Origin of the sequence: Bacillus sp. JJ634 (genome assembly GCF_036962285.1) — a bacterium.
Taxonomy (GTDB): Bacteria; Bacillota; Bacilli; order Bacillales; family DSM-1321; genus Peribacillus; species Peribacillus asahii_A.
Window position 1 is genome coordinate 1 of record NZ_JBALMU010000045.1, and the last position, 57,671, is coordinate 57,671.

The following is a 57,671-nucleotide window of genomic DNA, read 5'->3' on the forward strand; positions in this document are numbered from 1 at the left end:
TTGACAGAAGACCAATGAAGGACATTTTCTTTGGCTGATTTCCGAATTTGGTCCTTCATCACTCCGATGACGGACATTTCCTTGCTGGATTTGCTGAATTTTGTCCTTCATGACCCGGATGAAGGACATTTTCTTGCTGGATCTCTGGATTTTGTCCCTCATGACCCGGATGAAGGATTTCCATTCATTGTCCCCCTTATCCGCTTCCTAAATTTACGTTGGAAGAGTAAGCTTAATTTCAAATTTTTGTAGCCTAAAAATAAAAAAGCTACTGGTCATGTTTCAAGAACCAATAGCTCGACTTTTTAACATTCATTTGTCTAATCTTACACTATGTAAAATTTATTCTGCTCGTGGAGCACTATTGAATTCAATTTTTTTATGCGTTCCATCACAAAAGGGTTGTTTCCCGGATTGGCCGCATCGGCAAAGAGAAAAAGTATTTCCAACACTATATGCATCTCCATTACCATCTACTAGTTCAACGCTCCCATTAACGCGAATAGAACCATTATCGTTAATTTTAATAACTACCTTTTCTTGTTCCAAATGAAAGACACCTCTTTTCTATTCATTACACTTGATTACGAACTAATCTAGACAAGCATTGCACTATTTAGTAATGTGTCAAAAAGAGTAGATTTATTCCATGTATGCGCTTGAAAACATCATAATTTTATACATTATACAAAAAACTCACCAATAAATTAAAGGGTTGTGATTTTTTCATTTGATTCATGACCAATAACGTTACTACTTAATTAATCAAAATCTGCAGTAACTTCATGCCATTTCCCATATCCTACATAATCAGCATTCTCTCCATACATAACACATTCCTCTGTTCATGAAGATTTGTTACTATAAGCGTCTTATTTTGCCAAAGAAGCTTGTACATAAAACACAATCCCTTATCAAAGGATAATACTTGATATGCGAGGAGGTATGGCATTGGATTTTTTTATTCCTAGTGGTCAAAGTAAGGGTAACAAAGGTAATAAAGACGGAAATTTAAAATGGTGGCAATTGTCCTTAATAGGGGTTGGCTGTACGATTGGTACAGGTTTTTTTCTGGGGTCAGCCATTGGTATAGAAATAACAGGTCCCTCTATTGTCTTTTCCTTTTTGTTAGCAGCCATTGGAACCTATATTGTATACAACTTATTAGCTAAAATGACAGCTGAGGATCCTCAAGATGGATCGTTTTGCTACTATGCAAACAAAGCTTACGGGCGTTGGGCTGGATTTAGCTGCGGCTGGGGATATTGGAGTTCAAATATTCTCATTATGGGCAGCCAATTAACAGCTCTCTCCATCTTATCAAGATTTTGGTTACCCCATGTTCCCCTTTGGCTGTTTGCAACCGGATACGCCATTCTCTCTATTATTGTCGTGTTAACCGGCAATAAAGGTTTTGATAAAGTAGAGAATGTATTGGCCATTATTAAAACAGCCGCTATTGTTATGTTTATTATTCTTGCCGCTGCTGCCGTATTCGGGTGGATTCATGGTGATGTAAAACATGCTGGGTTTCCGAATTCAACGAAGGAACTATTTCCTGAAGGATGGAAAGGTTTTTGGTCTTCTTTAATCTATGCTTTTTACGCTTATGGAGGAATAGAAGTCATTGGACTAATGGCCATGAGATTAAAAAAGAAAGAAGACGCCCCAAAAGCGGGAATTATTATGTTAATCGTACTAGCTATCATTTATATTATTTCGCTTGGACTTGCCGTCTATATGGCTGCGCATGGAGCGTTTAATTCAAAGGAAAGTCCTTTTGTAACAGCACTCGATAAATATCATTTTAATTTTTTTCCCCATGTATTTAATGCAGCAATCATTATGGCTGGTTTTTCAACAATGACCGCTTCATTATTCGGGGTAACAACACTTCTTGTCACGCTGGCAGATGGCGGCGATGCTCCAGCTGTGTTTTCTAAAAAGATTAAAAAGTGGAAGGACCTCCCTTTCCCTTCTTTATTACTCGCAACGATTGGATTAATCGCATCCATCGTTACCGCACTATTGTTACCTGGTAAAATTTACGAGTACATTACGACAGCTGCAGGAATTTTAATTTTATTCAATTGGTCTTTCATTATTATTTCTGCTCTTCGTATTTTAGAAATAAAAGTATGGGGGAAGCTGTTAGCTTTTATCGGGATCGCCCTCATCCTTGCAGCAGTAAGCGGAACATTGGTGGAGAAAAGCATTCGCATGGGCTTTTTTGTTAGTTTGTTATTTGTCGCTATTATAGGTCTAGCTGCACTTATTATGCAAAAAAAGGTCTGGAATTCAGGGTAAACCTAAGGTGAATCCTCCTATACCTGCATGTTTAACAGCAAAATTCGCATTGTTTTTTCATAACAATCTGTTATCAACAATACTATTTAAACTTTAAAGAAGAGGTGAGTTTTCTACAAATAATTGAACAGGCCGGGGTTATTCGCCCCAGCCTGCAGTATTTTATCCTTCTCTCTCATCCAAAAAATCACGTAAACTACTTGATTTTCACTTTAAAAATCTGTCCTCCCCTGCTCGCAACAACGATAGAGTCATTAAAAATAGCAGGTGATGCTTCAATGTTGGACCCTAGATTTATCTTATTAATGACTTCTCCTGTTTTTCCATTTAACAAATACATCGTACCAATTGAATCACATTGAATCAGATAAGCTTGTCCATTTTTATCGTATACCGCCACTGGAGATGACCACGTATAACTTGGCATTTCCCATCGCCATACCTCTTCCCCAGTCGTTTTGTTAACAGCGACCATAAGCCCTGCATTCATCGTCTTGTGCCGTGCAATGGTGAAAATCGCTAAATCTTTCATTTCATTTCTTCCAATAACAGGTGTAGACAGCATGCCTCCATTGACACTTTCGTTATACATGGCGTCATACTTTTTCGTCCAAACGACTTCACCTGTTACACCATTTATTTTACGTATAAGGGAATGGCTATCACTTCCTTTTAATTTATCTACTTCTGTTCCTGTATATAGGAAAGGAATATTTTCTTCTTCCTCAATCACAATCGACGCATCTGTATCATCAGTCCCTGACAATGCCCAGATTGGTTTCATTGTCATTAAATTAATCCCTTGAATGCTGCCTCCATTATCCGCGAAAAAGGCAAGGTTTTTATAGACAGCTACAGAGTTCTCAATCCCTTGATAATCATTCCCCTTTACTTTGTAGCGATATTTAACTTGTTCTGGAGCAACCCTAATATTTTTCTCTTCCTTATTAAAAACCGTATTTAATTTAATATTATAGAATAATCCATTTTCTCCGCCGAGAATAAGAGTATCTGTTTCTCTATTCACAAGAGCAGACCCATCAAAAGCCCCCCAAGGACGATAAGCATCCGCTTCAATCCCTGGAATAAAGTGCAGCATCTCTCCATCTATTAAACTAAAAATACGAAAACCAATGTCTCCTTGCTGAGGTATTCCTTGACCGGTATAAAGTAACGGATAGCCGCGCGGATCAATGGATATACTTCCTTTAATAGGATTATGAATATTAATAGGATTTCTTGATTGTTTACCAGATTCAAGATCAAAGAAATAGATTTTTCCATCAAGACTCGCATAAATCACCTCGATGAAATTTTCCTTATGTTTAAATTCTTCCTTAAGGTTCATCATTTCTCTAATGTCTGAATCCCACTTTATAATGGCCGGCTGCCCTGTCCAACCAGCTCCACCTCCCCATTTAGGGCTTGAACCTGTGACAAATGACCATGTTTTCTCTAAAGAAACTGGATTCATTTTCACTTCACCATAACTAGAGGAATTTCTCAGATTATTTCCACGGAAGGTTAATACACCTTCCGCTTCTGTATACACCTCAGAAAACGTATGTACGGATTTTAATTCATGCAATTTATCTTTCGGAATGGTTTCATAGAGGATCTCTGGAGTTTCCTTTGGATTAATTTCAAGGAATGTTTCCTCCGTTTCGTTTACTTGCTTGATTGTTTGAGTTTTTTCTTGCGGTTCTGAAGATACAATCGGTTCATCCATTTGATTGTCTTTCGTTCTTTCACTTGCCTCAATACTTATATTTGCTTCTTTCGTTACACAAGCTGTCGTTAGAGCTAAACTGGAACAAAACAAAGATAATAATATAAATCTATTTGCTTTCAACAAGGACACCACCATTATGTTATCAATCATCTACATCTTTCTGATTAAATGTCGGAACATTTGTTACTTTTCTATAAGTAAGTCAACTTACAATATTTACCTTACTTATACCATACCAACAATGTCGCATGCCTTGTTATTTTGTCGAAAAATTCAAAATATTTTTTATTTATTAAGCAGTAAGAGCCCTACCTCAAGATTTTAGAATACTTTATTATAGAGCCTGCCCATAATCATATAAATAACTTATAGGACAGGCCCTAAAAAAATCAAAGTTCCCATGTCAAAAATTAAGGAGTTGCACAAGTAAAGTTTGCAGCCGAGTTTACATTCCCTTTTCCTTTGTACTTCGGATAGGTTGGATATTCACATAGCGGACGGGTACGACCAAAAGTATTAGCGTTTTGATCTTGTGCAACGAGATTCACAGGTCTCTTTCCATCGACTACCCATGTATCTAGTGCACCGAGTAAATCCGCTCTCATTGTAAAGGTTTCTGATCTTCTATGACCGTAGCCAGGAACCAAATAGAACTGAACAAATTGATCAAGCGAACTTTTTCCAAACTTATCGACAAGCTTGTCGTAATAATCAATCGAACTGTACGGAGTAACAATTTGGTCTGCTGTTCCGTGAAGCAAGATTAATTTCCCCCCACTGTCCTTGAATTTAGAGAGATTAGGATCAGTCGCATCAAGCAATTGCGAGGCTTTCACAATTTGATCCTTCCATTGATCTGGATTGAAATGAACAGGATTAAAATCTTTATCTCGAACAACCATATACTTAATGACTCCATCTCCTAATCTTGAGACAAAGTTCTTTCTTTTTAACGGCGATGTTCCATATTGAGAAAGTCTACTCTCACTAATGTTTGCACCCTGCAATTGAGAATATCCCGGCGTGACCGTCAATCCATTTGCAAGCGGATAGTTAAAGCGCAGTGGCGAATTGAAAAGTTTGATGATATCTACCTTCTCCTTAGAAAGATGTTTGCTTAAGAAGTTTAGAATGTGATTTGATTTCTTTGCACAAGCTGTTATATGGCTTACAATACCGTCCGCAACACCGTCCAAGGAGTCACAAACGTTAAGAACCGTTTCATTAATGAGCTTGTTTTCCGCCGGGCTAATCCATCCAGCTCCATTATTAGCGTACAATGCGTTAGCGTTTTGATTGTCCTTAATCGCCTTGGATATCCAGTTTAATGCCGGGTATAATACAATGACGCCATCATATTCTGTAGGAAAGCGTTGAACAACTTTTAACGCTTCACGCCCTCCATTCGATCTGCCAAAAAAGTAGACCTGAGATGGTTTACTGTGGTAACGTGCACCCACTAGCTCAAGAGCAACATCTTTCGTTTTTTTCAATTGATCGGAAGCGAAGTTAGCCAAGGCTTCGTCATTCAAGGCAAAGCTTCCGTCTAAGCTCTTGCCTTGATGGCCCGAGTCACTGCCAAACGTCACGTAGCCTTTCGACAAGGCATCTGGACTTGCCAAAGGCTTTCCAATGCTAGCTCCTAGACCTGTTACTAACACACCATCAAAAGCACCGCCGCCCACTTGCAATAGTTTATGGTTCCAATTCACGGGAAGATTGACTTGAAAATGAATATCCGGAGCGTTCTTATCTACTGGATGAATCGCTCCTAACACCTTACAAAACCCTCTATTTTTAGAGTATTTTCCAGTTTTCCATACGAACGTCGCGGACTGAACGGTAGCACCATTTGTAGGCAAACCAATTCGGGATGCTGGTATGCTCACGCCCTTCAGATTTGAACAGACGGATTCCCTATCTTGCGTATAAACCTCATTATTATCCAAGCTACATACTAATAAAAACACAAATGAAAGCAAAGGAAATAAAATCAAATTTTTCAATTTACTTTTCATATTCTTCCTCCCGTACCTTTCAGATTGTAAACCAATGTTAATATGTACTTTAAATAATCTCCTTAGCCTTAAATGAGAGAGGAATTTTTCAAAAACGGGAAAAACAATCCTTTATCCATTCTCTTAACTCCATACTAGCGACAGTCTATTCGCAAGGGATAGTACGCACCTATAAAAATAGTCACTTTAGGAAAATAGAACCATACTAATCAAGATTTTATGTGTTGACATCAACTAATTATCCATGGTAATATAGAAAATTTGATTAAATAATGGTTATATGCTACCATAATAAATGTAGATATATATGGAGGTGTATGGTTTGGTTCAAATTGGCGACAAAGTTTTTTATCCAATGCATGGGGCAGGTATCATTAAAGCCATTGAAGAAAGAGAAATACTAGGGAAAACAGAGGAATATTGTGTGATTAACATTCCGATTTGTAAAATGGACGTTATGATCCCGATGAACAAGATACACACATCAGGTATTCGTTCACTCGTTGATCGGAAGACGATGAAGGAAATATTATTAGATTTCCATCACGAAAAACCGCATAATTCACTTTCATGGAAAGAAAGGTATATCTCAAATCTAGAAAAAATGAAGACAGGCGATGTTCATGATTCTGTTGAAATAGTTCGCAATCTCTTGTTTCAGAGTAAGGAAAAATCGCTTAATTCAAGCGAAAGACACATGTTAAATCAAGCGCGAAGAAATTTAATTAGCGAGCTCGTTTTAATTACAGATCTCACAGAAAATCAAGCAGCTAACTTGTTGAAACTATCCAGTTAAAAACCTCTCCACCGTACATCATTTACTTGGTGTTTTTTTATTTAAAAACACTTACTCTAACCCTCAAGAAAAAAGGACAGGCAGATACGACACTAACCAATGAATTTTAATATGATTAATCGTATCTCTCCCCTTAGTACGGGGACACTTCATCTTCTACTCCTCTTAGTCGCAGCTGTAAAGTATCGATTCCGACCCAACCTAAAAAAGCTAAAACCCTCAATATAACAAGGATTCCAGCCTTTTCAATAAGATACGTCCTATGAACTTTCCTTTACGCAACTTTCTCTCTTTGTCTTACAGCCGCTTTTTTGCCGTGCACTACATAATAAATTAAAATGCCAAGAAAGACGATAACAGCCATACCTACATATAATTCACGAAACCCTGTAAGAGGTAAAATAAATCCTAATAAGAACGGGCCAACGCCAATCCCAAAATCATAGAACACAAAAAAGGTAGAGGTTGCTAACCCCATTCTGTGACTCGCCGCTTCATTAATAGCAACGGTTTGAGCACTTGATTGAAATGTACCAAAGCCAATTCCAATTACTGCTCCAGCTATAAGTAAACTAATTCCATGATGGGCCTGACTCAGGATTATCAAGCCTAGCCCAAATAAAACCAGCGATGGGTAAATGACAGCATTTTCACCTTTTACATCAAATAATCTGCCTGTTACTGGTCTAGACAGTAACAGAAAAAACGCATACATCACAAAGAAAAAACTAGCAGCATCTACTAAGTCAATTTCTATTGCATACGCAGTCAAGAAAGATAAAATACTTGAGTAAACAAAACCACAAATCGCAACAAGAATCGCAATAGGAAAGGTGCTTTTTTCAAAGAAATCACTAAAGTGCAAGCCACTCTTCATTTGAATGTTCCTTGCGGCCTTCTCTTCTTTTGGGACATGTAAAAATATAGTGGCTACTAAAGCAATGACCGAAAAAGTAGTAGTTGCCACAAAAATCATAAAATCATCGAACTTCTGGCTGATTACTAATCCTAAAAAGGGTCCGATTGCCATAGCCAAGTTCATACTTGTCGCAAAATACCCCATTCCTTCTCCACGTCGTACCGCTGGGATAATATTGGCCGCAATCGTCCCAGTAGCTGTTGTACTAATCCCAAAAGCAAAACCATGAATGAATCTGATTAATAATAAAAGCGGTAAACTATTTACTAGAAAATACAATAGCATCATGATTAGAAATAAAACTAAACCAAAAATCAGTAAATTCTTTTTCCCAACCGTTTCAATCACTTTCCCAGCAATAGGTCTAACAATGACTGCTCCAAGAACAAAAATACTAGAAGCAAGCCCTGCTTCACTTTGAGAAGCATGGAACTCCTTAATCGAATAAATCGCTAATATTACCATTAACATATAAAATGATATAAATAACAGGAAATTTGAAGTTGAAACCATTAAAAAGTCTTTCGTCCATAATTTAGGTTTGTGATTCATGATAACTCCTCTTTCTTTATTTAAACTTTTCCTTTAAACATTGAGGATTTGTAATAAGGTCTGCTTCACATACTCCTTCCATCCAATTTTGTTCACATTCATCAACTACACTTTTAGCTCCCTAATATACTTGAATCCTCCTTTCCCGCTAATCTTTACTAAAATTTTTTCAATACATTGTCGCTTCTCTAACCGATGTACAGCACGGAATCAAATAGGCTTCTCTCCACCCATATTACTAACCTGCACATTTGGTCAAAAAATGATTGTGACAAATCGCTCTTTCAACCATATAGTTACCTAGGTAACTATATACCTTTTATTTATAAATGTCCAATAAAACATATGATGTTCAACCAGTTCACTTGAACACATACTAAGTTAAAAATGAAAGAGCTCCGTTTATAAACAAAACAAAAAAATGACGTATAAGCTGCACACGTCATTTTTTCTTTTCAGTTATATGATTACAACATATTCAATTCTTTTCCGTAACGATTATAGTCCACTTGGCTTCCCGTTTTCATAAGGTTTCAATATACCATACAGCGTTTCAATAACAGGAAGAATTACATCATGTTTAGCAGCCAAACGCAGTGCGCCTCCATGTAAATGCTCAACCTCTAAAGGAAGTCCTTTTCTCATATCCTGATGCATGGAAGAGGTCGCTTCTTCGCGGAAACCTTTTAATCTAGTTGCCATCACTTCTACTTCTTGCTCTGTTAAAACAATCCCCTCTTTCTCAGCGAGCATGCTCATTTCCAAGATTACCTTTCTAGCAACGGCAAATGACGCTTCCGTACTTGTAATAAAACCTGCTGGCAGCTGCATCGCTGACGTAATTCCTGAAAACGACGTAATAAATATGTACTTTTTCCACATATGCTTTAAAATATTTTCTTCCCTTAAAATATTCGTTTTTACATCATTATGTACCGCTTCTAATTGCGCACATATTTCTGTTTGCTCGTTATGAAGAGCTCCAAATTTCACAGCACTGCTTCCACTAGTATGCTCTACGTGACCTTGTTCATTTAACGTTGCAATGATAGAGGCGAATCCTCCTAGCACTTTTTCTTTTCCAATGGCTTGCTGCAATGTTTCCAAATGCTCTATACCATTTAACAAAGGAAGTACAAACGCTCCTGTCTGCTCCACAATTGTTTGAACTTGCGGGATGGCTTGGTCAAGATGATATCCCTTTACAGCCAGTATAATTAAATCGATATTTTCAACTTGTTCAGCCTCTGTATAAACCGTTACATCTCTTGTTTCAAAGTTTCCTTCAGGGCTGTATATTTTCAACCCTTCTTTCGCTAATTGCGCTGCCCTTCCTTCTCTCACAAAAAACGAAACGTTTAAACCTGCTTCTAACAATCTCCCGCCAAAATAAGCACCTAAAGCTCCTGCACCTTGCACCAAAATATTCATCGTAGCACCAACCTTTCTTATCTCTTTTTATCTATGTTATCACGGAAGATAGGCAATACTCTAGTCACAAACTATTGAAAATCTCTCGTCCCTTAGACACCGCCTAGCCTTTCCTGAACCTCTATCCATTTGTCCTCTAAGCCATTTAGATTACTCTTACACTTTGTGATTTTCGGATAAGAATATAAGGAAAAGCATTCCCTTGCTGCTTAGGCAAAGAGATGCCTTGAATCAAAAGGATTTAAAGCTTATTTACATAAAAATTTATTGATCGATTAAGATTCTATTATTTTCAAAATAGAATCGGTTGTACCGGATATATGGAACGGAGCTGCAAGGAGTAATACATTGTTTGCGTTAAAAAGCGAACAATAAACCTTAGGGCACTTATTCCTTCATTTATTTTTCTACCCAAGCATTTAAGTTTGTTTCCACTGTTCTAATTGTTACTATAATAGTGACACTTCATGAAGAAAGGATACATTTACATGTCAAATATACAAATACCTGTATCAGTCTTAAACTTAGCTCCTATTCGTGAAGGACAAAGTGCGAAAGAAGCTATCGAGGCAATGATCGATTTAGCGCAAGCGACTGAGAAGATGGGCTATACACGATATTGGATTGCTGAGCATCATAACACACCAACATTAGTGAGTTCAGCGACTTCTATTTTAATTAAACACACTTTAGAGCATACAGAACATATACGTGTTGGGTCTGGCGGAATTATGCTGCCTAACCACTCTCCTTTAGTCGTTGCCGAACAATTCGGAACGATGGCAACCATCTATCCTAATCGATTGGACTTAGGTCTTGGCCGAGCTCCGGGCACGGATATGATGACCGCAAATGCACTAAGACGAGCTCAAAAGGATTCTGTCTATACATTTCCGAACGATGTTCAGGCATTGCTTACGTATTTTGGACCTGAAGAGCTTCAAAGTTATGTAAAAGCTTATCCAGGTGTTGGAACAAATATCCCAATCTATATCCTCGGTTCTTCGACGGATTCTGCCGTTCTAGCAGCTAAACTAGGCTTGCCCTATGTATTCGCTTCTCACTTCGCACCAAGATACATGGAGGAAGCTATTTCTATTTATCGCGACCGATTCGAGCCATCTCCATACTTAGACTCTCCATATATGATAGTCTGCTTGAATGTGATTGCCGCTGAAAGCGACGAAGAAGCTACATTCGAATCAACCACCATGCAGCAGTTTTTCCTAAATGTTGTTCGCGGCTCTCAAACACCGTTACAACCTCCTGTTGAAAACATGGATCACATTTGGAGTCAGCCTGAGAAAGAAATGGCTACATCGATGTCCAGCGTGACTTTGTTAGGAAGTAAAGATTCAATCCGAAAACAGTTAACGAATTTTCAAGAGAAATATAACGTCGATGAAATCATGGCCGTATCTTATATTTATGATGGTAACAAACAAAAACGGTCTTATGAGATTCTAAAAGAAATCGTGGATGGCAAATAAAGATATGCATTTGAACACGCTGTGATTTTTGGATCCTACGCGTGTGAGAATAGATTACTTGAACTTAACAATACAACAAATATACCTGTATTGAGATGATGTGCCCCTCAATACAGGTATATTAAAATAAACTATTCTTTTAATACTGATGTTTAATAATTATCAATTTGAGCTCTTTGTAGTTTACCGCTGTAATCGACATAAATAGATTTCCATTCAGTGTATACATCTAAGGATGCTTCACCAGAATCTCGATGACCATTACCAGTCCCTTTCGTTCCGCCAAATGGAAGGTGAATCTCAGCTCCTGTTGTTCCTGCATTCACATAGACAATTCCTGTATCCAAATCTCTCATAGCTTGGAAGGCTCGGTTAACGTCAGCAGTGAAAATCGCACTGGATAGACCAAATTCCACATCATTATTTACTTCAATAGCTTCTTCTAAACTACTAACTGAAATAATAGAAACTACAGGTCCAAATATTTCTTCTTTTGCAATTCGCATATCCGGTGTTACATTTGTAAAGATTGTAGGAGCGTAGAAGTTTCCTCGGTCTAAACCATTTCCAGTGACAATATATCCACCAGCAAGAAGTTTAGCCCCCTCATCCTTACCAATTTGAACATACTCATCAATTTGCTTTAGTGCAGAACGATTAATAACCGGACCAACTTTCACTGTTTCATCAAGACCATTACCTAATGTCAATTCTCCAATGCGATCTACTAGTTTTCTTTCTAATGCTTCCTTAACCTTGTCGTGTACAATAATACGACTAGTTGCTGTACATCTTTGACCGCTCGTTCCAAAAGCACTCCACAAAATCCCATCTACGGCAAGATCAAGATCAGCATCTTCTAAAACAGTCACTGCGTTCTTGCCGCCCATTTCGAGAGATGTTCGCTTTAACAGCGCACCTGCCCGTTCATTAATTTGTTTACCAACTTCATTAGAACCTGTAAAGGAAATCAAATCGATATCTGGATGATCTACCATCGCATTTCCGACAACGCTGCCTGACCCATGAACTAAATTAATAAGACCTTTTGGTAATCCTGCCTCTTCATAAATACGGACAAATTCTTGAGCAACTGCCGGAGTTTCAGTTGCTGGTTTCCAAACAACCGCATTTCCCGCTACAAGTGCAGGAAGTGACTTCCAAGATGCAATGGCAATTGGAAAATTCCATGGTGTAATTAATCCTGCAATGCCGATTGGTACACGTACACTCATCGCAAATTTATTACGAAGCTCAGATGGGACGGTATCTCCAAAAAGTCGTCTTCCTTCACCAGCCATATAAAATGCCATATCAATTGCTTCTTGAACTTCTCCTCTTGCTTCATCAATGACTTTTCCCATTTCGCTTGTAAGAACTCGTGCTATTTGTTCTTTTCTATCCTTAAGTAAACCAGCTACCTTATATAAGAATTCTGCTCGCTCTGGAGCTGGTACTAGGCGCCAAGATTTTTGAGCAACTTTAGCCGCTTTAACAGCACGGTTTACATCTTCTTCAGTGGATTGTGTCACCTCTCCCAATACTTCTCCATTTGCCGGATTGAAAACAGGAACAAACTTCCCAGATGATGATTCGACCCATTCTCCGTTAATGTAATTTAAATATTTCCCCTTATTTTTCTCCTCAGAAAATGTATCTGCATTTTTCTTTGCTACTAATTCAGCCATATGTTTCTCCCCCAATAGTTTATTTTTTAAAATATTAACTTTATTAAACAATATTGTTAGATTACTCGTGTGAGATCGTAGCCTCACATAAATAGTCTGAATTATCATAAAATTAATCTTATATAATTACACCCATCCTCTCCATTTCATGGCTTGGGATACCTTTTCTAGTCCTACCATATACGCTGCCACTCTCATGTTTACACGCTTATTAACCGACATAGAATGTATTTTATGAAAGGAGGAAATCATTATTTTTTCTAACCTTTCTATCACCTCTTCGTGCTCCCAATATAATCCTTGATTATTTTGAACCCATTCAAAATACGAAACAACCACCCCTCCTGAATTAGCTAATACATCTGGTACAATTAATACTCCCTTTTCATTCAATATTTCCGTTGCTTTATTCGTTGTTGGTCCATTTGCTGCTTCTACTATTAGTTTTGCTTTTATATCATTAACATTGCCTTCATTAATTTGGTTCTCTATCGCATCATTATGCTGCGAACGATAACCGGTAAACACCTGAACCGACCCATCATCCATTTTTACAGGAATGCGAACAGTCAAGAAGCGTAACGGTTCTTTTAGTAATTCATAAGTTACTTGATCGAAATGTAAATGCTGAAGTGCTTGTTTGACCACCTGCTGGGTTGATTGTAGTAAAGAATCGGATTGGGCTATTAATTCTTTAATCTTCATTTCACTCATTTTGCATTCTCCTCATCAATAATCGTCAAACTATTTCATAGGCATTTTTAATCGACTAGGGTATGAATTACCATTTCGGCACCTATGTATGCTCCGATGTTTTATGCATTTACTAAAATGACTGTCTATTACTTTGTTAGTTATTAATAGCTTATAATTAATTTACCAATTAATTGTTAACTCAACTATGTACAATCTATACAAAAAGCAGTGGTATTTAAGTGCAGACTTTGTTAGTTTTTCCCTATATATCTCCAACTTGTTAAATCGACATAAGAAGGTTGATTGGAATACACTGTTGATAAAGAATCCATTATGTTGATTTTTCCACTTTAATCAATGTTTTTTAAGAAAAGTGTGTCAGCCAGTATTCTTATCGTAGTATCGTAGTACCAAGACACAAAAAATAAAAGACGCTCCAAATTCAAAAATCAAATTTGAAACATCTTTTATTCACTAGACAAATATATTATTATATAACATCTTCCGAATCTCGCTCTTCCTTATGCTTTGTAATATTATTATATTTTTCTTCCCAAAATTCCGCATTTTTTATTCCTAATTTTCGAGGATTAAAAACAGGCGTTTTCCCTTCTTTATGCTGTACTTCATAATCTTTTAACACTTTAAGAGCTGGTTTCGTTAGAAATAGAATAAAGAATAAATTCAGCCAAGCGATTGAACCTAAACCGATATCACCGATGGCCCATGCTATTTGTGCTGTATTTATTGAACTAAAATATACAGAAGCTAAAAAGCCTATTTTTAAACCCATAATCAGCCATGACGTTTTTATTTTACGACCAATATAGACGAGATTTGTTTCCGCCATATAATAAAACGCAAGTAACGTAGTAAAAGCAAAGAAAAGCAATGTAATGGCTACAAAGGCAGCTCCAAAACCAGGTATAACCGATTCAACAGCTTGTTGCGTATAAAGAGTACCAGCCTCTGTGTTTGTTAAATTCATGACAAGCGGTTCGCTGCCTTCAGGTGTCACATTATACATTCCCGTTATGAGGATCATAAATGCGGTTGCTGAGCAGACAAGTAACGTATCAACATAAACAGAAAAAGATTGTACTAGCCCCTGCTTGGCAGGATGTGAAACCTCTGCTGCACCGCTTGCATAAGTATCCATTCCTGTCCCAGCTGCATTCGAATAAACACCCCTCATAACCCCAAAAGAAATAGCTGAACCTACCAACCCTCCAAATACAGCATGCGTACCGAAAGCACTTGAGAAGATAAGAGAGATGACATCCGGTAATTCACCAAGATTAGAAAACACAATAAACAAACTCATTAAAATATAGGCGATTGCCATAAAAGGAACAAGAATTTCCGCAGTACGGGCAATACGAGTAACAGCTCCAAAGATAATAATTCCTAGGATAATCACCAAGCCTATTCCGGAGAAAGCAGGATGAATACCAAATGCATACTCTAAAGCTGTAGAGATCGTATTCGCCTGTGCACCAGGTAAGAAAAGACCTGTAGCAACGGCAAAGATGATCGCAAAGATAACGGCACACCATTTTAAATTCAGACCTTTTTCAATATAGTAGGATGCTCCCCCACGATATTGGCTGCCTTCTTTTGTTTTGTAAACTTGCCCTAGAGTCGTTTCAATAAAAGCTGTACTTGCTCCGAGAAAAGCCATAACCCAAATCCAAAAGACGGCTCCAGGACCTCCGAACGCAATGGCTGTAGCAACACCGGCAATATTCCCCACCCCTATTTTATTACCAAGAGATAGATTAAAAGCTTGAAAAGAGGAAACTCCCTCTTCAGACGCTTTATCTTTAAATAAGAGCTGAAACATATGCTTTAAGTTTCTAATCTGCGTAAATCTCGTAACAATGGAATAAAATATCCCAACACCTAAACAAAAGAACACTAACGCATTACTCCAAACTACTCCATTTATCCAGTTTACTACTTGCTCCATCGCATCATCTCCCCTAATTATTCCCTTTTAATAAAAAAAAAGGAATACAAAGGTTAAGAATATAGCTAAATTTCATAATAATATTAAGAATAAATGATTAAAAATTTGTATATTTTATCCTACAACCTGCGAATACTTACTATCAGACGCTTTAGCCTGTTTCTTATCATGGCACGCGATTAGCTTTCCACATAAAGAAGCTAAAACTTGTTGAAATAGCATTCCTAAAACAACAGGTAAAACTACTTTAGGAGGGAAATACGTACTGGCTATTACAGTTCCCGCACTAATATTTCTCATTCCACCTGTAAAAGCTACAGATACGGCTACATCTCTATTCCATTTAAATGCCCTAGCAGTAATCCAGCTCAAAAAATATCCTGTAATAGCAATGATAACAACGGTACCTGCAATAAAGACAATTCTCCCATTCATTTCTCTAAAATAATGCGATACAATACCCCCATTAATCATAACAATCGTAGCGATCCCCAATTTTGAAAAAACGGCTAATTTCGCTCCTAATATAGGCTGTATTCTCCCTTTAGTCATATGGTTCAGACACATGGCCAGTACAGAGGGAATAACAATCATAAGAATTAAATCCGTCATTAATTTATACGTATCTATTTCTACCTGCTGTACCGTAATAACCGATAAACTAAATGGTACAATAATCGGTGACATAAGTGTGTCTAATAATATAATAGAAAGAGCAACCGGGACACTTCCTTTATACATAACCACCCATATGAAACTAGTAATTCCAGTTGGAATAACAACAGACAGAATTAATCCAGTCATTGTGTCAAAATCGCCAGCAAATAAAAGATGACCGATTCCCCAAGCGATACCTGGCATAATCACATGTAAGATCATCATTACTAATATGATTGGAAATGGATTATGTAGAGCCATTGTTAATTGTTTAAAATTAGACCCGAGACTCCCAGAGAAAGTCATTACAGCGAATATCCAAGGTATAAGAAATTTAACTTCTTTCATAGAATCCCCAATAAAAATACCAATTAATAAACTTGAAGGTATCATAATCGGTAAAAATCTCCCTAGAATACTATTTAATTTGTCAAACATCCTTTTTCATCTCAATCATCCATCCCTTTAGTAGACTAGCTTGTTATAGCACTTTACTTCTAGATTGGCAACCTTAACTATTCTCTTACTTTACATTTATCTATTTAAACTATTATAAGACTATATATCATTTTTACAAAAAGTGGAATGTTTTCGTTTAAAAAACTGTTCCCTTACACTTTTCTTTTCATAATGAAAATTAACACTGCTACTAACACTTAGTCATTTGTCAACGAAGCAACTAACTGCAGTTGTACACACTTCGTCTATACTTTTTTCACTAATTTTAATATAGATTTTGTAAAAGCAGCCGTTAATATAGAACACGCTAATCGTGAAATTAATTGAAAATACCTAAAAGCATTAAAAACCAAAAAAGCTCAAATCCTGAACATCCAAGAATCCCCGCCCTGCCAACTTTCTAAACTATTTTTCTATTAAGAAGAAGCACAACGCCAACTCCAAATTCGGAAGCATGACATTCAATATTTACTGTCGTCCCTTTCACAGACTTCATGATTAAAGTGGAGAGCCAAGTAGTCTCTCCACTGATTAATGAGGATTCTATTCATTAAATGAAACAGGCGAGCCAGTTGAAGTATGTTGATTCACCCAGTCAAGCGATACTTTGGAAACATCTTGCCAGTCAGGTATTTCTGATTTATGCTGCTCTACCCAACTCATACAATATTGCGGGTCGATATTATTTTCCTGGCATTGTTCTAAGAACGACTGAATGTTTGAATCTGTACAATTTTCCCATGTTCCGCAAGTAGTTGTAAAAAGAGTCTCCATTTTCATTTGTATATCAAGTTCCTTATCATTAACCATGATTGATTCCTCCTTTTATTAAAACTAAGATAAGCATGTTAGCATTAACAACATTAAGTATGTTCAAAGGATTATTTACGCCTTTGGCTGCTGTATTAATTATTATCCCAATGATTGCCGCCATTATAACTGTACACAGAAAAAAATGGTTTGTTTTCAGATAAAGGTGGCATAGAATATAATCTAATATTAATCACTATCGCATCAGGCATCACTTTAACTGACCCTGGTTCTTTATCTTTAGATGCACTCTATGATATCGATTTTTGGTAAGTTTAATGTTTTCACATTGAAGAAACCTTTAACTACAAAATAAAACCAGCACAAATGACTATGCTGGTTTGCTACACAATATTCATTTAGAAGTTTCCTACAACCTTTTCTAAACCAGTTTCAATGATTTCTTCTGCTCGGTCAGGATACTGGTTATGCCCTTCAATAATAACTGTTTCTGAATCTGTGATTCCCCAAGCTTGAACATACTTAATAGCCAATAGATTATCTTTGTGGATTAATGTTATGGTTATGACGGAATCTATTACTTGGATCGTACGTTTTCTTTACCTCTACTAAGCGCTCATAGTTTTCTTGAAATGCATTAGTCGTTACATCGTCGCTTACACCGACTCCATTAAGATACGAGGCATTTTTGTAGGAAAACGGGAGCAGTCCTCCATATACGGAATCTACCCATTGTTTACATACAGCATCGTCTCCAGCCATAGCCATTACATCAACCAGCAGGACAAACTTTGCATTTCGGATGGCAAATGGCGTTGCATAAACAGGTACTCGATTCATTTTTCCGCCAAGCGCCCACAGCTGAACAAGGATGCTTGGAGCCGGCGCATTGTCTATTTTATAGAGGAGCTGCTCAATGACTGTATCATCCAATTCATCAAAGAAAAGAGAGCTTCCATAAACAGGTACGGTTTTTGGCACCATTGGGTCTAGCTTCTTTTGGAACTCTACAAATGGGACTACCCCTGTTTGATCAACAATTGGTTCTGCTAACTCGCGAAGCGGTTGAATGACTGTTTGGCCTTCTTTCGCATCACCTGCATAGATTCCTAAAAGCATGATTACCTTTTTATGATGTAAAAATTCAGGTAAAAACGGGGCAGGCGGCAGCACAGCAGCTGTTATATTAAGAGAAACTGCTTCATCAGGAGCTTGGGCCAAAAATTGTTGAACTTTGTTTAAGATGTCTTTTGCATCCTTAAAATCGTACATCACATCCAAAGCCAAAACTTCTGGACCTACGGCATGCAAGGCAAACTCAAATCTAGTAACGACCCCAAAATTTCCGCCGCCTCCGCGGATTGCCCAAAATAAATCTTGATGATTCTTTTCATTAACCTCAAGCACAACACCGTCTGCTGTTACGACTCTTGCACCAACAAGATTGTCACAAGTTAACCCGTACTTCCCTCTTAAATAACCAATACCGCCATTTAGAGCTAACCCTGCAACACCTGTTTCGGAAACCGTTCCAGTAGGAACTGCCAGTCCATACTTTTGAGTTTCAAGATCTATATCTCCAAGAGTGGCTCCACCTTCTACAACAGCCACTTGTCTCTTTTCATCTACTGTTACTTTTCTCATATGTGATAAGTCAATCATTACCCCATCATCACAAACAGCAAGGCCGGCTACATGGTGTCCCCCACCGCGAATCGAAATAGATAATTCATTTTCCTTCGCAAACTGTACAGCTGCAATCACATCATCTTCTGACTCACAAACTACTATTGCGGCTGGTTTTCTATCAATTACAGCATTCCAAACCCTTCTTACTTCATCATAACGCACATCATTTGGACGTATTAATCGACTGCCTACATGCTTCTCAAGGGTACTATACATCATGTAATCACTCCTATCCTTTATATTTGAACACTAGTTCATTGTTACCATATAATTTTACCATTATTTAGTAAATTTTTCACAAAATTCTGTAATCATAATTACACCCATAGTCATACTCTCAAACTAGTTGACATAGATTCTTCAAAAAGTAAAAGGGACAAACACTAACTTTTCATTGCAATCAAGTAAAAAAACTGGTATCATCTAACATAATTAAATATTCACTTATTTCAATATTTTTTTGAAGTAAGGATAGAGGAGCAAAGACCATAAGTACGCACTGGGAGGATGATGAGATCCAATGACGATTGCGAAAAGGGGAATTTGCCGAAGTGGAAAGAATCTCATATTTCTTGAAGCTGGTTCTGTTATTGAATAAATACAGAACTGTCATATAGGAAACTATATGGAGGGCTATCTTACGCACAGAAATAATTTTTGTTACATATTGTTTCTACTGCAGCAGCGAAGCCCCGTTGTTGCTTTTTCGCGTTTATCGTTAATCGCCCTTCTCCCTCTATATAAAAATCATTAAAGGACGTGGAGAAGTAATGAATTTCGGACAAATTTTAACTGCAATGGTAACCCCATTTGATCACAATGGTGAGATTGATTTTAATGCTGCAAGAAACTTAATCAATTATTTAATTGACAATGGTACAGACGGTTTAGTAGTTGCGGGTACAACTGGAGAATCCCCTACATTAACGACGGAAGAAAAAGTAGAATTATTCAAATTTGTCGTTGAAGTTGTGAATGGAAGAATTCCTGTTATTGCTGGTACTGGCTCTTATAACACTAAAGCCTCTATCGATTTAACGAAGCTTGCAGAACAAGCAGGGGTCGATGGAATTATGCTTGTTGCTCCATACTACAATAAACCTTCTCAAGAGGGATTATATCAACACTTTAAAGCAATTGCTGAGTCAACGTCATTACCGGTTATGCTGTATAATATACCAGGACGCAGCGTTGTCAATATTTCTGTTGAGACTGTCGTTCGCCTTGCACAGATTCCAAATATTGTTTCCATTAAAGATGCAAGCGGCAACTTAGATGCGATGACTGCAATTATCAGCCAAACACCGGAAGATTTTTCATTGTACAGCGGTGATGATGGTTTAACTTTGCCAGTATTATCGATTGGCGGCACGGGAGTAATCTCAGTTGCTTCTCACATTATAGGCAATGAAATGCAAGCAATGATTGAAAATTTCAAAAATGGGAAGCTCCAAGAAGCTGCTCTAGCTCACCGCAGTCTTCTCCCAATTATAAAAGCACTATTTGCTGCACCAAATCCATCACCGGTAAAAGCAGCATTAAATCTAAAAGGGACTCATGTCGGCGGCGTTCGCTTACCAATCATTCCTCTAAACGATGAAGAAACAAGTGCCTTACAACAAGCACTGCAAGTACTGAATGTAAAGGAAGAAACGATTTCTTAAACAAGTTTTCTAGAACTTTATGAGAAATTTTTAACTCGTCCAAACGAGATATACATTTCAACCAAAAAGGTGCTGACCTCCCCCACATGTAGGTATTACTGTAAGGGAAGTCAGCACTCATATTTGAAAGCAAGTTTTAATTTAAAAAACAAATATTGAAAGTAGTTCCATTAGAGCTCGAGCTATAACTTATTTCAGCGTTATTTCTTTTAGCAATTGAAAAACAAATAGACAAACCTAAACCTGTACCGCTTTCTTTTGAAGTTACAAAAGGCACTGATATTTTATCAAAAATATCGGATGGTATCCCTGCCCCTTCATCCTGTATTGATAAAATCACATTATTATGTTCAACTAAACTAATAATTCGAACTGATTGTCCTTTGCTCATAGCATCTAAAGAATTATTGACCAAATTTATAAGTAATTGTCGAATTTCATTTTTATCAACATTTAATTTTGGGATTTTACCTAACTCTAATTTTATGTACTTCCCTTCTCGTATGGCTCTTGTTTCAAGTAAAGGAACTATAGTAGTGATTATATCGTTCAGATTACAATATTCTACTTTATTTGGCTTTTCCTTAGATAAATCGAGGAAATTCGTAATAATTTCATTTACACGATTGACCTCGTCTATCATCAACTGAAAAATATCTTTGTATTTTCCTAATTCTTCATTATTCTCCATTAACTGCAAGAAACCTTTAATAGTAGTCATAGGATTTCTTACTTCATGAGCAACCCCCGCTGCCATCTCCGCGATAATCTTTAATTGGTCATAGTATCTTTGTTTTTCCTCATCTTTTTTTCTTTTTGTTATATCGTTAAAAAGGAGAAATATTCCATATTTATTCGGAAACACCTTAATTTCCATAGGTATTTTTGAATATTCTGTAACGGTCTCGAAGCATTGTACGGTTTGTTCCCTATAAGCCTTATTATATAGTTCGTATATAATTGTTTCTTTATATTTAGGTAGAACATCCCACTGACACTTATGCATCACTTCTTCCTTTGGCTTTTCAAGTAAAGCTTCTCCTGCCTTGTTAATGAACTCAACCTCCATTTTAGAATTTAAAAAACAGCATCCCTCGGAAATATTATCTAATATCTCTAACATTTTTTGGTTTAATATTGTATCAATCACTCTCACCACTTATCTTAAATATTTAACCACTATTAAAACGGAATAAATCTATCGTTTATTTTAAATAATTTTCGACAAAATCCTGCACTTTCCCTCCTTGTCCTAATCTGCTCCGTTCGTGCAATCAGAAAAATCAAAACCCCTTCATAAGATATTCCGGTCCATCTTTTTATAAACAGTTCAACTCCGCTTCAAATCAATAAAAAATCTGATGGATAATGTTTTAATAGATGATTCACCGTCTCTACTCCAGCACGTTCTGCTTCAAGTAATGCATTCAAAGGCTCAATTAATGGTTGCTTTTCACCCATGTTCTTTTCCCCTGTATCATACTAATTTTTTTGATCAGCAATTCAATATACATGTTCCCTAGCAGTCATTCTAAAAAAGCTTTTTCACCCGTCTTATTTGTTCAATATGAGTATCAATATGTTCAATAGAATGCTGAAAAATCTCTTTAAAAGTGAGTTGTCCAGCTTGATTATGTGTCCCAATTCGTAAATAATCCTGTTCAGTTACATGTTGAAGAATAGGTAGAAAACTTTCGCGCATAGATTTGAACAGTTGTAGATACAATTGATGGTCGATATGTTGGGAATTTAAACGGGTTGTCCACAAATCCTGTTCAAAGGCTGTCAGGATAGGATTTCCCTCTGATAAAACCGCTTTCATTCGGTGGATATGCACCAATTCCGCATCCGAAATATGGATAATAATCTCCCTGATGCTCCAGCTTTTTTCAGATGGCTTAAACAATAGTTGCTCTTCAGTGAGCCCTTCAAGTTCTTTAACAATCTTAAAGTATCCTTGTTTGTATTGTTCAATTAGTTGTTCCACTCAAAATCCCTCCCTTACCAATTATTATATCAAACTTAGTATGCCTGCATATTACCACAAAAGTAAATAATTCACTATTTTTCAATTGATTAATAATTTAACTCTTTATAAAAAGAAAGAGCGCAATTCCTACTCTGGAATTGCACCCGTTCTCGAAATATTGAAATATAAAAGAGAAAATCGTTATTGTGAAATATGATACACATCATTTTTATACTCGTTATTTAAACTCTAGCAATCTTTACATTAAGCAGCTTTTGTAACTCCGTTGTTAAGCGCTGCTCTGCTTCACCCTCAATACGGAAACCGCCTGTTGCTAAACGTTCAATTTGCTGATCAATAACATAGACCGGATTTAAAATCTCAGTTGCACCTAGTACCGATAATACTGGTTTTAATGCATATTCAATGGCTAAAAGATGACCAAACGAGCCACCCACTGCTAAAGGTACAATGATTTTTCCCTCTAATGCTTTTTGCGGCAATAGATCTAAATATGTCTTTAAAATACCTGTAAAAGAAGCTTTATAAATAGGCGTTAAAATGACAACAATTTCTGCTTCTGCTACTTGCTGATTAGCACGCTGAATGTCCTCGCTTGCAAAGTTTGCTGTAATTAAGTCCGTTGCTGGCAGCTCATGTACATAAAGCGAATGGAAGTCGATTTCCTCTTGCTCAAAAAATCTTTCCACCTTTTGTTGAATAGCTGTTAAACGAGATTTCTTTGTATTGCCTCCATTAATAATCACTGCTTTAGTCATTTATATTCTCTCCTTTACTTACCTGTTATTTGTGCCGTTTTTTTAGATGGATGTACAGGTACTGAAAGTCCTAAATTCCCGCGTAACGTATCGCTCTCATATTCAGTGCGGAATAAACCTCGACGCTGCAGTTCCGGGATTACGAGTTCAACAATATCGTTCAAACCATCCGGGAAGGTTGGCGGCATAATGTTAAAGCCATCTGCTCCTTCATTTAAGAACCACTCTTCTAATTGATCTACAATCTGTTCAGGTGTTCCAACGATTTCCCGGTGACCGCGTGCCCCCGCAATACGCTCATAAATTTCACGGATTGTTTGTAAATTTTCCCTTTTGGCAATATCACGAATAATATTGTAGCGAATGCGCGGATTTGTTTCATCTTCAATGGTGCTAAACTCCGGCAGCGGAGCATCCACATCATATCCTGATAAATCAATATTGATGAAATTCGATAAATAGGCTAGACCTACTTTTGGTAAAATACGGCTATTCAGCTGTCGCTGTTTGGCAAGTGCCTCTTCCTCCGTTTTAGCCACTGTAATAAATACACCAGGCATAATTTTTAAATCCTCAGGCTTACGGCCATATTTAGCTAAGCGCCCTTTTACATCACGATAGAAAACCTGAGCTTCTCCAAGCGTCTGCCATGCTGTAAAAATAACTTCCGCTGTTTTTGCCGCAAGCTCTTTTCCAACTTCGGACGATCCAGCCTGCACAATGACCGGATGGCCTTGCGGTGTCGATGGTGAATCCAGCGTCCCTTGTACCTTAAACCATTCCCCCTCATGATTAACCGGGTGCACCTTGTCTATATCTAAAAACCGACCTTGTTCCTTATCGATAACAAGTGCCTCGTCTTCAATCGAAAACCATAGCTTCTTGACAACATCCACAAATTCCTCTGCACGTTCATAGCGGAGCGCGTGCTGTAAATGCTTTTCTTTACCAAAAAGGAGTGACTCGCTGTCGTTTGCTGAAGTGACTACATTCCAAGCTGCCCGGCCTTTTGATAGATGATCAATAGCACCAAATTTACGCGCTACATGGAACGGTTCGTTGTATGTAGTTGTCAATGTAGCGGTTAACCCAATATTTTTCGTAACTGCTGCAAGCGCTGAAATAATAATGACTGGATCGAGCTTCAATCCCGATGATGAATTTTCTAAAATAGATTGACCAAATACATCCGCAAAAAACACCATATCGAATTTACCGCGCTCAGCCGTTTGGGCTAATTCAATTAAATAATCTAAATCCAATGTTCGATCCGCTCCTGAAGAAGGATGACGCCAGCTTGCAACATGATGTCCAGGTAAATTGAAAAACGCCCCTAATTTCATTTGTTTTTTCGTCATAATAACAACAACTCCTATTTATCATATTTATTTAATCGGATTTTAATAAAAAAATTATTTGGCAAACGGGTTATATTCGTTTGTATATAAATCTTCCGCCTTCACTTGCCCTTCTTTTAATTCACCATTTTTTACAAGCCAATCAATCCAGACATCATATTCTGATGGTGTAATCACACCGCCTTTTTCGGCAATTCCTGTACTCTTCCAATATTTAAGGTTATCGGTTGTTTCTTTTCTCTCGCGTTCATTGATAATTTTCTCAAAGCGTGCAATGACTTCTTCTCTTGGCGTTGTTTGTGCCCATTCAATAGCCTTGGCAACCCCTTCCGTAAATTGCTTTACAGTATTCGGGTTCTCCTTGATATACTGCTCGGTAAAGAAATAATCACCTGCCGTAAACTCTGAGCCAAACACATCGATATCTTTAAATAGTTCTACGATTCCTCCTGCTTCTAGAGCTCGGTCTCTCGCAATACTTGCAGTACCGCCCAATACAGCCGCATCTAGTTGCTTATTTCGCAGAGCTTGTTCTGCATTCGACATCGGAATGGTTACCAGTGTCACTTGTTCAATTTCTTTTTCAGTTAAGCCGCTTTGACGTAAATAATCTTTGATAACAAACTCCGCATGAGCCCCTAAAATATTTACACCTACTTTTTTACCAATTAAATCTTTCCCCGATTTAATCGGACTCCCCTCAAGTACATAAGCACCCATATACGTATTTTCATCACTGCCATAAGAACCAACGACGGACTTTAATTTTACATTTTTTGAATAAGATTTAATAATAGCTCCATTAAATGCGGCCCCAAAATCTATTTGTTTTGTCGACGTTAATTGAATGCTTTCCGGTCCACCGGCGCTATCACCTATATAATCTAACTTCAAATCTCCTAAATAGCCTAGATCCTCTGCTAGCTCAGGAAAGCCCACGATACCTGGCGACCCTTGATATTGCAGTACTGTATCTTCTTTCGAATCAGCAGCTGTCTTATTATCTGAACAGCCTGTTAAAATACTGCCGATTACACCGGTTGCTAAAATAAATGACGCTAATTTTTTCATAATCGCTCTCCCCCACTTCAATTCAATAAGTCGCCTATTTTTTCAGCGCTAAATTCTGCTCTATTTTTCAGCTCTTTGTATCTGCTTTTTAGACGGACTTACAGGTACGGAAAGTCCTAAATTTCCACGCAGTGTATTACTTTCATATTCTGTACGGAATAAACCGCGTCTCTGTAGTTCTGGGATGACTAGATCCACAATATCATGAAGACCCTCCGGGAAAGTTGGTGCCATCACATTAAAGCCATCCGCTCCTTCATTTAAGAACCATTCCTCTAATTGATCAGCAATTTGTGCTGGTGTTCCAACAATTTCTCGATGACCGCGTCCTCCCGCAATATGCTCGTATACTTCCCGTAATGTTTTTAAATTTTTACGTTCCGCAAGAGTGCGAATAATGGTATAACGGACTTGTGGATTCGTCTTATCTTCAAACTCTACACTTTCAGGAAGTAGTGCCTCTGCATCATATCCTGTTAAATCTACACCAAAGAAATTAGATAAGTATTCAAGACCTATATCAGGTGAAATGTAGCTATTTAATTCCTTTCGTTTGGCAATCGCTTCTTCCTCTGTTTTCGCTACTGTAATGAAAACACCCGGCATAATTTTTAAATCTTCAGGTTTACGACCATATTTTGCAAGGCGTCCCTTCACATCACGATAGAATGCCTGTGCCTCTTCAAGCGTCTGCCATGCCGTGAAAATAACCTCAGCCGTTTTTGCTGCAAGTTCCTTCCCTGCTTCTGAAGAGCCTGCCTGCACAATCACTGGATGGCCTTGCGGTGTCGATGGTGAATCCAGCGTTCCTTGCACCTTGAACCATTCGCCCTCATAATTGACTGGATGGACCTTCTCTAAGTCTAAGAACTTCCCTTTCTCCTTATTGATGACAAGTGCCTCGTCTTCAATTGAAAACCATAACTTCTTGACAACTTCTACAAATTCCTCAGCTCTTTCATAACGATGTGCATGTTCTAGATGCTTTTCTTTCCCGAACAATAGTGACTCCTTTTCATTTCCAGATGTCACTACATTCCAAGCTGTCCGCCCTTTTGACAGATGATCAATGGCACTAAATTTACGTGCTACTTGAAACGGTTCATTATAAGTTGTTGTTAAAGTTGCCGTTAAACCAATATTTTTTGTCACTGCTGCAAGTGCTGAAATAATAACAAGCGGATCCAGTTTTAAGACCGAAGTGGCTAGCCTTTCTGAAGGTGTTTGACCAAATACATCCGCAAAGAAAATCATATCGAATTTTCCACGCTCGGCTGTTTGCGCTAATTCCGTTAAATAATCTAGATCGAATATACGTTTTGCCGCTGTCGAAGGATAACGCCAGCTCGCTACATGATGTCCAGGTAAATGGAAAAACGCGCCTAACTTCATTTGTTTTTTTGTCATATTACCAACTCCTATTTATCTTATTGTTTTAGTTAGAATTGATGTAAAAAAATAATAGAATCACTTACATATTATAGTTTACTGGCTGCTTCCATTTTGAAAATTTACGCTCAAGCATGCTTAAGCCTTGGTTGATGAGTAAGCCTAACAAAGCAATCGTTAAAATACCCGCGTACATTTCAGGAATCTGGAAGTTGTATTGTGAATACGTAATTAAATAACCTAACCCTTCTTTTGCTCCTACCATTTCTGCTGCAATTAACACTAAAATCGCTCCTGTTCCTGCCATACGAATCCCTGTAAAAATAGTTGGAACGGATGCTGGTAAAATCACCTTAAGAAATAGTTGATAAGAAGAGAGATTCATCGAACGCGCTGATTTAATCAATAATGGATCTACGTTTCCTACAGCAGCAATGGTGTTTAAGAGAATCGGCCATGTGCAGGCAAATAATACAATAGCAATTTTGGACGTTTCACCGATTCCTAGCAGCAACATAAATACCGGCAGCAAAGCTAATGCCGCTGTATTTCGGAACAATTCTAACACTGGATTTAATAATTCCCTTGCTAATGGATACCAACCAATCATCAACCCTAATGGAATGGCAATCAGCAACGCTAACCCAAACCCACTCACTGAACGGGTAATACTCGCCATAAAATGAGCAAAAAGCTCACCTGATATAACCATATTCCACCAAGAAATCACTACACTAGAAAATGTCGGAAAGAATGCCGGATCTACTAAGCCAATTCGTGGTGCGATTTCCCATAGTAAAAATAATGCGACTAATACAATAGACTGTTTGAAAACCTTTTGTAGGCTGGAGAACACAAACAGTTTTGGTTTTCTCGGCTCTACAGCTGACTGTATAGATTTTATTGTCTCCATAAATATGACTCCTCTCTATTCTAGTTAAATATGAGCACCTTGGTATTCATGTTCATGCAGTAAACTCCAAACTTTATGACGCGCTTTCACAAAATCAGGATGGGAACGAATATCCGCATCCTCTAAACGTGACTTAAGCGGAATATCCACAACCGTTTTCACCGTACCAGGCCCTGGTGTCAACACGACGACACGTTCACCTAAATAGACTGCCTCATCGATACCATGTGTAATAAAAATAATCGTTTTCTTCGTTTTCTCCCAAATCCGCAAAAGTTCACTTTGTAGGGATTCGCGTGTTTGAGCATCAAGTGCTGCAAAGGGTTCATCCATCAGTAAGACATCTGGATTAAAGGCTAGACTTCTAGCAATCGCTACACGCTGCTTCATTCCCCCGGATAGTTCATGTGGATAACGATCCGCAAAATGACTAAGTCCAACTAAAGCAAGAAAATGCTCGGCCCGTTCTCTTCGTTCGTGCTTTGGAACACCCTTTGCCTCTAAGCCAAATTCAATATTGCCGCGTGCTGTCTTCCATGGAAATAGGGCATACTGCTGAAAGACAATACCGCGATTGAGCCCTGGGCCTGTAATTTTTTCACCATCAATTAAAATGCGTCCGCGTGTCGGCATTGATAAGCCGCCTAGTAAATCAAGCAAAGTTGATTTGCCGCAACCACTTGGACCTACTAATGTTAAAAACTCGCCTTCTTTTACCGTAAAACTTAAATCCTTTACTGCTGTAAATTCTTGCATTACACCCTTTTGTTTCGTATCACGAACCGTAAAGGTTTTTGTGACACGTTCAAATCTAATTTTCTCAGTACCTGTCAATGAGCTCACCCCACCCTTTTTATAATTAAACACATAGGAATAGTAGGTTTATAGTTATAGCAATCCTGTTAATTAGTTACCTTAGCTTAGATTACTAGTGGCGCCGACTTGTTTAAGCAAAAAAGGCTCAGGTGACAACGACTATCGTTGATCATCTGAGCCTCCGGTTAACCAGTCAGCATCTGCTATGTATTTAACTTTGTCCTACTCAATCAATCCTATTTTAACGATACACTTAAAAGTAGAAGTTCTTGTAGGTTTAATACCAACTAAACTTATAAACTTAATTTATCACATAAAAATAGAATGTCAATGATATTTTTTAAAAATTTCGCCATATTCACTTAAAAATGGAAAATGATATTTTCGACCTACTTCCTGTTTTTATGCAATAAAGTGACCCCAGCCTATATAACACTGAGGTCATTTTAAATTAAACAAACTGGGATTTATAAAATGAACTTATTCCTTTCCTTCGCTCTCCCTTTCCCATCTTGATACCTCTTCGCGAACTTTAGGTGCCACTTCTTTACCTAACAGTTCAATCGCCCTCATGACATCTTCATGTGGCATTGTGCCAACTGGTACATGCAGCATAAAACGGGTGATACCTACATTCTTTCGCAGATAAATAATTTTATCAGCAACGGTCTGTGGATCCCCGACATACAGGGCACCTTCCAAGCTGCGAGCAGCATCGAAAGTAGATCGGGTATACGGTCCCCATCCACGCTCTCGTCCTAATACGTTCATCGCTTGCTGAGTCGAGGGGAAAAATTTGTCCGCTGCCGCTTCCGTGTTCTCCGCAACAAAACCATGTGAATGCGAGGCGACGGAAAGCTTTGATACATCATGACCAGCGCGTGCTGCGGCCTTTTTATAAAGTCGGACCAGCGGTTCAAATTGAATCGGACGGCCGCCAATAATCGCTAGAACGAGCGGCAATCCTAGTAAACCTGCACGAACGACCGACTCGGAATTCCCGCCGCTGCCAATCCAGACCGGCAATGGATTCTGGACTGGACGCGGATACACACCTAGATTTTGAATCGCTGGTCGATGCCCGCCTCTCCAAGTCACTTTTTCAGATTCTCTAATTTTTAACAATAGCTCCAGCTTCTCTTCAAACAGCTCATTATAATCTTTTAAGTCATAGCCAAACAGTGGAAATGATTCAATAAAAGAGCCCCGGCCTGCCATGATTTCTGCACGGCCGTTTGAAATCGCGTCCACTGTTGCAAAATCCTGAAACACTCGCACCGGGTCTGCAGAAGAAAGTACCGTAACCGCACTTGTTAATCGAATTCGCTTCGTTTGCGACGCAGCTGCAGCCAGTACAACGGCTGGAGAAGATGCCGCATAATCTTTGCGATGATGTTCACCTACACCAAACACATCCAAGCCTACTTCATCGGCTAGTACAATTTCTTCAACTACTTCACGTATACGCTGGGCATGACTGATCACTTCGCCCGTTTTGACATCTGGTGTTGTCTCTACAAACGTGCTTATACCTATCTCCATTTTATTCCCTCCCTGCTCCTAGAGAACAAATCGTATGATTCTCTATAGCTCTTATGTAATCTTATTTTCCAGAGTACCCGAACCCCTTACCACATTAAGGATCACACCCAACTTCTTCTTCACATCATAATTCCTTTACCATTAAAACATGCGGAATACCTTCTTCCATAAATACATCGGATGACGCCCGATAACCAAGCTTTTCATAAAAACCTTCTGCTTGTGTTTGTCCATGTAATTTCACTCGAGATATTCCTTTTTCTTTTGCTAGTTCTTCTAATGCTTTAATAATTACTTTCCCAAGACCAAATTTACGATACGGAGCTAAAATACAAATTCTCTCCAATTTCCCTAGGCCTTCAACAACTCTTATTCTTCCCGTTCCGACAGGTTGTTCATTGTAATAAACTAAAATGTGTTCACATTGTCCATTTAGTGTGTCAAATTCATCAAATTCTGCCTCTACTGGCACACCTTGTTCTTCAACAAATACCTTTTTTCTAATATCAAATGCTTGTTTTAAATCATTATCGACTGTTATTCTTTTTAGTTCCACTTACTTTCAGCCCTTTCTGGATGTATGATTCAAGCACTTTACTTCTTATTCTTCATAAATCATTTTCCTTGTCATGCCACCATCTACGACAAGGTTAATGCCTGTGACAAAATCATTTTCTTTAGCTGTTAAATATAGACAAGCTCGTGCAATATCATCTGGTTTTCCTACGCGCTTGGATAGATGCTGTTCATGCTCGATTGGACTTAATTTTGCATAATCTCCTGTTTCAATCCAACCTGGGGAAATAGCATTTACCGTAATCCTGTCTTCACCTAATGAAGCAGCGAGCGCATGTGTAATGGCAACGATTCCACCTTTTGTAGCCGCATAAGATTCGGAATTTGGCTCAGACATAACAGCCCTTGTGGAGGCAATATTTACAATCGATCCGCCATCCTTATTATGACGCATATATTTTGCCACTTCACGTGAGCCTAAGAACACACTTCTTAAGTTTGTATTAATCACATCGTCCCACTCTTCTATCGATAAATCATAAGGAGACCTGAATAACGCTTTTCCTGCATTATTAATTAAAATATCAATTTGACCATATGTTTGATTAGCTGTCTCCATTAATCGAATGATATCTGCTTCCATTCTTACATCTGTTTGTACGAAAAGTGCTTCTCCACCCTGTTCTTTTATCCTAGTAACCGTTTGTCTACCTGCTTTTTCATCTATATCCGCTAAAACGACATTAGCCCCTTTTTCTGCATAAGATAAAGCAACGCCTTTTCCAATGCCATTTCCTGCTCCTGTTATCACGACTGTTTTATTAGAGAAATCCATAATCTGTACACATCCTTTTTACTCTCAATAATTTTTAAGATAACACAAAAGAACAATAGAGAGAAAACCTGCCTCTATAACAGATTAAAAAGAAAAATTTGCTGGATTGCTGGAATTTTGTCCTTCATGAACCTGATGAAGGACATTTCCTGACTCAAGTTCTGGAACTTTGTCCTTAAACGCACTTTTTGAGGACGGTAGAAAAGGAACGATCTGAGGAGAATGATTGTTCAACTAAACGGGAAGGCTGCCCCGAAAGCCATTTTCATGACTTTTAGGACAGCCTCTCGCTTCGTTATATAAAACAGACAAGGATTGTGCCAATCTATTTCACATCATGTTTTTTAAAATCTAGATGGAAAACTTATGATTTAAGCTGTTACTGCTGATAATTCTTTTGCTGCAGCTTTAACTTTTTCTAAACCTTCAGCAATAATCGTTTCAGCTTGATCTGACGCTGCATTATGGCCTTCAATAATGACTTCGTTTACGATTTCCATACCGAATACGCCGCCAACAACGTTTTTAATATAAGTAGCAGCCATTTCCATTGGCGCTGCTTCTGGTGTTGAGTAAACACCGCCGCGTGCACTTAAAATAATCGCTTTTTTATCAGTCATTAAGCTTTCTAATTGACCATTTTCGTTATATTTGAATGTGAAACCTGCTTGGTACACATAGTCGATAAATGTTTGTAATTTAGCTGGGATTGTTAAGTTCCATAATGGGAACGCGAATACTACTACGTCTGCTGCTGTTAAAGCATCCATTGCTTTTTGTTTAGCAGCTAAAATACGTTGTTCTACATCTGTCATTTCTTCGCCTGATTCTACTTTACCGAAAGCGTTGAATAAATCTTGACCAAAGTAAGGCATATCTTCTGCAAATACATCATAAGTTGTTACATTTACACCTTCTACGTTCTCCATAAAAGTTTCATACATTTTACTTGATACTGCTTCTGAAGCTGGACGGTTATTTGCTTTTACAACTAATACGTTCATGATTGTTAGTCTCCTTTAAATTATCATTAATAAAGATATCTCGAATTCATAATATATAAGTAAAATATAATTGTCAACAAAATAGATTTCAAGCATTTACAGTGTTAGTGAACTCATAAACATGGTAATCGTTCGATCTGCCTTCTTTAAAATGTCGTAACATTACCTTCGTTCAATAATCTCTAATTAACTATATTTTAGAATAAAAATGCGTCTAAAGCGTATTGCCCAGGACCTATTAGCGCTATACCAATAGCCACTGCGAGCAGGGTAAGGTTATATTCATATCCATTTGATGTTGCCCATAATCCATTTGGACCATGTACCTTCACAATAGCCATTACCATCGTTCCTGCAATGATCACTCCTGCAAGCGGGGTTAAAAATCCTAAAACAAATAAAATTCCTCCAATAAGTTCTGCCAATCCTGCGAAAAGAGCCATCGTTACCCCTGGCTTCATGCCAATAGATTCAAACCATCCTCCAGTACCTTTTAATCCATAACCTCCAAACGAACCAAATAGTTTTTGAGCACCGTGACCAATGAATAAAACACCTACTACCAAACGAATGATTAATAATCCAATACTTATCATCAAAAAACCCTCCTAAAATCACCCTGTATTTTACCTCGAATTCGAGATAATCAAGTAAAAAAATTTAACTTCCTGCTCTTTCATTTACCTTTTTGAATCCTTATTCCTATCTTAACACGATTTAATAATTCAAATATATCATCAACTAGCTTCTACGGCATGAAGGTTAACTGTTGCCTACTCCCACCTCATTCGCTCCCGTAATACTTTAGTTGTTTACATTCATATCAAATTAGGCAAATCCGTACATTTTCTTTTTCCACCTCCATAATTTATATTTAATTAATATATCTCGAACATGAGATAATAGTAATACTTGAAAATNNAAAAAGCATAAAGAAATTTTCAGATTAAACATCTCTTTATGCTTCAAGTATCTTCTTTTGTTATGAAAACAATTTTTTATGTTTCCAATTCCCCCATTTAAAATAAGCAAAAGCAAAGATGCTGCTAATAATGAAGCCCGCTCCCATACCGATTGCAATACCGTTTTGACCAAAGGCATTTGAAAAGAGATAAGATAAAGGGTAACGCAGCAGCCAAAATGATAGGATATTCAACACTAACACCTGGTACATTGCCCCCGCCCCCCTCACAATGCCATTCAAAATAAAATTAAGGCCGATAAACGGGTAAAGAAAGGCAATAATCTTTAAATAATCGGCACCAAATTTAACGGCATCCTCTTCAGAAATAAATAAACCTATTAACGGTTCCGCACAAAAGAATACAAGGACCGCGATTAACAGCATGATGATTACATTATAAATTGCACCAAAGATAGCAATTTCCCGGACACGATCCCAGCGGTTGGCACCGATATTTTGCCCAGCCATACTATTGACAGCTGTTCCTAACGCCATGGCAGGTAAAAGAATGAGACTATCAATCCTCTGAGCAGCGCCAAATCCAGCAACTACTGCTCCGCCAAACGAGTTGACCACAGTCATGATGGCCGTTACTCCGGCAAAGATTACCGTCATTTGCAGTCCAGATGGAATCCCCAGTTTAAGAATCAAGAATACTTCTTCTCTCTTTGGAACGAAAGGCGATGTAAACGGCACGAGCTTTCCGTGTAATGTATACACCACTCCTAATAGGAAGGCGAGTCCTTGCGATAATACCGTAGCATACGCAGCACCTTTTATTCCCCAGTCAAAAACAGAGATAAAAATAGGGTCCAATGCCGTATTTAACAGTGCGGCAATCATGACAAATTTCAGCGGTGTTTTACTATCTCCCAATGCTCTTAATACCGTGCCGATAAAATTGTAGCCAATCAAAAATAGAATTCCGAGAAAATTAATCTGTAAATAAATAGTAGCATCTTCTAACATTTCAGCAGGTGTATGGAGCATTTCTAAAATCGGTTTTGAGAAAAAATATCCGATGATTCCAATTACAATGGATAAAGAAGTAAGCAGAATGATGAAGGCATTCAAATAATTTTTAAGCCCTGTATCATCTTCCCTGCCCCTTTGTTGAGAAAGAATTGTCAATGTGGCATTATTAATCCCAAGAATAAATGAAAGAACAGTTAAGACAACTGTTGAAGACACGGTAACTGCTCCAAGCGCATTGGCCCCTAAAAGGTTGCCCACCCAAAGACTATCTATAAACTGATAGGATACCTGCAGCAGATTCGTCAGCATAATTGGCCCTGAAAAGCTAATCAACTGCTTCATGATTCGGCCATTAGTGAAATCATATTGCGACAAAATGGAAACACTTCCTTATTACATTCGAGTATTTCCATATTTTATCCTAGCAAAATAAACGGAATCAAGACAAACGCTTACGTTCTAGTGCCAATATGATGGATTAGAAACCTTTGAAGATTGTACGAACAGGGTGTATAGTGTAATCTTGTATGCAACACCCAATTTTTTCAAAAAGGATATGATTATTGTGGTAGGTACAATCATTTTAAATAATTACTCTATTTCAGTGAAAGAGTATGAGGAAAAAAAGACGAAGGATGGCGATCTCATTTCCGTCACGTTTGATGTGACAAGTGAAGATTACCATGATGTGACAACATTGCTATACGAAGGGACATTCGAGGTAAAAATCCCCGAAAGAAATCGAGAATTTAAAGGGACCATTCAGCAGTATTCAACTTCCATTACAAATCTTTATGAAAAAGGCAACGTAGGAGAATTTAAGCTGTGTTTACTTGAAAAAGGTTAAGAAAAGAACTCTTTCAAACCAGTTCCCTCTATACAAAAAAGGCCATTCATCTCCCACTCTTTGTTGGACTGCGCTCTGCACAAACTTAAAGTGGGAGTCTTCCCACCTAAAATGATCAATCATTTCTTACCTTCTTTTCTCTCTCCGATTAGGTACGTTCATATTTCGCAAAAAATCCGGCGCTAATTTTAACTAAATAAATTGGGTCAATAGCTGGTTAAACTTGTCACGTTCTTCCCAGAATGGACCATGGCCGCTATATTGAAACGGTACAAGCTGTGAATTTCTTATTTTTTGATGTAGTTCTTGAGCTTGCGCAAATGGAATAACGTTGTCATGGATGCCGTGAATAATTAAAGTGGGGGTACTTATTTTTAGAATATCCTCATGGAGCTTCTCATCTCTTAATAAAACAATGACTGCCGCGGTTGACCACCCTGCAGCCTGTAATCCCATTTGGAAAAACCAATCGGAGAATGAGCTGGTTATATACTGAAAGAAAAAAGTATCCGTTACTCCCTGCATCATCTTGGGGCGGTCATTTAACGTTTCCTTAAGAAGTTTATTAGCCGTTTCTTTTGAAAAGCCTGTCGGAGCTGCAGCGTCAACGAGGATAAGTTTGGATACTCCATAACCATTGTGTCGAGACATATATCGAATTGCGATCCCTCCACCCGTAGAGTGGCCCACGAGCGTAACATTGTCTAATTGAAGGGTACCTATTACCGTGCGGATATCATCTGCCAGTCTGTTATAAGTGTAGCCGCTCATTGGTTTATCCGAATTCCCAAAGCCCCTCCAATCTATGCCGATACAGCGGTAACCCAATTCAGGAAGAACATCAAACTGATATTCAAACTGTTTATGGCTCAACGGCCAACCATGTATAAACACTATAGTTTTGCTACCGCCTGGGTTAATATCTTCTACATATAGATTCACACCCGGTTCTACATTCACAAAGTATCCCATGCCCATTCCTCCATAATAAGATGGTTTTAACAATAGGATATTCATTTCAGTAAACATAGGTGAGTACCTAGATTGTAGGGTAGCGAAGCGAAAAAAGATGGAGTTCAATGAACGATCTTGTGAGTGATCTGAATAAGAAAAGAAGCTTTGCCCTTTATTCGAACAAAGCCATCCATATGAGTATAGCGATTATATCCTAATTACGATAGCCCATGAATTTCTTAATTTTTTTCTCCATGGAGTTTAACTTGTGGTCAATATGATTGAATTGTTTTTTTCTGTTTTTTGAAGAGCGCCAAGATAATGATAGGATTACGATAAAAATGATCGGAACTGCTAAAGCAATTAATTGAAAAATAAGACCCCAGATATCTACTTCCTGCATCCATTTTCTCTCCTCTTTTCATATTGTCCTCCTCTTCATTTTACCATTTTCATACAAAAAATACTGTAATTTCAGCTTACATACAACACTTCACAATCATTCATCATATCTAGAGGGGAACGCGCTTCGCTACGGAATTCTATCTGCCCAAGCCGATTTGCTTTTCGGTACTTTGTGCAGGTTCTGTGCCATGTATAAACACATAGAGATTATTGATATTAATAATCTCTGTGAAGAAAGTATCATTTAAAACCAAACTTACATAATATAGAATTCAATTCAATAGTTGAAGTTGGCAATATTTTTTTTATTTTACCTATTGATATTTTTATTGTATGTTGATAATCTAAAGAAGCGTTAATTGGAAAGCTAATATTCAAAATCTCGAGTCTTTCCAAGCAGATAATTTTTTGACCACTTCTTATAAGAAGTCAAGGCCATACGGACAGCCGGGTCAAATGCCGATTGGCAACTTTAGTTGCCTTATTGATTGAGTTAAAAGCTCAAATTTTATAAGTTGGTTACTTTACAACCAGTGCATGTGCACATCAACTTGTGAAACGGTCAATAAGAGTGGAAAAAGTAATTATTTGCTATATAGACTCTGATCATATTACGATATATTTTGAATATTAAAGAGCTTTCTACCCTATATCTTAGATTTTTATGGTAGACGTATGCACGTGACTTTGTCATGGATATACTGATGCTTTTTAAATATTGATAATTATATCTGAAGCAAGTGTTGTGCGCGATTATGCGTTTTGCACTTGCTTTTTTATTGTTTAAAAATTTCTTAATGGGTTATTCCTAAAGACATACTAAATAGTTGATGCACGGCTAATTAGGTTGTTATGGAATTGCTCTTTGCTTTGAAAAATCTATTTAGGTTAGGAGATAAGAGAAATGGGAAAAGCACTTATTATTGGTTGTGGTGGAGTCGCTTCAGTTGCTATTCACAAATGTGTTCAAAATAGTGAAGTATTTGAGGAAATTTGTATCGCAAGTCGTACAAAATCTAAATGTGATGCTTTAAAAGAAAAACTAGATGGTGGAAAAACAAAAATTACAACTGCACAAGTTGATGCAGATAACGTAGATGAGCTAATTGCGTTAATTGAAGAAGTAAAACCAGACATCGTGATGAATCTAGCTTTACCTTATCAAGATTTAACAATCATGGATGCTTGTCTTGCTACTAAAACACACTATATGGATACAGCAAACTATGAGCCGGAAGATACGGCAAAATTCGAATATAAATGGCAGTGGGAATATCGCGAACGTTTTGAAAAGGCTGGTATTACAGCTCTTTTAGGAAGCGGCTTCGATCCTGGTGTTACAGGTGTATTTTCTGCTTATGCATTGAAACATCACTTTGATGAAATTGAATATATCGATATTCTTGACTGTAATGCTGGAGATCACGGGTATCCGTTTGCAACAAATTTCAATCCTGAAATCAATATCCGTGAAGTTTCTGCTAACGGAAGATATTGGGAAAATGGTGAATGGATCGAAACAAAACCAATGGAAATCAAACGCGTGTATAACTTCCCTGAAGTTGGCGAAAAAGATATGTATTTGTTATACCATGAAGAGCTTGAATCTCTTGCGGTAAACATCCCTGGACTTAAGCGTATCCGTTTCTTCATGACATTTGGCCAAAGTTACCTTACTCACCTAAAATGCCTTGAAAATGTAGGAATGACTTCTATTGAGCCAATTGAATTCGAAGGAAAACAAATTATTCCGCTTCAGTTCCTGAAAGCTGTATTACCGGATCCTGCTTCACTTGGACCACGCACTAAAGGTAAAACGAACATTGGCTGTATCTTCAAAGGGAAAAAGGACGGAAAAGAGAAAACATATTATGTGTACAATGTTTGTGACCATGAAGAATGCTATAAAGAAGTAGGTTCTCAAGCAGTGTCTTATACGACAGGGGTTCCTGCAATGATTGGTGCGGCAATGATCATGACTGGCAAATGGAATAAACCAGGCGTGTACAATATTGAAGAATTTGATCCAGATCCATTCATGGATGCATTGAACAAATGGGGACTTCCATGGAAAGAAAGCTTTGATCCAGAACTTGTTGATTCTGAGTCAGTAGAACCGGAGCTAGCTCGTTAATATGCGATTTGAAGAATTACCAACACCATGCTATGTAGTCGATGAAGATCTTGTAGAAAAAAACCTAAAAATCCTGAACGGAGTCATGGAACGTACAGGATGTAAAATTGTTTTAGCACAAAAAGCATTTTCTATGACAACAATGTATCCCCTCATTGGAAAATATTTAAGTGGTGCAACAGCAAGCGGTTTATTCGAAGCACGTCTAGGTTACGAGGAAATGGGCAAAGAAAATCATGTCTTTGCCCCTGCCTATCGTGAAGATGAAATCGACGAAATTATATCTATTTGCGATCATATTATCTTTAATTCCTTCTCACAGTTGGAAAAGTTTAAAGATAAAGCTCTTCAAGCTGGCAGAAAAGTCGGCTTACGTATTAATCCGGAATGTTCTACGCAAGTTGGACATGAAATCTACGATCCGTGTTCAACAGGTTCTAGATTCGGTGTAAAACAGGAAGATTTTCGTCCCGATTTGCTTGAAGGTGTTTCAGGACTTCACTTCCATACTCTTTGTCAGCAAAACTCTGACGATTTAGAGACAACGCTAAATGCAGTAGAAGAAAAGTTCGGACAATGGCTGCCACAAATGGAATGGATTAACTTTGGCGGCGGTCATCATATCACAAGAGAAGATTATGATATTCCAAGACTAGAAGCTTGCATTAAGAGAATGCAGGAGAAATACGGTTTAGAAGTCTATCTTGAGCCAGGCGAAGCCGTTGCGCTCAATGCAGGCTATCTGATTACGTCTGTACTTGATCTCCATAAAAACGGAATCGAGATTGCTATTCTTGACACTTCAGCAACTTGTCATATGCCTGATGTATTAGAAATGCCATATCGTCCTCCTCTTTTCGGATCCGGAGACGCAGGCGAGAAGCCATTTACGTATCGACTTGGCGGACAAACTTGTCTTACAGGCGATGTGATCGGCGATTATTCTTTTGATCAGCCATTAAAAAGCGGCGACAGATTAGTTTTTGGTGATATGGCGATTTACTCCATGGTAAAGACCACAACATTTAATGGCATGCCATTACCAGCCATCGCTGTTAAAGATAAAGATGGAGATTGTCGCGTCGTGCGCCAATTTGGCTACCAAGATTTTAAAATGCGACTTGCATAAACCTCCAGAAAAAACAGCTATTCTTTTCGTAATTATTTAAAACGAAAAATAGAATAGTCGGATTTCGAGGATTTATTTTAGTAGTAAGGAGTTTAAAATAACGGTTCATTCTTCTAAGAAACCATTATTTTATGACCTAAATTATCTGTCCAGCAGCTATGTGCTGCTGGATTTTTTTTGAACTTTTCTAGTTCTGATTCCCCGTAAAGAAAGATACGAAACATTAAAATCTTGCCGTTTGTAGTACAACGGAGAAAGATCTCATGCCTCCCCTACCCTCTAACAATCATTCCACCAACTAGATGGGATGTTATATAGATTCACCGTCTATTCAAGTTGAAAACAATCGTTTTTCGTTCTTCCATCCATCTCAGTTTCACAGATATTATACATGTCCTAAATACCCATTAATTGAGAAATATTGATGGTAATTGAAAATTTATATTTTACTATCAAAATCTATTTATCCCTCTTTTTCAATTGCTAAGTACTCCATAACTACAACATCCATCAGCATTGATTAGCAATAGCTATTAAAATAAATCACGATAAAGTTAAGTATTATTCTTGACAAAACACTAAGATTTATATAATAATAAGTTTTGAATTATAATTATTATAGTTAACTAATAATAATTAAAAAGAAATTAAGATTATTATTGTTTAAAGTTTTGACTATATGTTCTAAACTATCTATTTATCAATTCTTAAAAAACACACTCTAGGAGGAATTTTAATCATGTCTTTAATTGGAAAAGAAGTAAAACCATTCACAGCATCAGCTTATCATAACGGTGAGTTTATCCAAGTTACTGAAGAAAACCTAAAAGGAAAATGGAGCGTAGTTTGCTTCTATCCAGCAGACTTTACATTCGTATGCCCTACTGAACTTGAGGACCTTCAAAACGAATATGCTACTCTAAAAGAACTTGGAGTTGAAGTATATTCTGTTTCAACAGATACTCATTTCACACATAAAGCATGGCATGATCACTCAGAAGCTATCGGCAAAATCGAATACATTATGATCGGTGACCCTTCACAAAAAATCTCTCGTAACTTCGATGTACTGAACGAAGAAGAAGGTCTTGCTGATCGCGGTACTTTCATCATCGATCCAGATGGTATTGTACAAGCAGTTGAAGTCAATGCTGACGGTATCGGCCGTGATGCAAGCACTCTTGTTAACAAAATTAAAGCAGCACAATATGTTCGCAACAATCCAGGTGAAGTTTGTCCAGCAAAATGGCAAGAAGGTTCTGCAACACTTAAACCAAGCCTTGATCTTGTAGGAAAGATTTAAGGAGTACGATTAAATGTTACTAGATGCAGATATAAAAGCACAGTTAGCCCAATATCTTCAACTGATGGAGGGTGATGTGCTGCTCAGAGTTAGCGCAGAATCTGATGACGTATCTCGAGACATGTTGGCTTTAGTAGACGAATTAGCCACTATGTCATCCAATATTAAAGTAGAAAAAACACCATTACAGAGAACGCCGAGCTTTAGTGTGAATCGTATTGGTGAAGACACTGGGGTGACTTTTGCTGGTATTCCTCTTGGACATGAATTTACTTCATTAGTATTGGCTCTGTTGCAGGTGAGCGGAAGAGCTCCAAAGGTTGATCAGAAAGTCATTGATCAAGTTAAGAGCATTAAAGGTGAATATCACTTTGAATCTTACATTAGCTTGAGTTGTCACAACTGTCCTGATGTTGTACAAGCATTGAACTTGATGAGTATTCTTAACCCTGGCATTACGCATACCATGATTGATGGTGCAGCGTTTAAAGAAGAAGTGGAAAGCAAAAACATCATGGCCGTACCAACGGTGTTCCTAAATGGGGAATCATTCGGCAGCGGTCGTATGACGCTTGAAGAAATCCTTGCCAAAATGGGAAGTACTCCGAACGCATCAGAGTTCGCCGATAAGGATCCATTCGATGTGCTTGTTGTCGGAGGCGGACCAGCTGGTGCAAGCGCAGCTGTCTATGCAGCACGTAAAGGCATTCGCACAGGCATTGTTGCTGAACGCTTTGGCGGTCAAATTATGGACACTATGGGCATTGAGAACTTTATTAGTGTGAACTATACGGAAGGTCCTAAGCTCGCAGCAAGTCTTGAAGAACATGTGAAAGAGTACGACATTGATGTCATGAATTTACAGCGTGCCAAGCGTTTAGAAAAGAAAGACTTCATTGAACTTGAGCTTGAAAACGGTGCTGTTCTAAAGAGTAAAACCGTCATCCTTTCAACAGGTGCTCGTTGGCGTAATGTTGGTGTACCAGGTGAAGCGGAGTTCAAGAACAAAGGTGTAGCATACTGCCCTCATTGTGATGGTCCATTATTTGCTGGAAAACACGTAGCTGTAATTGGCGGCGGTAATTCGGGTGTTGAGGCGGCAATTGATCTGGCAGGTATTGTGAAACATGTAACAGTTCTTGAGTATAATTCAGAGCTAAAAGCTGATGTTGTACTCCAAGAACGCCTTTATAGTCTGCCTAATGTAACGGTCCTAAAAAATGCTCAAACAAAAGAAATTACCGGCACTGACAAAGTTAACGGTATTTCTTACATGGATCGCGAGACTGAAGAAGTTCATCATATTGAATTGCAGGGTGTATTCGTTCAAATCGGCCTTGTACCTAATACTGACTGGTTAGGTGAAACGATTGAACGTACTCGCATGGGTGAGATTGTAGTCGATAAACACGGTGCAACAAACATCCCTGGCGTATTTGCTGCAGGTGACTGTACAGATAGCGCATATAAACAAATTATTATTTCTATGGGATCAGGTGCAACTGCGGCCTTAGGCGCTTTCGATTATCTAATCCGAAATTAATAAATAATCTGATATCTATCCTTTTCGAAAGTCCCTTTACTATCAAACTGATAGCAAAGGGGCTTTCTTTTATTGTTTAAAACTTTGTTAAAAAATCCATTTATAACCTTACGTTCAGCGCCTCGCATCTAAAAGTAATTTTATCTCTTTTATTTGTTCTATGTGTCGTTGTTCGTGCAAATATATCATTTCTATCCATTGATCAAGCGGTAATTCACCAAAGGCCGGATGCTTCACTGATTTTTCCTTCAATATGGATGTATCTTCTACAGTACTAAGAAAAGTCATCAATTCTTTTCTCGAATCGCTTAACAAATCAATTATTTGCTGAACCTCAAATGGTTCTACATCTGGTTCAACAATTTTTGGAGCTTTAATCTTTTTCGTTCTATCCAATATGAGGTGAATTTTTTTACGTTCTTTTTGAGTACTATCAATCTCTTTTAATCCCCATACAATAGCCTTAGTAGATGCCTTTTCCACTAAAACTAAGTGATGACAAACTTGTGCTATGCTCCATTTATTCATACCAGGCCTCATGTTAAAGTGATCATAACTTAATAAAGTAATCTCTTTTACTAAGTTATTTCTCGTTTCATACAGATTGTCATTTACTGACTTACTCATGAAATTTCTCCCTTCACCAGAAAGTGCGTACTCAGAGTTCTATTCTGTATATATTCTCCACGCTGAAAAGTATTCTTTGATTTTCATTTCACTATTCTGCGCCGCTAGCGAACATTCACGAGTAATATCGATCTATCTGAGGGAGTTTAAGTAGCAACCTTCATCCTCTCAATTTTTCAAACACTCTTTAATAAGTATAAGAAATGAAGGACATTTGCGCACACTGCATTATATTCGGTCTAAAAATCAATCTTTTCCAAGTACAACCCGGCTGCATCTGCCATACGGCCTGTTTGGATTCTTTCTTTTGAATCTAAAATGCTTGGGATGTTTTCAGCATCTATTTCACCCAAGCCAACTTCTATCAACGTTCCGACAATCTTTCTAACCATATTATAAAGAAATCCATCTCCCCGCACTCTAATTTGGATGAAGCGATCAGTTTCTTCTATATTAATAGAATATATTTCACGCACCATCGATTTTTTCTTAGACTTTGCATTTGAAAAAGCAGTAAAGTCATGCTTACCTATAAAATATTGACAAGCTCTTCTCATTCTTGCGATATCTAGCTCCTGCTCCACATGCATACTGTACTTTCTCATGAAAGGATGGGTGTAGTGTTCATTCCAAATCTTATACAAATACGTTTTATCTTTAGCATTATAACGCGCATGAAAACGTTCAGGAACGAGCGTAACCTCCACAACGCTGATATCTTGCGGTAAATATCTATTTAAATAATTCATGACTTCCGATTCAGTCAGATTTTTATCTGTCTTAAAATTAGCTATTTGGGCAAGAGCATGTACACCGGCATCGGTTCTGCTGCACCCAATGATTTCAACATTTTCCCCTACCAGTTCGGTTAACACATTTTCTATTTTTCCTTGAATGGTATTGTCACTATTACCAAGACGTTGCCAACCCTTATAGCGCCCGCCATCATATTGAATGGTCATTTTATAATTATTCATGGCTTCCTCCTTATTCTATCCCCCACACAACTCCTGCTTGTATGAGAAACCATATCAAACTGTTAAGTTATTAGTGCACTGTGTATGTAATATGTTTTCTAAGTTTCCCCGCTCCCCATTTTCAGCTTTCATTCGAGAGCACCTTACTGCTTACAAGAAATTTACTATATGATTTGTGTATACATCCTAACAATCAGAGTAAAAAGCACTTCTGCATAGTGTACCAAAGAGGCCGATGTCATGCAACGAAGGAAACATTCAAAAGATTTTCATTTTATCTTCAGTAAACGTTTAATGAAGTCACCGAACCCAACCCTAAAACAAAAAAAGTTGGTCCCTACCATTTGTAGAGAACCAACTAACATTCATTACTATATCATGTAACGAATCAAGGAACTTGTCCGTGAAAGCCGATTAGAGCGTCTCCGATTCCAGTCGAAATCCTTCCACAATTACATCTTCATCGATTTCCACCAATAGGCACCGTTTTCCTTGATACATAATATATTTTATATTTTTTAGGTCTTTTGGGCTTACGGATACATCTGCCACCTTCGTATTGATTTTAATCAATTTAGGAAGTAAACTGCTTGCCTTGAATTCATGTTTTTCGTCATCCACTACAGCTTTGAAGGCATGTTCCACTTTTGCGGTGTCCACATTTTCGACCCCGCTCACCTCTAAAATGCGCTCAATGTCCCGATAATCCAATGTAGGAGGTTCACTTTCTTCATTTTCTTTATTCTCCTGTACCATCTTATCGATTTCCTCATAGACATTGGAAATGACTCTGGAATCCACTTCGTCTCCGATCACATTTTTTAAGATTTGTTCAAAGCCGTCCTTATCTTCAGCGGCAGTAATAATGTCTTCACAATTGAGAACCTCTGCAATAAATCGTTCATCTGGTTGGTTCGCTTTCCCTGCACAATATAGAATATGATTTACATCTGCAGCATTGTCATTAAAAGCAGGAAACAGGAAGCCTGATAATGGAGATTCTAAATTAACAATTGGATCAAATAGATTATTCGATTTGAATTCTCTCTCTATATAATCAAACACCAAGGTTTTTTTCGGCTGATCGGTTTTATTGAGACTGCAAAGGATAAACTCGTTGGAATAGACTGCATCATCCCCGCCTTCTCCAGATTCCAAATCCCGTTTCCGAGTCGGCTTTCGATATTCCCCTCGAATAAACGTCACGACCGTATCAAATTCATAAGCAGCATGAGCAAACATTTTCCCGACAATTTGCAGCATGTTCTCTTTCCAATCTTCTGTTGTTTCCGCCTGTAATCCTTCGAAGAGAATCATTTGTGTGCTGCCTTCCACATCTCGTTGAAATTTCAGCTTAAACAGTTTGGCATCAAGCTGACCCGTTAAAACCTTTTTAAAGTTGGCCAAAAATAATTCTTGTGCTTCCTGTTCTAACATTTGAAATGGTTGACTGATATGATGATAAATCTCACCTGATTCTTTCCTAACATACACATTAAAGATTTCACGAATGTTCATAAGATGGTCGTTATCTACTTTAAATTGCTTTCGAATATTAGCAATGTCTTTTTTATTCATATATCTCAACTCCTATTCCTGATTATACTGTTCAGACAGGAAAATAGGAAAGCTAGACAACTCCTACTCTCTATTTCTATTTTTTCAATTAAGATTTTAACTTTACATCATTAAGCTTTTTCGGAAGTAAAGACGATACAAAATTAATTTTTTACATCTTGTTCTATAAACATAGAACACCTTCCGTTGCAAGTTCGGAAGGTGTTGTGTGCAAATGATCACTTATTAACGGTAATTCTTCTTAAGTTGAAAGATTTACTTCACTTCGTTTGAATGGATCTGTGATGTTGTAGATTGTTTTTTTTCCTTATTGATTGTATTAGATGACACATTGTTCGCCATATTTTCAAGGGCTTGGCCAACTGTGCTCGTAACATTTAGTTTATGTTCCGGGATTCGCTGACTTTTCATAAAATAATCATCCTCCTTTTCATTTTGTTTCGATTATGGGTATACCTTTTACAAGTGCCCTAAATCAAATCTCCTTTATCTGTCCTGTGCATTTTCGACCGCAATTTGGTATGCATCCAAAATCGCTTCACTTTCTAAAGGATCTGATATCCCTAATAAATACTGGTTCCCCTCTTCTCCCTCGACTTTCATGACAATCGTCTCCTCTTCTCCCTTTAGGAGAGCATAAGATTCTTCCTTCATATCAAATAATGCCTCAATCGCATAATCTTTACGGTTACCTTTCTCATCCTCAACGGTTATATAATCTCTATGGTCATCATGCACGAACATCTCACCTCAATAAAATTCTTAAAAGAACAGTTATTAAATGAAAATTCGAAAAGACTGTAATTACAATCCTAATTATTGATTAAAAATGGGCATTCCCTCGACAAAAATCTCTATAAATTAATGTCTCTGTCATAGCCTGTTAAACATTCAGTTTTTATATACATTTTTAGAGAGCAAAATGGATAAAGTAAAAATACCCAAAGACGCATAGAAGAAATGTTTGGAATGAACTTTCGATCTCGTGATATTTAAAAGGAGGAAATTTTATGCCAGAAGTTAACAATGACAATAAAACAACGAAATCTCAAGGCCAATTCAATGATAGTATGGATGAAGGATCAATCGATAATAACTTAGACAGCGATAACGCATTTAGTGATAGTGGTTTAGAAAACGCTACATTACTTGACAAGGCAATGAGGAAAGGAAAATCCAAATAACCGCAAAGCCCCGTAACTTAGGAGTCAGTCGCACCTAACAGGAGGTTATTTAACTATTTAAAACCACTCCCAAATAGATATTATAAGCTCTCTTTCTATATTTAGGTTGACGGCTATCCATCACATTAGGAAACCTTTGTCTTTCTTTAACTACACAGAAAAAAGTTATCCCATAAGGGATAACTTTTTTCCGTTAAACTTTTATCTTTAAGTTAATTGGGCTTTTTCATGAATAATGACAATACAAAATTAATGACCGCTAATATTAGACCGATTGTAAACACAAATGATGATCCCGCTACTGCTGCTTGCGGTAATTCATTCGCAGTTGTTGCTAAGTAACTAGTTTGTTTAGCTGATAAAACCGATACCATTACCGCAATTCCAACAGCGCCAGCTACTTGTTGAATCGTTTGAGTTATAGCGATTCCATCTGGATAATACTGTCTTGGAAGAGAATTCAGCGTATTTGTTTGTGTTGCAGCAAGCACCGCTCCAATCCCTAACATCATGACAATATGAGTAACTACAACCATCCATAACGCCGTTTCTGTACCAAATTGTGAATAGATGCCATAAGCGATGGCTACTAGAACAGTTCCAGGCGTGATCACTGCTTTTGGTCCATATTTATCAAATAAACGACCAATGGTTGGAGCTAATACGCAGTTCAGTAAGCTACCTGGCAGAAGGATAAGACCTGTTGTAAATGCAGCTATTAATAATGCCAGCTGCATATACATTGGTAAAATAACAAGCATAGACAACATATTGAAGAATGTTATAAAGCTCATAAACACTCCAAGAACGAACATTGGATATTTAAAAGCTCTTAAATTCATCATAGGAGTCTTCATTTTCATTTGACGAACCGCAAAAAGAATAACTGCGACAAGTCCGATAATGATAGAACCAAGAACCGTTGCACTCGTCCAACCATTAACACCAGATACACTAAATCCATAAACAATACCGCCGAATCCAATCGTCGAAAGAATAACAGATAATGCATCAATTGAAACTTTACGTACTTCATTAACATTCGGTAAATACATGAATCCGAAAATAAGAGAAAACAGTAAGAAAGGTACTTGAACCCAGAAAATCCAGCTCCATGATAATGTATCTAAAATAAGTCCCGCTATTGTTGGGCCTAATGCTGGACCAGCTAACATAACTAAGCCCATAACTCCCATAGCGCCGCCTCGTTTATGTGGTGGATATATCGCAAAAATAACGTTTTGTGTTAAAGGTAAATTAATCGCTAATCCCGCCGCTTGAATAATACGTCCCGCTAATAAAACTCCAAATGCGGGCGCTGTTGCTGCTAGAACTGTACCGATAATGGTTAGCATGATAGAAGTCAAAAACATTTGTCTTGTTGTAAATTTTTGCATCAAAATACCTGTTACTGGTATTAAAATCCCTAATGTTAAAAAGTACCCTGTTGCCAGCCATTGGATGGTTGTAGGGTCCACTTGGAATAATTGACCTAATTGTCCTAAGGCAATATTTAAGGCTGTTTCACTAAAAAGTCCGACAAAACCTGCCACTAAAAGAGCAGCCATAATTGGTCCTGTTTTAAATTGTTGTTTCGTTTCCGGCTCTGTTTTCGTTTGTTGCTCCGTTATCGAGTCGGCCTTGAGTTGTTGTTTCATTTATCCATTCTCCTTCAATAAATTGGGTAATACATGAGAAATAATTTTGAGAGGTTCACTTGATTTTTGTGTTAAACAAAGCATCATTCCACCTTCAATAGAAGCCGTCATCATGAGGGCAATCGAATGAGCCGCTTCTGTTGAAAACCCATCTGCTACTAACTTGTTCCAGTAAATCCCTTGAATCTTTGTGTAAAGACCCGAACAAGCATTTCGGACTGGTTCACTTAGTGATGCCATCTCGCTGACCATACTGCTAAATGTATAACCAGTAAGCGTACCTTCTCGATCAAAGTCAGTTACTAATTTCTCAATCATTGCCTGTATAGCTTCTTGAGTACTTTGATTTCGTTTGAAAATATCCTCAATGTCTGTAGTAATTGCTTCTTCCATTGACTGAAGACAAGCAATGAGTAATTCTTCTTTTCCATTCGGAAAGTGATGATAGAGCGAACCTTTTGTAATATTACATACTTTTAAGATTTCATTTAATCCTGTGCCCTTATATCCTTTTTGCTGAAAAAGAGTTGTCGCGATTTCGATTATCAGCGATTTTGTATCCATTTCCGTAGTACACCTCCACCATACCGACCGGTCTGTTTTACTATAACAAAATTTTTTTCTATGATGTAAGCTTTTTTTTTATAAATTTTTTATTAACTAAAAAGTTCAACATGAATTTTGATTAAAACACGTTCTTAGTATATTCAAACTAATTAGTATTATTGGTAAATCTACACTACTCATTTATCATATCGTTAACCTGCTCCAATATTTCTTCAACAGAAGTATCCAAACACGCTGATATCTCTTTAAATAATAAGTTTTGAATGGTATGTAAAAGCTTACGATCTTGATCATAAAGTTTCTGTTTTTTCAGGCTGAGTTCACGTTCTTTCCGCATCAAAGTATTAGCTATTTGAGCAATCTCCTTGCGATTCCCTGTGTTCACCATAATTCGATAGTTCTTATTACGTTTTTTAACATCTTCTATCCAGCTCGTCCCCGGAAGTTTAAAGGATTGTAGAAGTTCTTCCGCTTCTTCACGGCTCAACAACTTAAGCATAATTACTTTATCATTATCGACGGGGGTACTTATTGTTAAACTTGATTCTGCAAGAGGACGCAAAACATAATAGGTTCTAGTTACATTAGAAAAAGTCTTTTCACATATATCATCAATTTGACTTAATCCATGTGTTGAATAGATAATCATATCTCCAATATTAAACATCATCATTACTCCTATCTTTATAATTGTCAACATGGTTTACAAAATAGTTTATTATACTTCTCACAAATCGTCAACTTTGTTGACAATCTAAAAAGACCTTCGTATAATAACTGAAGAAAATAAATGAGGTGAAATGGTTGGATTTAGAATTACAAAACTTAGATTTCATTGACTCATTAAGCGAGCGACATGTTCAACTTCGAAGTATTACTGGGAAATTATGGAATGATACTAGTGACATATATATATCGAATTCTGAATGGTTTATTATGGCTAGAATTTATAAAAAGCGGCCAACTATTTCGTATGTCACAAAACATGTTGACATTTCCCGGCAAGCAACACATAAATTCATAAAAAGACTTGAATCAAAAGGTTTAGTCACAGTTAGCAGCTTAGAAAACAACAAAAAAGATAAGTGTATACAGTTAACTCAACTAGGCGAAGAATGTTATGAGAAAAATGAAGCCTTAAAGGCAAATCTCGAAAAAAAAATCATCGATAAAATTGGGTTTGAAAAATTTCAAATTCTTAACGATATTTTAAAGCTAGACTGGGGGTTATAGTCGAGGTTGACCCCAACAACATCACTCTATAAAATGAGTACATACTAAATTGGAGGTTTTTGTTTGTTAAACTTATGTTTAGAACTGGGTGAGTAAACTTTCTTAATGACTTCGTGCATTAAGGAAGTGCCATTTATAGATATAAAAAAGGTGTCATTCACCAAAAAGAATAGGAGACTATAAATGGATATCTTAATTAGACAAGAACTCACTGAAGAATATAATACGACTGAAGAAATTGTTAAAGAAGCCTTTTTACATGAAGAATATAGCGACAAGAAAGAACACGTACTTGTAAATCGGATTAGAAAATCAGAGGCATTTATTCCTGAACTTTCATTAGTTGCATTAAATCAAGACAAAGACATTGTGCGGCATATTCTGTTATCTAAAATAAAAATTGTAGATGGTAATAACGCTGTCGATTCTTTGGCACTTGCTCCAGTTTCTGTTGCACCTGATTATCAGAAAAAAGGAATTGGGAGTCAATTAATTCATACTGCATTAAAAAATGCAAAAGAGCACGGGCTTAGTTCAGTAATCGTCTTAGGACATAAAGACTATTATCCAAAGTTTGGTTTTAAACCAGCGAGCTTATGGAATATACAAGCTCCATTTGAGGTGCCTGATGAAATATTTATGGCTCTAGAATTAACAAAGAATTCTCTTGAAAATGTGCAAGGTGTCGTTCAGTATTCAAAAGCTTTTTCAGAATAAAAGCTAGGTGAATGATTAGGTATTAATTAAAAAAGGTTGTCCCAAGGACAACCTTTTTTAACTAGCGTATAATCAACTAAACATATATGCTTTTCTAATTGAACTGTGACGTTCCATGAAAAAGTGCGTTCATCCTGCTTAAATCAACGCACCCGATAGCCACCTATAAGCCACAAAAACCTGCTTTCCACAAAGCGGCGAAAAAAGTACCAGTGTTTAACGGAAACCTCATATAGGCTTATACGCATGAATTCTTTGTCACCTTTTAGGATTTACCGACTTATTACCTGGCGCAAACCAACCGATTAGAGCAATACCAACTAATACTCCATAGAAGATCAGAGTCCAAACGGTACTATGCGGAAAATGATGATCTAAGATACCAATATCCTCGTGAGCAAGAGTAATGACAGCAAGTTTGACACCGACCCAGGCAACAATTGCATATGCTGTTGTCTCCAATGCTGGACGTTTATCGAGAAGTTGCACAAACCAGGTAGCTGCATACTTAATCAAGATAAGACCAGCAAGCCCTCCAAGAACAACAACAATAAACTGTCCTCCATCCATGCCCCCGAAGTCATCAAGCGGTGAATCTGGAAGACCAAGGGCAAGAGCAACCGCAGCTAGAATCGAATCAATCGCAAAAGCGAGGTCAGCTACAGCAATCTTCCCTACTGTGGGCCAAAAACCTTTCCCAGCGGATTCCTTTTCATCGTCCTTATGAATATTCTCATTTTCTTTTCCGAACCGCGCCTGAATGATATGCTTTAAGCCTAAGTAAAGAAGATAAGCTGCTCCTATCGCCTGTACCTGCCAGACGTTTGCGATAAAAGAAATGGCAAAAAGTGCAGCAAATCGGAAAACGAAGGCCATAATAATTCCGTAATTTATAGCTTTTTTTTTCTGACTTTCAGGTAAATGCTTGGCTATAACCGCTAGTACAAGGGCATTGTCAGCCGATAACAATCCTTCTAATCCAATTAGAATTAACAATGTCCACGCATACTCTAGCCAGAGTGACTCCATCCACCTCTCTCCTTTCTAAAACTTAAGATGTTATGTGAAAGTTTCGCTAACAATAGAATGCCCTTATAAGCTACAGGTAACCTTGAAGAATATGGCTTTATTATGTAGCCGTATTCTTCTCTATACGCTATTTGTTATCATTTCAACAAAAAAACAAATACTGCAAATATCATATGTTCCAGGTGGTTCTTCGGCTATTCTGCCGCCCCTTTGTTTAGTAAGCAAAAAAAGCTGCTACATAGCAGCTACAAGCGTCAAAGTCCCTTTTTGAATTCGATATGCTTTTGAAGCAAAAATCAGCATACTAGCGTTTTTTATAAAGAAAGAGTATTTTTGGTAAAGAAACCCTGCAACTACAATGTTAAGTGTTTTTATGATGAAGTTTGCACTCAACCTTTTTCTTGTAGTGGAAAAGAAGAAACTCATAATAGGATAAGAATAGAGAAATAATGAACAAATAGGTGGGAAAAGAATAGGCCAAACTCCATCCATGATAAGTAAAGATATGTAATTTTACCATGATAAATTCAAAACAAGTAGCCAAGAGGGCCCAACTTAAAATATAAAGTACACTCTTCATTTGCTTCGGTTGAAACCATTCATAAAAATACACACAGAGATACCCAAATGGAATATAAACTCCAATTAATAGAATATCAAACACTTCCAGCTTCTCCGAATCATTCATTCGATATAGATCATAAGGAGGCATCGCAGCAATACTATAGTCGATGATGCTTGGAACAGCCATAATAAATAGGACGATTAAGTAAAAAACTTCGGTAGGCATTCTTTTAGGCAGTCTCACCAAGAAAATACTCAAAACCAGAATAATGATAATGAACCATTCATTTTCATCAAAGTGTTTCGGTAAATATAAAAACATGGGTACCAAAACTCCTTTTAAATAAATTTTCTCCTAAATCTCGTCCATAAAAAATAAGAAACGAGCAGGATAAAGGAATTTTCAATAAAAGCATAGACAATATTCCACTTAACATCATAAAAAACTCCCATTTTAAACAAACCATATTCAGTAAACATTAAAATTAATATGGCCACCAAAAGAATGGCCCATTTTTCTGCTTTTCGATTGAACCTCAATGAAACCTCAAAAAAAATCACTACTAGAAGCGGAGAAAGAATTAATCTATCAAAAAAATAAATCGAAAAATCCGCTAATTTCGTCGATACTTTTATCCAAGTTAAATTCACGTATATAATCCAAGCTAACGAATGAGTGAGCAGCCATACGATAAGCCAAATAAAAATTATTTCAAAAATATGCATTTTTTTAGGGGTAACACAAAAAGAAATGAGAATGAGTAAAGTGATGGATGATACGATCGATATATTCATAAACGCCCCTTATTTCAACAAGGTATAGGATAAATCAAAAATATTCCATAAAATAATGAGCCATGTAATGGAAAATCCCCAAGCTAACAGTGGTCTACTATGATGAATCCAAAGAATAGTAAACATAACAATATCAAAAATTACTGACCACCAAATATGCCATCCATGGTAATAATCGATTACATCATAGTAAAGATTAATGGATTCCATGGTAATGTAAATAAGGACCCAAAAAAGAATCCAGAAGATTCGTTTACTCTTTTCAATAGGAAATTTCCCCAGATAAATTATGATCGTAGAGGGATAAATGACTGCCATGATGAGGAGATTGATAACTAAATGTCCAAACAATATCCTCTCTCCAAATATCGTTTCTTGATATACCCACCAACGATGGTCATGGAGTAAAGCGTTCTTCAAAAGGTCGCCACCAATAAAAAATAAAATAGTAGGGTAATATCTCCGCCAATTTCTCCAATCTCCCCATCTCATAGCTGCCAGTAAAAACAACAATGCCTGGAAAATATGCATTTCGTAACCACCCAACCATTTTTCCTTACTCTTATAATTATTTTCTAAAAAGCATATGATTAGTCCAAAAAGAATTAAATCATTACATGAACAATGAGAATTTTAAAAAGGTTGAAAGGATGTAACATCAAAACTGGCAATGAACCAAGACATTGATGCAAAGCTCTAACAGAATGGAACTTTGTATTTAATATTAATCGCAATCAAAAGTGCATTAAGTTAATTAATACCATGATATTTAGAATTACCTATTGGTGCTTCTTCTTATTTAAGCTAACCTCCCCCGCCAGTTGAACAAGAAAAAGCTGTCTTGAAGACAGCTCTGATTAATAACTATTGCGATGAAAATTTAGTGACTGGCTAGATTTATTTTTGGTTCACTGGCACTTTAGTAAGAGGCTTTTCCATGTACGCAATGCGAAGCCTTTTGGGCGAAAGTACTTGGGGACAGTCCCTAGGTACTTTTAAGCGTTAATGTGTAATGTATTCATAGAGGAAGGATTGGCCGTTTCGGTAGAATCTCGGATCATAAATTCCAAGTTGTTTATCATCATCAATGATGACTACAAATGGTGACCATTGGTAGAGAGTTTTGGCTGTTGGGCTTTTTGAGAATAAATAATCCAGGTCTGCATCCTCTTTAGATTCAAGTACATATTGGATTTCTTTACGTTGGAAGATTCCATCCTGAAAGATGGTTACGACTCCTTCTTGTTTAGTAATGACCTGAAAGGTAGTAGGGATAAAACCAGCTGATAAAGCAATTTGCTCATAATCTTGATTGTACTTTTGATAGTAATAATACCCTTGTACACTTTGCAGGCTAACATGAAGAACTATTAAGAACCAAGCTGCGCGAAAATAATAAGGTTTCTTCAGAATCGTCGTCTTCTTTGATAACAAATAAGCACTGCCAATAATAACCCAGAAAACAAAATCAATAATCGGGATGGTTCCAAATGTAATTCTTGTTTGAGAAAATGGTTCAAGATACCCCGTCCCCCAAGCATTAAACAAATCACTGGTATTATGTATAACTACCGCAAGCCATCCTAGAAAAAATAACCGCTTATCCTTCACTTTAAAGAAAAGCAGACACAAGACATAGAATAATAAAGCCCATATCGGGGTAAGAAAAATAGAGTGAGTAATGCCGCGATGCCACATTTGATAAAGCCCTTCTGTATCCCATAGTTGAGAAATCACATCGCTATCAGGAATTTGACTCGCTCCAACAGAAGTGAATAAATAAGCCATTTTTGTCCTTCTATCCATCTTATCTTTCTGAATTGAACCGTATAATGAAAGTCCAAAAAGTGTGTGTGTAATAGTATCCAAAGCTATTTCCTCCACAAACAATGATGTTTTGCAAAATCTTCTGCATCACCCTTAATTCGACATAATAGAACCATTTCCTTTTTATTCAATTATTTAGAAAGAATAAGCTTTTCGAACAGACCGCTCCTAACTTACTTGCTCCAAAATACTATCGAAATCGGAACAGGTCTAATTCGTTTCTCTATATAGATTAATGACATCCTTTAATGCTGCCGCTGCTGCTCCTCTTGGGTGAGATGCTCCTCCAGTTGCACAAACGGCTCCCATTTCGATTGTTTCAAAAACGACACCTTTATTTGTTCCATTGACATGAGCTAAAGGATGCTCGCTTTCGAGCTGACATGGTTTTACTTCTACGATTACATTCCCAGCTTCTTTGTAAGCACTAGCTAGAAGCTTAAGCGTACGGCCATTTTGTTTAGCTTCCTGAATGTCTTCCTTAGTGACTTGTTCAATGCCTTTAATTTTTACATCGTCCATTAATAAGCTGCTTCCGAAAAATCCATTCGCGAGGAGGAGAATTTTGCAAGCCGTATCAAATCCTTGCACATCTAAAGCAGGGTTTGCTTCCGCAATTCCTTTTTCCTGTGCAATTTTTAGCGCTTCTTCAAAAGATAAATTGTTCTCGCTCATGCTTGCTAAAATGAAATTGGAGGTTCCATTTAAAATGCCTTCAATACGAGTAATCGTGCATCCTGCCAAACTATATTCTCCGATATCAAACGTTGGTAAGGCTGCCGCGGTTGCGCCGCTGTATTTTAATCGACTACCATACTTGGCTGCTTGTGTTTTAATTTTATTGAATGACTTTACAAGTGCTCCTTTTGAAACAGAGACAATATCCATCCCATTCACGATAGATTTCTGAATATAGCCAAGTGCTGGTTCTCCCGTTTCTATATTTGTCGGAGAGCACTCGATCAGGACATCTCCTTGAAAAATTGGTTCAGTAAAAGGGAGCTTGAAATATTCCGAATATCTCGAAAGTGCTTCCGAACCCGTTCCGAAATCAATCAAGCTCTCAAGCTTGATTCCTTTTTCTTCGTAAATCATTCCTTTACTGCCAACGATTCCGGTTACGAGTAAGTCAAAGCCGTATTTTTCTTTCATCAAAGCTCCATTGTGAATAATCAGTTTGATTAGCTCTTTGGCAACGGTACCATACCCTGTTAATATGATTTTCTTCTGCATAGAAATCTCCCTTTATTTCATTATAAAAATATATAATTCTCCCCTAAACTTTTAAAGTATCGGGTACCATTAGCAAAACGCAGATTAACAACGTTAAGGATACCTCTGAGTTAAACTCCCAATTCCTCAGTAATGTAAAAAGAAATATCTTATTGAAGATAAGCATCCTTCAATGGAATAACTATAAGAAGTTCTCCAACCTAAACTCACTTCATTCTTCTTTAACTAATGCTCCCCGTACTTTAAGTGTACTCATTCCAAATCTAATAAAAGCTACATTACTTGAAATACCATTTGAAAGCATTCGTATACAGGATTTTATCGGCGGCTTGTTCATCAAATAGCTGTTGAATCAATTCAATATCTCCATGCTCAAAAGGTCTTTTTGCTCTTGTAGA

At 37.4% G+C, this 57,671-nt stretch carries 54 protein-coding genes, 3 pseudogenes and 1 riboswitch (1 of these 58 running past the window's edge); of the genes and pseudogenes, 12 read left to right on the plus strand and 45 right to left on the minus strand.

Features of this window, described 5'->3' with window-relative positions:
• Positions 1-58: 58 nt before the first annotated feature.
• Positions 59-184 (minus strand): hypothetical protein, encoded by a 126-nt coding sequence (locus tag V7068_RS08260; protein ID WP_499712172.1) that lies wholly within the window; start codon positions 182-184, stop codon positions 59-61.
• Between the two features lie 158 nt (positions 185-342).
• Complete coding sequence (locus V7068_RS08265) at positions 343-549, minus strand: CDGSH iron-sulfur domain-containing protein (protein WP_499712174.1); 207 nt, start codon at positions 547-549, stop codon at positions 343-345.
• Between the two features lie 402 nt (positions 550-951).
• Between V7068_RS08265 and V7068_RS08270 the strand changes: the two genes are divergently transcribed.
• The gene (locus tag V7068_RS08270; RefSeq protein ID WP_499712176.1) at positions 952-2,307 is read left to right on the plus strand and encodes an amino acid permease; all 1,356 of its coding nucleotides are present in this window, start codon (positions 952-954) and stop codon (positions 2,305-2,307) included.
• Between the two features lie 196 nt (positions 2,308-2,503).
• Here the strand turns inward: V7068_RS08270 and V7068_RS08275 are convergent, their stop codons facing one another.
• A complete protein-coding gene (locus V7068_RS08275) occupies positions 2,504-4,159 on the minus strand; it encodes an outer membrane protein assembly factor BamB family protein (protein ID WP_499712178.1) in 1,656 nt (551 codons plus the stop codon).
• Positions 4,160-4,449: 290 nt separating this feature from the next.
• A complete protein-coding gene (locus V7068_RS08280; protein WP_499712180.1) occupies positions 4,450-6,057 on the minus strand; it encodes a tannase/feruloyl esterase family alpha/beta hydrolase in 1,608 nt (535 codons plus the stop codon).
• Between the two features lie 307 nt (positions 6,058-6,364).
• On the opposite strand from V7068_RS08280, the gene V7068_RS08285 reads away from it, so the two are divergent.
• Complete coding sequence (locus V7068_RS08285) at positions 6,365-6,853, plus strand: CarD family transcriptional regulator (protein WP_499712182.1); 489 nt, start codon at positions 6,365-6,367, stop codon at positions 6,851-6,853.
• A 274-nt stretch (positions 6,854-7,127) separates the two neighbouring features.
• Here V7068_RS08285 and V7068_RS08290 read toward each other — a convergent pair whose 3' ends face one another.
• Together V7068_RS08290 and V7068_RS08295 are read right to left on the minus strand one after the other, a co-directional pair.
• Positions 7,128-8,324: an MFS transporter gene (locus V7068_RS08290; protein ID WP_499712184.1), complete on the minus strand. Its 1,197-nt coding sequence runs from the start codon at positions 8,322-8,324 to the stop codon at positions 7,128-7,130.
• 498 nt (positions 8,325-8,822) lie between these two features.
• Entirely contained in the window at positions 8,823-9,755 is a 933-nt protein-coding gene (locus tag V7068_RS08295; RefSeq protein ID WP_499712186.1) for a ketopantoate reductase family protein, read from the minus strand.
• Between the two features lie 488 nt (positions 9,756-10,243).
• On the opposite strand from V7068_RS08295, the gene V7068_RS08300 reads away from it, so the two are divergent.
• Positions 10,244-11,245, plus strand: a complete 1,002-nt coding sequence (locus V7068_RS08300; RefSeq protein ID WP_499712188.1) for an LLM class flavin-dependent oxidoreductase — start codon at positions 10,244-10,246, stop codon at positions 11,243-11,245.
• A 152-nt stretch (positions 11,246-11,397) separates the two neighbouring features.
• On the opposite strand, the gene V7068_RS08305 is transcribed toward V7068_RS08300, so the two are convergent.
• The 8 genes and pseudogenes from V7068_RS08305 to V7068_RS08340 all read right to left on the minus strand — a co-directional run bounded on the left by V7068_RS08305 (position 11,398) and on the right by V7068_RS08340 (position 19,393).
• Entirely contained in the window at positions 11,398-12,933 is a 1,536-nt protein-coding gene (locus tag V7068_RS08305; RefSeq protein WP_499712190.1) for an aldehyde dehydrogenase family protein, read from the minus strand.
• A 126-nt stretch (positions 12,934-13,059) separates the two neighbouring features.
• Positions 13,060-13,428: pseudogene (locus tag V7068_RS08310) on the minus strand (Glu/Leu/Phe/Val family dehydrogenase); the annotation flags it as partial.
• A 6-nt stretch (positions 13,429-13,434) separates the two neighbouring features.
• A pseudogene (locus V7068_RS08315) lies at positions 13,435-13,647 on the minus strand (Glu/Leu/Phe/Val dehydrogenase dimerization domain-containing protein); the annotation flags it as partial.
• A 472-nt stretch (positions 13,648-14,119) separates the two neighbouring features.
• Complete coding sequence (locus tag V7068_RS08320) at positions 14,120-15,598, minus strand: alanine/glycine:cation symporter family protein (protein WP_499712192.1); 1,479 nt, start codon at positions 15,596-15,598, stop codon at positions 14,120-14,122.
• 114 nt (positions 15,599-15,712) lie between these two features.
• Positions 15,713-16,693 carry a bile acid:sodium symporter family protein gene (locus V7068_RS08325; protein WP_499712194.1) on the minus strand — a complete coding sequence of 327 codons (981 nt, stop codon included), beginning with the start codon at positions 16,691-16,693 and terminating at the stop codon, positions 15,713-15,715.
• Positions 16,694-17,257: 564 nt separating this feature from the next.
• Positions 17,258-17,524, minus strand: a complete 267-nt coding sequence (locus V7068_RS08330; RefSeq protein ID WP_499712196.1) for a hypothetical protein — start codon at positions 17,522-17,524, stop codon at positions 17,258-17,260.
• A 359-nt stretch (positions 17,525-17,883) separates the two neighbouring features.
• A pseudogene (locus V7068_RS08335) lies at positions 17,884-18,018 on the minus strand (FMN-dependent NADH-azoreductase); the annotation flags it as partial.
• 4 nt (positions 18,019-18,022) lie between these two features.
• Positions 18,023-19,393 carry an FAD-binding oxidoreductase gene (locus tag V7068_RS08340; RefSeq protein ID WP_499712198.1) on the minus strand — a complete coding sequence of 457 codons (1,371 nt, stop codon included), beginning with the start codon at positions 19,391-19,393 and terminating at the stop codon, positions 18,023-18,025.
• Positions 19,394-19,638: 245 nt separating this feature from the next.
• A riboswitch (Lysine riboswitch) is annotated at positions 19,639-19,818 on the plus strand.
• 126 nt (positions 19,819-19,944) lie between these two features.
• Here V7068_RS08340 and dapA point away from each other — a divergent pair.
• The gene (gene dapA / locus V7068_RS08345) at positions 19,945-20,838 is read left to right on the plus strand and encodes a 4-hydroxy-tetrahydrodipicolinate synthase (protein WP_499712200.1); all 894 of its coding nucleotides are present in this window, start codon (positions 19,945-19,947) and stop codon (positions 20,836-20,838) included.
• A 136-nt stretch (positions 20,839-20,974) separates the two neighbouring features.
• Here the strand turns inward: dapA and V7068_RS08350 are convergent, their stop codons facing one another.
• The 14 genes from V7068_RS08350 to V7068_RS08415 all read right to left on the minus strand — a co-directional run bounded on the left by V7068_RS08350 (position 20,975) and on the right by V7068_RS08415 (position 35,344).
• A complete protein-coding gene (locus tag V7068_RS08350) occupies positions 20,975-21,988 on the minus strand; it encodes a two-component system sensor histidine kinase NtrB (RefSeq protein WP_499712202.1) in 1,014 nt (337 codons plus the stop codon).
• Between the two features lie 381 nt (positions 21,989-22,369).
• Positions 22,370-22,825 (minus strand): DinB family protein, encoded by a 456-nt coding sequence (locus tag V7068_RS08355; protein WP_499712204.1) that lies wholly within the window; start codon positions 22,823-22,825, stop codon positions 22,370-22,372.
• A gap of 224 nt (positions 22,826-23,049) precedes the next feature.
• Positions 23,050-23,586: an NADPH-dependent FMN reductase gene (gene ssuE, locus V7068_RS08360; RefSeq protein WP_499712206.1), complete on the minus strand. Its 537-nt coding sequence runs from the start codon at positions 23,584-23,586 to the stop codon at positions 23,050-23,052.
• A 14-nt stretch (positions 23,587-23,600) separates the two neighbouring features.
• Positions 23,601-24,944: an LLM class flavin-dependent oxidoreductase gene (locus tag V7068_RS08365; protein WP_499712208.1), complete on the minus strand. Its 1,344-nt coding sequence runs from the start codon at positions 24,942-24,944 to the stop codon at positions 23,601-23,603.
• 54 nt (positions 24,945-24,998) lie between these two features.
• Positions 24,999-26,015, minus strand: coding sequence for an ABC transporter substrate-binding protein (locus V7068_RS08370; protein WP_499712210.1), 1,017 nt, complete (start codon positions 26,013-26,015; stop codon positions 24,999-25,001).
• 60 nt (positions 26,016-26,075) lie between these two features.
• Entirely contained in the window at positions 26,076-27,422 is a 1,347-nt protein-coding gene (locus tag V7068_RS08375; RefSeq protein WP_499712212.1) for an LLM class flavin-dependent oxidoreductase, read from the minus strand.
• Between the two features lie 64 nt (positions 27,423-27,486).
• Positions 27,487-28,317, minus strand: coding sequence for an ABC transporter permease (locus V7068_RS08380; RefSeq protein ID WP_499712214.1), 831 nt, complete (start codon positions 28,315-28,317; stop codon positions 27,487-27,489).
• 24 nt (positions 28,318-28,341) lie between these two features.
• Positions 28,342-29,151, minus strand: coding sequence for an ABC transporter ATP-binding protein (locus tag V7068_RS08385; protein WP_499712216.1), 810 nt, complete (start codon positions 29,149-29,151; stop codon positions 28,342-28,344).
• Between the two features lie 462 nt (positions 29,152-29,613).
• Positions 29,614-30,675: an LLM class flavin-dependent oxidoreductase gene (locus V7068_RS08390; protein ID WP_499712217.1), complete on the minus strand. Its 1,062-nt coding sequence runs from the start codon at positions 30,673-30,675 to the stop codon at positions 29,614-29,616.
• A gap of 124 nt (positions 30,676-30,799) precedes the next feature.
• Positions 30,800-31,231, minus strand: a complete 432-nt coding sequence (locus V7068_RS08395) for a GNAT family N-acetyltransferase (RefSeq protein WP_499712219.1) — start codon at positions 31,229-31,231, stop codon at positions 30,800-30,802.
• A 45-nt stretch (positions 31,232-31,276) separates the two neighbouring features.
• The gene (locus V7068_RS08400) at positions 31,277-32,026 is read right to left on the minus strand and encodes an SDR family NAD(P)-dependent oxidoreductase (RefSeq protein WP_499712221.1); all 750 of its coding nucleotides are present in this window, start codon (positions 32,024-32,026) and stop codon (positions 31,277-31,279) included.
• 371 nt (positions 32,027-32,397) lie between these two features.
• Positions 32,398-33,030, minus strand: coding sequence for an FMN-dependent NADH-azoreductase (locus V7068_RS08405; RefSeq protein ID WP_499712223.1), 633 nt, complete (start codon positions 33,028-33,030; stop codon positions 32,398-32,400).
• Positions 33,031-33,227: 197 nt separating this feature from the next.
• Positions 33,228-33,626 (minus strand): DoxX family protein, encoded by a 399-nt coding sequence (locus tag V7068_RS08410; protein ID WP_375348132.1) that lies wholly within the window; start codon positions 33,624-33,626, stop codon positions 33,228-33,230.
• A 386-nt stretch (positions 33,627-34,012) separates the two neighbouring features.
• Positions 34,013-35,344, minus strand: a complete 1,332-nt coding sequence (locus V7068_RS08415; protein WP_499712225.1) for an MATE family efflux transporter — start codon at positions 35,342-35,344, stop codon at positions 34,013-34,015.
• Positions 35,345-35,534: 190 nt separating this feature from the next.
• Here V7068_RS08415 and V7068_RS08420 point away from each other — a divergent pair, with 190 nt between their 5' ends.
• Positions 35,535-35,816, plus strand: a complete 282-nt coding sequence (locus tag V7068_RS08420; protein ID WP_499712226.1) for a DUF3219 family protein — start codon at positions 35,535-35,537, stop codon at positions 35,814-35,816.
• A gap of 192 nt (positions 35,817-36,008) precedes the next feature.
• Here the strand turns inward: V7068_RS08420 and V7068_RS08425 are convergent, their stop codons facing one another.
• Positions 36,009-36,788, minus strand: a complete 780-nt coding sequence (locus V7068_RS08425) for an alpha/beta fold hydrolase (RefSeq protein WP_499712228.1) — start codon at positions 36,786-36,788, stop codon at positions 36,009-36,011.
• Positions 36,789-36,984: 196 nt separating this feature from the next.
• On the minus strand, positions 36,985-37,173 hold the full coding sequence (locus V7068_RS08430) for a hypothetical protein (protein ID WP_375348129.1): 189 nt from the start codon (positions 37,171-37,173) through the stop codon (positions 36,985-36,987).
• A 906-nt stretch (positions 37,174-38,079) separates the two neighbouring features.
• On the opposite strand from V7068_RS08430, the gene V7068_RS08435 reads away from it, so the two are divergent.
• The 4 genes from V7068_RS08435 (at position 38,080) to ahpF (ending at position 43,284) form a co-directional block, all read left to right on the plus strand.
• Entirely contained in the window at positions 38,080-39,309 is a 1,230-nt protein-coding gene (locus tag V7068_RS08435) for a saccharopine dehydrogenase family protein (protein ID WP_499712230.1), read from the plus strand.
• 1 nt (position 39,310) lies between these two features.
• A complete protein-coding gene (gene nspC / locus V7068_RS08440) occupies positions 39,311-40,438 on the plus strand; it encodes a carboxynorspermidine decarboxylase (protein WP_499712232.1) in 1,128 nt (375 codons plus the stop codon).
• A 739-nt stretch (positions 40,439-41,177) separates the two neighbouring features.
• A complete protein-coding gene (gene ahpC / locus V7068_RS08445) occupies positions 41,178-41,741 on the plus strand; it encodes an alkyl hydroperoxide reductase subunit C (RefSeq protein WP_375348127.1) in 564 nt (187 codons plus the stop codon).
• 13 nt (positions 41,742-41,754) lie between these two features.
• Positions 41,755-43,284: an alkyl hydroperoxide reductase subunit F gene (gene ahpF / locus V7068_RS08450; protein WP_499712235.1), complete on the plus strand. Its 1,530-nt coding sequence runs from the start codon at positions 41,755-41,757 to the stop codon at positions 43,282-43,284.
• Positions 43,285-43,398: 114 nt separating this feature from the next.
• Here ahpF and V7068_RS08455 read toward each other — a convergent pair whose 3' ends face one another.
• The 5 genes from V7068_RS08455 to V7068_RS08475 all read right to left on the minus strand — a co-directional run bounded on the left by V7068_RS08455 (position 43,399) and on the right by V7068_RS08475 (position 47,210).
• The gene (locus tag V7068_RS08455; protein WP_499712237.1) at positions 43,399-43,911 is read right to left on the minus strand and encodes a DinB family protein; all 513 of its coding nucleotides are present in this window, start codon (positions 43,909-43,911) and stop codon (positions 43,399-43,401) included.
• 239 nt (positions 43,912-44,150) lie between these two features.
• Entirely contained in the window at positions 44,151-44,888 is a 738-nt protein-coding gene (gene truA, locus V7068_RS08460) for a tRNA pseudouridine(38-40) synthase TruA (RefSeq protein ID WP_499712239.1), read from the minus strand.
• A 414-nt stretch (positions 44,889-45,302) separates the two neighbouring features.
• The gene (locus V7068_RS08465) at positions 45,303-46,466 is read right to left on the minus strand and encodes a DUF4317 domain-containing protein (RefSeq protein ID WP_499712241.1); all 1,164 of its coding nucleotides are present in this window, start codon (positions 46,464-46,466) and stop codon (positions 45,303-45,305) included.
• Positions 46,467-46,721: 255 nt separating this feature from the next.
• Positions 46,722-46,877 carry a hypothetical protein gene (locus V7068_RS08470; RefSeq protein ID WP_499712243.1) on the minus strand — a complete coding sequence of 52 codons (156 nt, stop codon included), beginning with the start codon at positions 46,875-46,877 and terminating at the stop codon, positions 46,722-46,724.
• A gap of 75 nt (positions 46,878-46,952) precedes the next feature.
• On the minus strand, positions 46,953-47,210 hold the full coding sequence (locus V7068_RS08475; RefSeq protein WP_435799507.1) for a DUF1292 domain-containing protein: 258 nt from the start codon (positions 47,208-47,210) through the stop codon (positions 46,953-46,955).
• 266 nt (positions 47,211-47,476) lie between these two features.
• Here V7068_RS08475 and V7068_RS08480 point away from each other — a divergent pair, with 266 nt between their 5' ends.
• Positions 47,477-47,650, plus strand: a complete 174-nt coding sequence (locus tag V7068_RS08480; protein WP_499712245.1) for a hypothetical protein — start codon at positions 47,477-47,479, stop codon at positions 47,648-47,650.
• Positions 47,651-47,862: 212 nt separating this feature from the next.
• Here V7068_RS08480 and V7068_RS08485 read toward each other — a convergent pair whose 3' ends face one another.
• From V7068_RS08485 to V7068_RS08495, 3 genes are all read right to left on the minus strand, one after another.
• Positions 47,863-49,308, minus strand: a complete 1,446-nt coding sequence (locus V7068_RS08485; RefSeq protein WP_499712247.1) for a DHA2 family efflux MFS transporter permease subunit — start codon at positions 49,306-49,308, stop codon at positions 47,863-47,865.
• A complete protein-coding gene (locus tag V7068_RS08490) occupies positions 49,309-49,872 on the minus strand; it encodes a TetR/AcrR family transcriptional regulator (RefSeq protein WP_499712249.1) in 564 nt (187 codons plus the stop codon).
• Between the two features lie 175 nt (positions 49,873-50,047).
• Complete coding sequence (locus tag V7068_RS08495) at positions 50,048-50,542, minus strand: CarD family transcriptional regulator (RefSeq protein ID WP_499712251.1); 495 nt, start codon at positions 50,540-50,542, stop codon at positions 50,048-50,050.
• A 137-nt stretch (positions 50,543-50,679) separates the two neighbouring features.
• Here V7068_RS08495 and V7068_RS08500 point away from each other — a divergent pair, with 137 nt between their 5' ends.
• Positions 50,680-51,108 carry a MarR family transcriptional regulator gene (locus V7068_RS08500; protein WP_499712253.1) on the plus strand — a complete coding sequence of 143 codons (429 nt, stop codon included), beginning with the start codon at positions 50,680-50,682 and terminating at the stop codon, positions 51,106-51,108.
• Positions 51,109-51,291: 183 nt separating this feature from the next.
• A complete protein-coding gene (locus tag V7068_RS08505; RefSeq protein ID WP_499712255.1) occupies positions 51,292-51,825 on the plus strand; it encodes a GNAT family N-acetyltransferase in 534 nt (177 codons plus the stop codon).
• A 258-nt stretch (positions 51,826-52,083) separates the two neighbouring features.
• On the opposite strand, the gene V7068_RS08510 is transcribed toward V7068_RS08505, so the two are convergent.
• From V7068_RS08510 to V7068_RS08540, 7 genes are all read right to left on the minus strand, one after another.
• Entirely contained in the window at positions 52,084-52,854 is a 771-nt protein-coding gene (locus V7068_RS08510) for a TerC family protein (protein ID WP_252289502.1), read from the minus strand.
• 361 nt (positions 52,855-53,215) lie between these two features.
• Positions 53,216-53,740, minus strand: a complete 525-nt coding sequence (locus tag V7068_RS08515; protein WP_499712257.1) for a hypothetical protein — start codon at positions 53,738-53,740, stop codon at positions 53,216-53,218.
• Positions 53,741-53,757: 17 nt separating this feature from the next.
• Entirely contained in the window at positions 53,758-54,213 is a 456-nt protein-coding gene (locus tag V7068_RS08520) for a hypothetical protein (protein ID WP_499712259.1), read from the minus strand.
• 9 nt (positions 54,214-54,222) lie between these two features.
• Entirely contained in the window at positions 54,223-54,744 is a 522-nt protein-coding gene (locus V7068_RS08525) for a CBO0543 family protein (protein WP_499712261.1), read from the minus strand.
• Between the two features lie 471 nt (positions 54,745-55,215).
• Positions 55,216-56,082 carry a metal-dependent hydrolase gene (locus V7068_RS08530; RefSeq protein ID WP_499712263.1) on the minus strand — a complete coding sequence of 289 codons (867 nt, stop codon included), beginning with the start codon at positions 56,080-56,082 and terminating at the stop codon, positions 55,216-55,218.
• Positions 56,083-56,250: 168 nt separating this feature from the next.
• Positions 56,251-57,273 (minus strand): homoserine dehydrogenase, encoded by a 1,023-nt coding sequence (locus V7068_RS08535; RefSeq protein WP_499712265.1) that lies wholly within the window; start codon positions 57,271-57,273, stop codon positions 56,251-56,253.
• Between the two features lie 278 nt (positions 57,274-57,551).
• A protein-coding gene (locus V7068_RS08540) for an amidohydrolase family protein (RefSeq protein ID WP_499712267.1) crosses the window boundary here: on the minus strand, positions 57,552-57,671 show its end. It continues 624 nt past the right edge of the window; the window shows 120 of its 744 coding nt (coding positions 625-744); its start codon lies off the right edge, out of view; it ends in the stop codon at positions 57,552-57,554.

Coding starts and splice junctions, on each gene's coding strand:
- V7068_RS08380 (WP_499712214.1), bottom strand. CDS start 28,317: ATGGAGACAATAAAATCTATACAGTCAGCTGTAGAGCCGAGAAAACCA.
- V7068_RS08300 (WP_499712188.1), top strand. CDS start 10,244: ATGTCAAATATACAAATACCTGTATCAGTCTTAAACTTAGCTCCTATT.
- V7068_RS08295 (WP_499712186.1), bottom strand. CDS start 9,755: ATGAATATTTTGGTGCAAGGTGCAGGAGCTTTAGGTGCTTATTTTGGC.
- V7068_RS08515 (WP_499712257.1), bottom strand. CDS start 53,740: ATGTTTTTATATTTACCGAAACACTTTGATGAAAATGAATGGTTCATT.
- V7068_RS08485 (WP_499712247.1), bottom strand. CDS start 49,308: ATGAAACAACAACTCAAGGCCGACTCGATAACGGAGCAACAAACGAAA.
- V7068_RS08365 (WP_499712208.1), bottom strand. CDS start 24,944: ATGACGAAAAAACAAATGAAATTAGGGGCGTTTTTCAATTTACCTGGA.
- ahpF (WP_499712235.1), top strand. CDS start 41,755: ATGTTACTAGATGCAGATATAAAAGCACAGTTAGCCCAATATCTTCAA.
- V7068_RS08410 (WP_375348132.1), bottom strand. CDS start 33,626: ATGATAAGTATTGGATTATTAATCATTCGTTTGGTAGTAGGTGTTTTA.
- V7068_RS08425 (WP_499712228.1), bottom strand. CDS start 36,788: ATGGGATACTTTGTGAATGTAGAACCGGGTGTGAATCTATATGTAGAA.
- V7068_RS08330 (WP_499712196.1), bottom strand. CDS start 17,524: ATGGTTAATGATAAGGAACTTGATATACAAATGAAAATGGAGACTCTT.
- V7068_RS08290 (WP_499712184.1), bottom strand. CDS start 8,324: ATGAATCACAAACCTAAATTATGGACGAAAGACTTTTTAATGGTTTCA.
- V7068_RS08370 (WP_499712210.1), bottom strand. CDS start 26,015: ATGAAAAAATTAGCGTCATTTATTTTAGCAACCGGTGTAATCGGCAGT.
- dapA (WP_499712200.1), top strand. CDS start 19,945: ATGAATTTCGGACAAATTTTAACTGCAATGGTAACCCCATTTGATCAC.
- V7068_RS08525 (WP_499712261.1), bottom strand. CDS start 54,744: ATGCATATTTTCCAGGCATTGTTGTTTTTACTGGCAGCTATGAGATGG.
- V7068_RS08480 (WP_499712245.1), top strand. CDS start 47,477: ATGCCAGAAGTTAACAATGACAATAAAACAACGAAATCTCAAGGCCAA.
- V7068_RS08430 (WP_375348129.1), bottom strand. CDS start 37,173: ATGCAGGAAGTAGATATCTGGGGTCTTATTTTTCAATTAATTGCTTTA.
- V7068_RS08260 (WP_499712172.1), bottom strand. CDS start 184: ATGGAAATCCTTCATCCGGGTCATGAGGGACAAAATCCAGAGATCCAG.
- V7068_RS08320 (WP_499712192.1), bottom strand. CDS start 15,598: ATGGAGCAAGTAGTAAACTGGATAAATGGAGTAGTTTGGAGTAATGCG.
- V7068_RS08435 (WP_499712230.1), top strand. CDS start 38,080: ATGGGAAAAGCACTTATTATTGGTTGTGGTGGAGTCGCTTCAGTTGCT.
- V7068_RS08490 (WP_499712249.1), bottom strand. CDS start 49,872: ATGGATACAAAATCGCTGATAATCGAAATCGCGACAACTCTTTTTCAG.
- V7068_RS08400 (WP_499712221.1), bottom strand. CDS start 32,026: ATGGATTTCTCTAATAAAACAGTCGTGATAACAGGAGCAGGAAATGGC.
- V7068_RS08390 (WP_499712217.1), bottom strand. CDS start 30,675: ATGGAGATAGGTATAAGCACGTTTGTAGAGACAACACCAGATGTCAAA.
- V7068_RS08470 (WP_499712243.1), bottom strand. CDS start 46,877: ATGAAAAGTCAGCGAATCCCGGAACATAAACTAAATGTTACGAGCACA.
- ssuE (WP_499712206.1), bottom strand. CDS start 23,586: ATGACTAAAGCAGTGATTATTAATGGAGGCAATACAAAGAAATCTCGT.
- V7068_RS08455 (WP_499712237.1), bottom strand. CDS start 43,911: ATGAGTAAGTCAGTAAATGACAATCTGTATGAAACGAGAAATAACTTA.
- V7068_RS08465 (WP_499712241.1), bottom strand. CDS start 46,466: ATGAATAAAAAAGACATTGCTAATATTCGAAAGCAATTTAAAGTAGAT.
- truA (WP_499712239.1), bottom strand. CDS start 44,888: ATGAATAATTATAAAATGACCATTCAATATGATGGCGGGCGCTATAAG.
- V7068_RS08405 (WP_499712223.1), bottom strand. CDS start 33,030: ATGAACGTATTAGTTGTAAAAGCAAATAACCGTCCAGCTTCAGAAGCA.
- V7068_RS08305 (WP_499712190.1), bottom strand. CDS start 12,933: ATGGCTGAATTAGTAGCAAAGAAAAATGCAGATACATTTTCTGAGGAG.
- V7068_RS08535 (WP_499712265.1), bottom strand. CDS start 57,273: ATGCAGAAGAAAATCATATTAACAGGGTATGGTACCGTTGCCAAAGAG.
- V7068_RS08520 (WP_499712259.1), bottom strand. CDS start 54,213: ATGAATATATCGATCGTATCATCCATCACTTTACTCATTCTCATTTCT.
- ahpC (WP_375348127.1), top strand. CDS start 41,178: ATGTCTTTAATTGGAAAAGAAGTAAAACCATTCACAGCATCAGCTTAT.
- V7068_RS08375 (WP_499712212.1), bottom strand. CDS start 27,422: ATGACAAAAAAACAAATGAAGTTAGGCGCGTTTTTCCATTTACCTGGA.
- V7068_RS08475 (WP_435799507.1), bottom strand. CDS start 47,210: ATGTTCGTGCATGATGACCATAGAGATTATATAACCGTTGAGGATGAG.
- nspC (WP_499712232.1), top strand. CDS start 39,311: ATGCGATTTGAAGAATTACCAACACCATGCTATGTAGTCGATGAAGAT.
- V7068_RS08280 (WP_499712180.1), bottom strand. CDS start 6,057: ATGAAAAGTAAATTGAAAAATTTGATTTTATTTCCTTTGCTTTCATTT.
- V7068_RS08495 (WP_499712251.1), bottom strand. CDS start 50,542: ATGTTTAATATTGGAGATATGATTATCTATTCAACACATGGATTAAGT.
- V7068_RS08505 (WP_499712255.1), top strand. CDS start 51,292: ATGGATATCTTAATTAGACAAGAACTCACTGAAGAATATAATACGACT.
- V7068_RS08325 (WP_499712194.1), bottom strand. CDS start 16,693: ATGTTTGACAAATTAAATAGTATTCTAGGGAGATTTTTACCGATTATG.
- V7068_RS08510 (WP_252289502.1), bottom strand. CDS start 52,854: ATGGAGTCACTCTGGCTAGAGTATGCGTGGACATTGTTAATTCTAATT.
- V7068_RS08340 (WP_499712198.1), bottom strand. CDS start 19,393: ATGATGTATAGTACCCTTGAGAAGCATGTAGGCAGTCGATTAATACGT.
- V7068_RS08285 (WP_499712182.1), top strand. CDS start 6,365: ATGGAGGTGTATGGTTTGGTTCAAATTGGCGACAAAGTTTTTTATCCA.